Origin of the sequence: Cellulomonas gelida (genome assembly GCF_006538725.1) — a bacterium.
Classification (GTDB): Bacteria; Actinomycetota; Actinomycetes; order Actinomycetales; family Cellulomonadaceae; genus Cellulomonas; species Cellulomonas gelida.
In genome coordinates, this window is sequence record NZ_BJLQ01000028.1 from 1 (window position 1) to 48799 (window position 48799).

General features: G+C 73.6%; 42 protein-coding genes. 18 read left to right on the forward strand and 24 right to left on the reverse strand.

The window, feature by feature from the left end; all coding sequences use genetic code 11:
- Positions 1 to 265 precede the first annotated feature (265 nt).
- Positions 266 to 796, reverse strand: coding sequence for a YbaB/EbfC family nucleoid-associated protein (locus CGE01nite_RS12120; protein WP_141371218.1), 531 nt, complete (start codon positions 794 to 796; stop codon positions 266 to 268).
- Between the two features lie 149 nt (positions 797 to 945).
- Here CGE01nite_RS12120 and CGE01nite_RS12125 point away from each other — a divergent pair, with 149 nt between their 5' ends.
- The 6 genes from CGE01nite_RS12125 to CGE01nite_RS12150 all read left to right on the forward strand — a co-directional run bounded on the left by CGE01nite_RS12125 (position 946) and on the right by CGE01nite_RS12150 (position 7962).
- Positions 946 to 1530 carry a DUF3000 domain-containing protein gene (locus tag CGE01nite_RS12125; protein ID WP_048344126.1) on the forward strand — a complete coding sequence of 195 codons (585 nt, stop codon included), beginning with the start codon at positions 946 to 948 and terminating at the stop codon, positions 1528 to 1530.
- Positions 1531 to 1663: 133 nt separating this feature from the next.
- A complete protein-coding gene (locus tag CGE01nite_RS12130; protein ID WP_229747609.1) occupies positions 1664 to 2170 on the forward strand; it encodes a helix-turn-helix transcriptional regulator in 507 nt (168 codons plus the stop codon).
- A 133-nt stretch (positions 2171 to 2303) separates the two neighbouring features.
- A complete protein-coding gene (locus tag CGE01nite_RS12135) occupies positions 2304 to 3605 on the forward strand; it encodes an HRDC domain-containing protein (protein WP_141371219.1) in 1302 nt (433 codons plus the stop codon).
- A gap of 195 nt (positions 3606 to 3800) precedes the next feature.
- Positions 3801 to 5036, forward strand: coding sequence for a thiolase family protein (locus tag CGE01nite_RS12140; RefSeq protein ID WP_048344128.1), 1236 nt, complete (start codon positions 3801 to 3803; stop codon positions 5034 to 5036).
- Positions 5033 to 7195 carry a 3-hydroxyacyl-CoA dehydrogenase NAD-binding domain-containing protein gene (locus CGE01nite_RS12145; RefSeq protein ID WP_141371220.1) on the forward strand — a complete coding sequence of 721 codons (2163 nt, stop codon included), beginning with the start codon at positions 5033 to 5035 and terminating at the stop codon, positions 7193 to 7195. The genes CGE01nite_RS12140 and CGE01nite_RS12145 overlap by 4 nt, the downstream gene beginning before the upstream one ends.
- A 92-nt stretch (positions 7196 to 7287) precedes the next feature.
- A complete protein-coding gene (locus tag CGE01nite_RS12150; protein ID WP_229747608.1) occupies positions 7288 to 7962 on the forward strand; it encodes a maleylpyruvate isomerase N-terminal domain-containing protein in 675 nt (224 codons plus the stop codon).
- A 67-nt stretch (positions 7963 to 8029) separates the two neighbouring features.
- Here the strand turns inward: CGE01nite_RS12150 and pflA are convergent, their stop codons facing one another.
- The 4 genes from pflA to CGE01nite_RS12170 all read right to left on the reverse strand — a co-directional run bounded on the left by pflA (position 8030) and on the right by CGE01nite_RS12170 (position 13965).
- Positions 8030 to 8920 carry a pyruvate formate-lyase-activating protein gene (gene pflA, locus CGE01nite_RS12155; RefSeq protein WP_048344130.1) on the reverse strand — a complete coding sequence of 297 codons (891 nt, stop codon included), beginning with the start codon at positions 8918 to 8920 and terminating at the stop codon, positions 8030 to 8032.
- Between the two features lie 100 nt (positions 8921 to 9020).
- A complete protein-coding gene (gene pflB / locus CGE01nite_RS12160; protein WP_048344131.1) occupies positions 9021 to 11294 on the reverse strand; it encodes a formate C-acetyltransferase in 2274 nt (757 codons plus the stop codon).
- Positions 11295 to 11448: 154 nt separating this feature from the next.
- The gene (gene dxs, locus CGE01nite_RS12165; RefSeq protein ID WP_048344132.1) at positions 11449 to 13338 is read right to left on the reverse strand and encodes a 1-deoxy-D-xylulose-5-phosphate synthase; all 1890 of its coding nucleotides are present in this window, start codon (positions 13336 to 13338) and stop codon (positions 11449 to 11451) included.
- A 39-nt stretch (positions 13339 to 13377) separates the two neighbouring features.
- Positions 13378 to 13965, reverse strand: coding sequence for a DUF4126 domain-containing protein (locus tag CGE01nite_RS12170; protein WP_141371221.1), 588 nt, complete (start codon positions 13963 to 13965; stop codon positions 13378 to 13380).
- 75 nt (positions 13966 to 14040) lie between these two features.
- On the opposite strand from CGE01nite_RS12170, the gene CGE01nite_RS12175 reads away from it, so the two are divergent.
- From CGE01nite_RS12175 to CGE01nite_RS12200, 6 genes are all read left to right on the forward strand, one after another.
- On the forward strand, positions 14041 to 14868 hold the full coding sequence (locus tag CGE01nite_RS12175; RefSeq protein ID WP_141371222.1) for an alpha/beta fold hydrolase: 828 nt from the start codon (positions 14041 to 14043) through the stop codon (positions 14866 to 14868).
- A 117-nt stretch (positions 14869 to 14985) separates the two neighbouring features.
- Positions 14986 to 16440: a GuaB1 family IMP dehydrogenase-related protein gene (locus tag CGE01nite_RS12180; protein ID WP_141371223.1), complete on the forward strand. Its 1455-nt coding sequence runs from the start codon at positions 14986 to 14988 to the stop codon at positions 16438 to 16440.
- Positions 16441 to 16445: 5 nt separating this feature from the next.
- Positions 16446 to 17138, forward strand: a complete 693-nt coding sequence (locus CGE01nite_RS12185) for a type 1 glutamine amidotransferase (RefSeq protein ID WP_141371224.1) — start codon at positions 16446 to 16448, stop codon at positions 17136 to 17138.
- Positions 17135 to 17836, forward strand: coding sequence for an NUDIX hydrolase (locus CGE01nite_RS12190; protein WP_174773452.1), 702 nt, complete (start codon positions 17135 to 17137; stop codon positions 17834 to 17836). Before CGE01nite_RS12185 ends, CGE01nite_RS12190 begins: the two co-directional genes overlap by 4 nt.
- Positions 17833 to 18735, forward strand: coding sequence for an aminoglycoside phosphotransferase family protein (locus tag CGE01nite_RS12195; protein ID WP_048344188.1), 903 nt, complete (start codon positions 17833 to 17835; stop codon positions 18733 to 18735). Before CGE01nite_RS12190 ends, CGE01nite_RS12195 begins: the two co-directional genes overlap by 4 nt.
- Positions 18736 to 18894: 159 nt before the next feature.
- On the forward strand, positions 18895 to 19368 hold the full coding sequence (locus CGE01nite_RS12200; RefSeq protein ID WP_048344174.1) for a hypothetical protein: 474 nt from the start codon (positions 18895 to 18897) through the stop codon (positions 19366 to 19368).
- A gap of 642 nt (positions 19369 to 20010) precedes the next feature.
- Here CGE01nite_RS12200 and acnA read toward each other — a convergent pair.
- The 4 genes from acnA to CGE01nite_RS12220 form a co-directional block, all read right to left on the reverse strand.
- The gene (gene acnA / locus CGE01nite_RS12205; RefSeq protein ID WP_141371225.1) at positions 20011 to 22758 is read right to left on the reverse strand and encodes an aconitate hydratase AcnA; all 2748 of its coding nucleotides are present in this window, start codon (positions 22756 to 22758) and stop codon (positions 20011 to 20013) included.
- A 204-nt stretch (positions 22759 to 22962) separates the two neighbouring features.
- Entirely contained in the window at positions 22963 to 23127 is a 165-nt protein-coding gene (locus CGE01nite_RS12210) for a hypothetical protein (RefSeq protein ID WP_048344177.1), read from the reverse strand.
- A 179-nt stretch (positions 23128 to 23306) separates the two neighbouring features.
- Entirely contained in the window at positions 23307 to 24557 is a 1251-nt protein-coding gene (locus tag CGE01nite_RS12215; RefSeq protein WP_141371226.1) for a class I SAM-dependent RNA methyltransferase, read from the reverse strand.
- Positions 24550 to 26550 carry an APC family permease gene (locus tag CGE01nite_RS12220; protein WP_141371227.1) on the reverse strand — a complete coding sequence of 667 codons (2001 nt, stop codon included), beginning with the start codon at positions 26548 to 26550 and terminating at the stop codon, positions 24550 to 24552. The genes CGE01nite_RS12215 and CGE01nite_RS12220 overlap by 8 nt, the downstream gene beginning before the upstream one ends.
- Positions 26551 to 26712: 162 nt before the next feature.
- Here CGE01nite_RS12220 and CGE01nite_RS12225 point away from each other — a divergent pair, with 162 nt between their 5' ends.
- Together CGE01nite_RS12225 and CGE01nite_RS12230 are read left to right on the forward strand one after the other, a co-directional pair.
- The gene (locus tag CGE01nite_RS12225; protein WP_048344189.1) at positions 26713 to 27363 is read left to right on the forward strand and encodes a potassium channel family protein; all 651 of its coding nucleotides are present in this window, start codon (positions 26713 to 26715) and stop codon (positions 27361 to 27363) included.
- The gene (locus CGE01nite_RS12230) at positions 27360 to 28085 is read left to right on the forward strand and encodes a potassium channel family protein (protein ID WP_048344179.1); all 726 of its coding nucleotides are present in this window, start codon (positions 27360 to 27362) and stop codon (positions 28083 to 28085) included. The genes CGE01nite_RS12225 and CGE01nite_RS12230 overlap by 4 nt, the downstream gene beginning before the upstream one ends.
- Here the strand turns inward: CGE01nite_RS12230 and CGE01nite_RS12235 are convergent.
- The 4 genes from CGE01nite_RS12235 to dut form a co-directional block, all read right to left on the reverse strand.
- Entirely contained in the window at positions 28009 to 28740 is a 732-nt protein-coding gene (locus tag CGE01nite_RS12235) for a DUF3159 domain-containing protein (RefSeq protein ID WP_307722644.1), read from the reverse strand. The two genes, CGE01nite_RS12230 and CGE01nite_RS12235, sit on opposite strands and share 77 nt — an antisense overlap.
- 7 nt (positions 28741 to 28747) lie before the next feature.
- Positions 28748 to 29116, reverse strand: a complete 369-nt coding sequence (locus CGE01nite_RS12240; RefSeq protein ID WP_048344181.1) for an OB-fold nucleic acid binding domain-containing protein — start codon at positions 29114 to 29116, stop codon at positions 28748 to 28750.
- Entirely contained in the window at positions 29113 to 29886 is a 774-nt protein-coding gene (locus CGE01nite_RS12245; RefSeq protein WP_048344182.1) for a DUF3710 domain-containing protein, read from the reverse strand. The genes CGE01nite_RS12240 and CGE01nite_RS12245 overlap by 4 nt, the downstream gene beginning before the upstream one ends.
- 113 nt (positions 29887 to 29999) lie before the next feature.
- A complete protein-coding gene (gene dut / locus CGE01nite_RS12250; RefSeq protein ID WP_141371228.1) occupies positions 30000 to 30488 on the reverse strand; it encodes a dUTP diphosphatase in 489 nt (162 codons plus the stop codon).
- A 139-nt stretch (positions 30489 to 30627) separates the two neighbouring features.
- Here dut and CGE01nite_RS12255 point away from each other — a divergent pair, with 139 nt between their 5' ends.
- Complete coding sequence (locus CGE01nite_RS12255; protein ID WP_141371229.1) at positions 30628 to 31170, forward strand: DUF3093 domain-containing protein; 543 nt, start codon at positions 30628 to 30630, stop codon at positions 31168 to 31170.
- Between the two features lie 99 nt (positions 31171 to 31269).
- On the opposite strand, the gene CGE01nite_RS12260 is transcribed toward CGE01nite_RS12255, so the two are convergent.
- The 3 genes from CGE01nite_RS12260 to CGE01nite_RS12270 all read right to left on the reverse strand — a co-directional run bounded on the left by CGE01nite_RS12260 (position 31270) and on the right by CGE01nite_RS12270 (position 33294).
- On the reverse strand, positions 31270 to 31569 hold the full coding sequence (locus CGE01nite_RS12260) for a DUF4193 domain-containing protein (RefSeq protein WP_013883495.1): 300 nt from the start codon (positions 31567 to 31569) through the stop codon (positions 31270 to 31272).
- 163 nt (positions 31570 to 31732) lie between these two features.
- Positions 31733 to 32587 carry an inositol monophosphatase family protein gene (locus tag CGE01nite_RS12265; protein WP_141371230.1) on the reverse strand — a complete coding sequence of 285 codons (855 nt, stop codon included), beginning with the start codon at positions 32585 to 32587 and terminating at the stop codon, positions 31733 to 31735.
- A gap of 77 nt (positions 32588 to 32664) precedes the next feature.
- Entirely contained in the window at positions 32665 to 33294 is a 630-nt protein-coding gene (locus CGE01nite_RS12270; protein WP_048344183.1) for a trimeric intracellular cation channel family protein, read from the reverse strand.
- A 116-nt stretch (positions 33295 to 33410) separates the two neighbouring features.
- Here CGE01nite_RS12270 and sepH point away from each other — a divergent pair, with 116 nt between their 5' ends.
- Positions 33411 to 34523: a septation protein SepH gene (sepH, locus tag CGE01nite_RS12275; protein WP_141371231.1), complete on the forward strand. Its 1113-nt coding sequence runs from the start codon at positions 33411 to 33413 to the stop codon at positions 34521 to 34523.
- 64 nt (positions 34524 to 34587) lie between these two features.
- Here sepH and CGE01nite_RS12280 read toward each other — a convergent pair whose 3' ends face one another.
- From CGE01nite_RS12280 to CGE01nite_RS12295, 4 genes are all read right to left on the reverse strand, one after another.
- The gene (locus CGE01nite_RS12280) at positions 34588 to 35274 is read right to left on the reverse strand and encodes a thymidine kinase (RefSeq protein ID WP_141371232.1); all 687 of its coding nucleotides are present in this window, start codon (positions 35272 to 35274) and stop codon (positions 34588 to 34590) included.
- Positions 35275 to 35391: 117 nt separating this feature from the next.
- A complete protein-coding gene (locus CGE01nite_RS12285; RefSeq protein ID WP_141371233.1) occupies positions 35392 to 36633 on the reverse strand; it encodes an alkaline phosphatase family protein in 1242 nt (413 codons plus the stop codon).
- A gap of 1 nt (position 36634) precedes the next feature.
- Complete coding sequence (locus CGE01nite_RS12290; protein ID WP_141371234.1) at positions 36635 to 37207, reverse strand: DUF5998 family protein; 573 nt, start codon at positions 37205 to 37207, stop codon at positions 36635 to 36637.
- An 89-nt stretch (positions 37208 to 37296) separates the two neighbouring features.
- The gene (locus CGE01nite_RS12295; protein ID WP_141371235.1) at positions 37297 to 40092 is read right to left on the reverse strand and encodes a bifunctional acetate--CoA ligase family protein/GNAT family N-acetyltransferase; all 2796 of its coding nucleotides are present in this window, start codon (positions 40090 to 40092) and stop codon (positions 37297 to 37299) included.
- 100 nt (positions 40093 to 40192) lie between these two features.
- Here CGE01nite_RS12295 and CGE01nite_RS12300 point away from each other — a divergent pair, with 100 nt between their 5' ends.
- Complete coding sequence (locus CGE01nite_RS12300) at positions 40193 to 42679, forward strand: DNA gyrase/topoisomerase IV subunit A (RefSeq protein ID WP_048342314.1); 2487 nt, start codon at positions 40193 to 40195, stop codon at positions 42677 to 42679.
- Between the two features lies 1 nt (position 42680).
- Here the strand turns inward: CGE01nite_RS12300 and CGE01nite_RS12305 are convergent, their stop codons facing one another.
- From CGE01nite_RS12305 to CGE01nite_RS12315, 3 genes are all read right to left on the reverse strand, one after another.
- Positions 42681 to 43445 (reverse strand): lysoplasmalogenase, encoded by a 765-nt coding sequence (locus tag CGE01nite_RS12305; protein ID WP_141371236.1) that lies wholly within the window; start codon positions 43443 to 43445, stop codon positions 42681 to 42683.
- A 144-nt stretch (positions 43446 to 43589) separates the two neighbouring features.
- A complete protein-coding gene (locus CGE01nite_RS12310; protein WP_141371237.1) occupies positions 43590 to 44636 on the reverse strand; it encodes a GNAT family N-acetyltransferase in 1047 nt (348 codons plus the stop codon).
- A gap of 82 nt (positions 44637 to 44718) precedes the next feature.
- Complete coding sequence (locus CGE01nite_RS12315; protein WP_048342317.1) at positions 44719 to 46848, reverse strand: DNA gyrase/topoisomerase IV subunit B; 2130 nt, start codon at positions 46846 to 46848, stop codon at positions 44719 to 44721.
- Positions 46849 to 47080: 232 nt separating this feature from the next.
- Between CGE01nite_RS12315 and CGE01nite_RS12320 the strand changes: the two genes are divergently transcribed.
- Positions 47081 to 47296 (forward strand): DUF7455 domain-containing protein, encoded by a 216-nt coding sequence (locus CGE01nite_RS12320; protein WP_048342318.1) that lies wholly within the window; start codon positions 47081 to 47083, stop codon positions 47294 to 47296.
- Positions 47297 to 47368: 72 nt separating this feature from the next.
- On the opposite strand, the gene uxaC is transcribed toward CGE01nite_RS12320, so the two are convergent.
- Positions 47369 to 48793 (reverse strand): glucuronate isomerase, encoded by a 1425-nt coding sequence (gene uxaC / locus CGE01nite_RS12325; RefSeq protein WP_141371238.1) that lies wholly within the window; start codon positions 48791 to 48793, stop codon positions 47369 to 47371.
- Positions 48794 to 48799: the final 6 nt, after the last annotated feature.

The following is a 48799-nucleotide window of genomic DNA, read 5'->3' on the forward strand; positions in this document are numbered from 1 at the left end:
ATCCCGACCTGACCGCCGGGGGCGATGTCGACCATGCTGTGTGGTGCTCCTTCGGTTCGTCGCCGCGGCAGGGCCGGGCGGGCGTGAGTCCCCGCGTTCGTCGCGCCCGGGCGTCACGCGCCCTGACCGTGCGAGGGACCGACGCCACGGACCCGGCGGCTCCTGCCGGATGTCGTGGACCCGGCCGGTATGCCGGGAGAGGTGCCGCCTCAGCCTAGTAGCCCCGCGGGACGCCTCCGCGGGGCCGATCACGAGGCAAGACTCCTCACGGTCGGGCGGTCGGCGGCGTGAGGTCCTCGCGCACCGCGGCGGCGATCGCCGACCCCCGCCCGAACCGCTCTTCGACCAGCGCCACGGCCGAACGGTCGGCCGCTGCGGCGGCCGCGCGCGCCGTGTCCTCGACGAGCCGGGCGAGCCCGGCCGGCCGCAGCGCGCACGCGCCGTCGGTGAGCCGCAGACGTACGAGCCGGCCGCGCGCGTCGACCTCGACGCCCACGTCACCTCCTGGTGACCGCGCCGCACCCCGCACCGCGTCCATGTCGTCGCGCAGGGCGGCCAGCTCCTGCGCGTGCCGTCGCGCGTCGACGAGCTCGGCGGCCACGCGCTCCTCGGCGCCGTCCACCCACACGCCCGCAGCCGGTGGAGCGGCATCCGGCACGCGCGGCGGCGGGGCGAGCGGCACCCCCGTGTGCGGCGTGGCGGACGGCGAGGCCTGCCCGGTCGCGGGCACCGTCCGCGGGACCCGCCTCGTCGCCTGCGGCACGAACCGGTCCGGGTTCCCGTTCGTCGTCGTCATCTCACGCCCCCTGCTCTCTCGTCGGACGCCCTCACGGCACGTCGCGACCGGACGCTAGCCACCGCACGCCGGTGCGTGTGCGCGTCCTCCACAGGCGACCGGCGCGCCGTGCACGACGCAGGTGGTGCCGTTGCCTACGCTCGGCAACCATGAGCCCCGCCGGTCCCGACGACGTGCCTGCCGAGTTCGTGCAGGCCCTGCGCTCGCTGCGCACGGTGAACGTGCGACCGGAGGTCGTGCTGGACGAGGTCCCCGGCCCGGCGCGCATCGCGCCGTACTCGGCCGCCCTCACTGCGGAGGTCCGCACCGCGCGTCGCTCCGTCGCGGCCGCCGAGCTCGCCTCGGGACGCTTCGTCGTGCTGTACGACCCGGCCGGCCAGGAGGCCTGGGACGGTCGGTTCCGCCTCGTCACGCTCGTGCGCGCGACGCTCGAGGCCGAGGTCGGCGCCGACCCGCTGCTCGCCGAGGTCGCATGGAGCTGGTTCCTCGACGCGCTCGAGAGCGTGGGGCTCGAGCCGCACGCACCCGGCGGCACCGTCACACGCGTGCTGTCGCAGAGCTTCGGCGCGCTCGAGGTGCGCGCCGAGCAGACCGAGCTCGAGATCCGCGCGTCGTGGACGGCGACGGACCCCGACCTGCGCGACCACCTGCGCGCCTGGGAGACGCTCCTGTGCGCGGCGGCCGGGCTGCCCCCGTTGCCCGACGGCGTGGTGCCGCTGAGCCCTCGTCACTGAGGCGTCTCGGCGGGCCCGAGCGTCCGCGTGACCCCGTCCGGTGCGGGCCCCGCCCGACGTGCGCTTGCGCGATCTGACCGTCTTCGTCCGACCAGGGCTCAAGTCCCCGCCCGACCCTGCCGATCAGCAGGTCGTGACCATCGAGCCGCTGCGCCGCGCACCCGCCGCCCGCACGTCCGCCACGTCGGGGGGCCCGGTCGCGACCCGCCCCGCCGCGGCACATCACATGTGCGTGGTGGTCACCGAGCTCGCCGACGGCGACGGCACGACTCTCGTGCAGAACCTGCGGCGCCGCGGCAGCCAGCGCGTCGTCGTCCTGACCCGGCGCGCGAGCCGCGGCGAGCTCAGCGTGCTGCTCTCGGGCGGGATGCGCGGCGCCGTGGCCAGCGCGACCGCGCCGTCGTTGACCCGCACGCCGGCGGCGCCCCCGCCGCCCCCCGCGCTGCCCGAGCTGACGACCCGCGAGCTGAGCGTCCTCAAGCTCGTCGCGCAGGGCCGCAGCAACCGGCTGATCGGCGAAGAGCTCGGCCTGTCCGCCCTCACGGTCAAGAGCCACCTGGCCCGCATCTCGCGCAAGTTCGGCACCGGCGACCGCGCGCACCTGGTCGCGATGTCGTTCCGCGGCGGCCTGCTCGACTGAGCACCCGCGGCACGGGTACCCCTGCTGCCGGGCGCTGCCCTGTCCCGGCGTGCCGCCGGTGTGACGAACGCGGCGGGCACGAGATCCGCGCGGCCTGCACGGCCCGCGGGCCGTCGTCGCCTACGGTGGAACCATGCAATCCGTGGACGACGAGCGTGCGTCGGCCGTCGTCCCACCGGGCGACGCCCCCGAGGCGCCCGGCACCGACCACCCCCAGGCGCAGACCCCCGCGCCGGTCGTCCCCCTGACGGAACCCGCCGACGGCATCCCCGTCGTCGTCGAGACGCCGGCGGCACTCGCGGCCGTCATCGAGGCCTTCGGTGCCGGGACCGGTCCGGTTGCGGTCGACGCCGAGCGCGCGTCCGGCTACCGGTACGGCCAGCGCACGTACCTCGTGCAGCTGCGTCGCGAGGGCGCCGGGACGGCGCTCATCGACCCGATCGCGCTGCCCGACCTGTCGGCGCTCTCCGACGCCCTGGTCGGTGTCGAGTGGGTGCTGCACGCCGCGTCGCAGGACCTCCCGGGTCTGACCGAGCAGGGCATGCACCCGACGCGCGTGTTCGACACCGAGCTCGCGGCCCGGCTGCTCGGCATGGAGCGCGTGGGCCTGGCGGCGGTCGTCGCCGACACGCTCGGTCTCGGCCTGGCCAAGGAGCACTCGGCGGTCGACTGGTCGACGCGCCCGCTGCCCAGCGAGTGGCTGCGCTACGCGGCCCTGGACGTCGAGGTCCTCGTCGAGGTGCGGGCGGTGCTCGCCGAGCGACTGGCGCTCGCCGGCAAGGCCGAGTGGGCCGCTCAGGAGTTCGAGGCCGTGCGCACCGCTCCCCCGCCCGCCCCGCGCGCCGAGCCGTGGCGCCGCGTCTCCGGCCTGCACGCGATCCGTGACGCGCGACGCCTCGCCGTCGTGCGTGAGCTGTGGAGCACGCGGGACCAGAACGCGCGTCAGCGTGACGTCTCGCCCGGCCGGGTGCTGCCCGACACCGCGATCGTCGCGGCGGCGCAGGCGCTCCCGCGCTCGGTCCCCCAGCTCACCGCGCTGCCGCCGTTCGCGGGCAAGGGCACGCGGCGCCGCGCGACGCTCTGGCAGTCCGCGATCGACCGCGCGCTCGCCCTCCCCGACGCCGACCTGCCCTCGGTGCGCGGCCCCAAGAGCGACGCCCCGCCGCCCCCGCGCGCGTGGGCGGACCGTGACCCGGCCGCGGCCGCACGCCTGACCGCGGCGCGCGACGTGGTCGCCGAGCTGTCGGCCCGGTACGCCGTGCCGGTCGAGAACATCGTGCAGCCGGACCTGCTGCGCCGCCTGTGCTGGACGCCCCCGCGGTCGCTCGACGCCGCGTCCGTGGCGGAGCACCTGGTCGCGGGCGGTGCGCGTCCGTGGCAGGTCGGCCTCGTCACCGAGCCGCTCGCCGCGGCCTTCGCGACGCTCGGCGACTGACCCAGCGCGCCGTCGGACGCACGGCGACCCGGCCTGACCCCTCCCGCCGCAGCTCAGCGGATGTTACTCTCGAGTAACTTCGGTCTCGTGGGCCGAAGGTCCTGCGCTCCGCATGATCCACACGGAGGCAGGACAGGTACCGCACTCCCCGGTCCCGCCCGACCGTACGGACACCGTCGTCCCCAGGAGGCCCCGATGCCCGCCGCATCTCGAGCTCGTCGCACCGTCTTCGTCGACGGGGTACGCACCCCGTTCGGACGCGCCCGTCCCGACGGGCTCTACGCCCACACCCGCGCCGACGACCTCGTCGTCAAGACCGTGCGCGAGCTCCTGCGCCGGCACCCCCAGCTACCGCCCGCACGGGTCGACGAGGTCGCGATCGCCGCCACCACGCAGCAGGGCGACCAGGGCCTGACCCTGGGCCGCACGGTCGGGATGCTCGCGGGCCTGCCGTCGAGCGTGCCCGGCTACGCGATCGACCGCATGTGCGCGGGCGCCATGACGGCGGTGACGAACGTCGCCGCCGCGATCGGGGTGGGCGCGGCCGACGTCGCTCTCGCCGGCGGGGTCGAGCACATGGGCCGGCACCCGATGGGCTTCGACGCCGAGCCGAACCCGCGGTTCCTCGCGGAGCGGATCGTCGCCGCCGACGCGCTCAACATGGGCGTGACCGCCGAGAACCTGCACGACCGCTTCCCCGCGCTCACGCGCGAGCGGGCCGACGCGTACGGCGCGGCGAGCCAGCGCAAGTACGCCGCCGCCCTCGCGTCGGGCCGGATCGACCCCGACCTCGTCCCGGTCGCCACGCGCGACCCGGAGCAGGGCTGGGGCCTGGCCACGGCCGACGAGCCGCCGCGGCCCGGGACGACCGCCGAGGCCATCGCGTCGCTGCCCACGCCGTTCCGGCCGGGCGGTCGCGTCACGGCCGGGACGTCGGCGCCGCTCACCGACGGCGCCGCGTCCTGTCTGCTCGCGGCCGAGGACACCGCCGCCGAGCTCGGGCTGCCCGTGGGCATGCGGATGGTTCAGTTCGCGTACGCGGGCGTGGAGCCCGAGATCATGGGCGTCGGGCCGGTGCCCGCGACGCGACGCGCGCTCGAGCGCGCGGGCCTGACCATCGAGGACATCGGGCTGTTCGAGATCAACGAGGCGTTCGCGGTCCAGGTGCTCGCGTTCCTCGACGCGTTCGGCATCGCCGACGACGACCCCCGTGTGAACCCGTACGGCGGCGCGATCGCCGTCGGGCACCCGCTCGCGTCCTCGGGCGTGCGTCTCATGACCCAGCTCGCGCGCCAGTTCGCCGAGCACCCCGAGGTGCGCTACGGCGTGACCACGATGTGCGTGGGCCTGGGCCAGGGCGGGACCGTCATCTGGGAGAACCCGCACCACGCCGACTACGTGCCGACGAACGACGAGGAGGTCGCCCGATGAGCGCCGACGTGACGACCGCGGCGGACGCCGCCCCGACCGACGCGCCCCCGGCGCCCCGCGCCGAGCGGGTCTCGCACGCCCTGGCCCGCGACGTGACGCTGCCCGGCGGCGCCGGCACGCTCGTCCTGGTCACGATCGACAACGGGCTGGACCACACGAAGCCGACGACCCTCGGCCCGCAGGGGATGGCCGAGCTCACGGCGACGCTGACCGCGGTGCGTGAGCGCGTGCAGGCCGGCCAGGTGCAGGCCGTGGCCGTCACCGGCAAGCCGTACTTCCTCGCGGCCGGCGCCGACCTGACCCAGGTCGCCGGTGTCGTCTCGCGCGACGAGGCGCTCCAGCTCGGCCGCCAGGGCCACGCCGCCTACGCGCTCCTGCAGGACATGGGCGTCCCCACGTTCGCGTTCGTCAACGGCGTCGCGCTCGGCGGCGGGCTCGAGCTCGCGCTCAACTGCCAGTACCGGACGGTTGCGGCCGACGTGCGCGCGCTCGCCCTGCCGGAGACGGGCCTGGGCCTGGTGCCCGGCTGGGGCGGCGCCTACGTCGTCCCGCGCCTCGTGGGCGTGCAGGCCGCGCTCGACGTCATCCTCGCCCGTCCCGCGGCCAACAAGCCGTACACGGCGCAGCAGGCCGCGCAGGTCGGCCTCGTGGACGTCGTGCTCGACACCGCGGACTTCCTCGAGGAGTCGATCCGCTGGGCCGCCCGTGTGGTGACCGGCGAGGTCGTCGTCGAGCGTCGCCCGCTCGACGACGAGGCGACCTGGCGGGCCGTGACCGACGCGGCGCGGCAGCGTCTCGACGCCACGATCGCCGGCTCGCGCCCCGCGCCGTACCGCGCGCTCGACCTCGTCGCCGCCGCACGCACGGCGTCGCGCGACGAGGCGTTCGCCGCCGAGGACGAGGCGCTCGCCGACCTGATCATGTCCGACGAGATGCGCGCGAGCGTCTACTCGTTCGGGCTCCTCTCGAGCGGCAAGCGACCGGTCGGGGCGCCCGACAAGGCGCTCGCGCGCCCGGTCACGCGCGTCGGGATCGTCGGTGCAGGTCTCATGGCGGCCCAGATCGCGCTCCTGTTCGCGCAGCGTCTCGGCGTGCCGGTGGTCATGCGCGACCTGGACGACGAGCGCGTCGCCAAGGGGCTCGAGGCGGTCCAGGCCGGCGTCGAGCGCCTGACCTCTTCGGGCCGGCTCTCCGAGTCGGCGGCGTCCCGGCTGATCGGCTCGATCCGCGGCACGACCCGGCTCGAGGACCTGGCGGGCTGCGACTTCGTCATCGAGGCCGTCACCGAGGTGCTCTCGCTCAAGAAGCGGGTCTTCGCGGAGGTCGAGCAGGTCGTGGCGCCGGACGCGATCCTCGCGACCAACACCTCGGCGCTGTCGATCACCGCGATGGCCGCCGACCTGCAGCACCCCGAGCGCGTCGTCGGCCTGCACTTCTTCAACCCGGTCGCGGCGATGCCGCTGGTCGAGGTGATCCACGCCGAGCACACCTCGCCCGAGGCGCTCGCCACCGGAGTCGCGGTCGCCGCCAAGCTCCGCAAGACCGCGGTGCTGTGCGCGGACCGCCCCGGCTTCGTCGTGAACCGCCTGCTCGTCCTGCTGCTCGGCGTGATCGTCGACGCCGTCGAGAAGGGCACACCCGTCGAGGTCGCCGACCGTGCCCTGCGTCCGCTCGGCCTGCCCATGCCGCCGTTCGAGCTGTTCGACCTGGTCGGGCCCGCGGTCGGCCTGCACGTCCTGACGTCGCTGCGCGAGGACCTCGGTGACCGCTTCCCGCGTTCGCCTGGTCTCGTCCGGCTCGTCGAGGAGGGCACCACGGTCGTCCTGCCGGCCCCCGCCAAGGGCCTGCCCAAGCCGGTGAACCCCGCGATCCAGGCGACGTTCGACGCCGCGCGCGAGGGCGAACTGCTCGCCCAGCCGCTCGACGAGGCCGGCGTCCTGGACGCGGTGCTCACCGCACTCACGGTCGAGGTCGGCCACATGCTCGACGAGCAGGTCGTCGCCACGCCCCAGCAGATCGACCTCTGCCTGATCCTCGGCGCGGGCTGGGGCTTCCACCTGGGCGGCCTCACGCCGTACCTGGACCGCACCGGGTACAGCGAGCGGCTCCTCGGTCATCGTCTGCTGCCCGACGGCGTGGCCAACGTCCGGAGCGCCTGACCGACCCACGCGGCCGCTCCGCCCGTGCTGCACGCACGGCCGGGGCGGCCGCGTGGTCCGCCGTGACCGGCAAGACATGACAAGGTGAGCGCATGATGCAGTGGCCTGAGCTGACGTTCGTCGGGAACCTCGACCCCCGCGCCGCGGTGAGCGCCACCCGGCTGCTCGCTGGCCTGGTCGCCTGGCCTGAGATCACCCAGCGCTGGAACGACGAGTCCGCGTGCGAGGGCATGACCGTGGGCGCGCTGACCTGGCACCTGGTCAACCAGCCGCAGCGGATCGTCGAGACGCTGCTCGCGCACGACCGCACCGACTCGCGGCTGTCCGAGCCGATCCCGGTCTCGGAGCACTACGCCCAGGCGCTGTGGATCCAGCAGGACCTGGACGGCCCCGCCAACCGCGGCGTGCGCGAGCGCGGCGAGGAGCAGGCCGTGGCCGGCCCGCAGGTCGCCGCAGCCGCCGCGCAGGACGCGCTCTCGCGGCTCGACGCGGTCCTGACGACCGTCCCTCCCGTCGTCGTCGTCCCGTGGACGGGTGCGGCGCTGGCGATCGAGGACTTCGTGGCGACCCGGCTGCTGGAGATCGTCGTGCACTCCGACGACCTGGCGGCCAGCCTCGGCGTGCCCGTGCCGCAGTTCTCGTACGAGGTCTTGTCCCCGGTGCTCACGCTCCTGGCGGACATCTCCCTGCGCCGGCACGGCCAGGACGCCCTCGTCCGGGCGCTGTCCCGCCCTCAGCGCGCGCCGAAGTCCATCAGCGCGTTCTAGCGGGCACGACGGCTCCGAGCGTGCGGCACGCGCGCGCGGAGCGCGGCGACGCCCCGACAGGCGTCGGTCAGAAGACCTGCAGGCCCCGCGCGCGGAACTGGCCGCGCACGCGCTCGACGAGCTCGGGGCTCGGCGGCTGGGTGTCCTCGAGCTCGTAGCGCATGCCGAGCTCGGCCCACTTGTCGCGGCCCATCTGGTGGAACGGCAGGACCTCGACGCGCGTGACGCACTCGCCGAGCGAGGCGACGTACTCCGCGACCGCCTCGACGTTCGCCTCGTCGTCCGTCAGCCCGGGGACGAGCACGAACCGCACCCAGACCTCGGTGTCACCGTGCGCGGCCAGCCGACGGCCGAACTGCAGCGTCGGCTCGAGCTCGCGACCGGTCGCGCGCTTGTACGTCTCCGGGTCGCCCGACTTCACGTCGAGGAGCACGAGGTCGATGTCGTCGAGCATCTCGTCGGTGCACTGCGCACCGAGGTAGCCCGAGGTGTCGATCGCGGTGTGCACGTCCATGGCCTTGGCGCCACGCAGCAGGCGACGCACGTAGGCGGGCTGCATGAGCGGCTCGCCGCCGGAGATGGTCAGGCCTCCCCCGGTCGCCTTCATGACGCCGCGGTAGCGCTTGACCCGGGCGAGGATCTCGTCGGACGTCACGTCGGTGCCGCGACGCATCTCCATGGTGTCGGGGTTGTGGCAGTACAGGCACCGCAGCGGACAGCCGGACAGGAACACGGTCATCCGCGTCCCCGGGCCGTCGACGGCAGTGACGAGCTCCCACGAGTGCACCGAGCCGATCTCGCCGGCCCGCACCGCGGCGAGCTTGGCGGAGCGGTCCTCGGCCTCCGCGGCCTCGAGGCCCTCGGTGCCCGCACCCTGCACGCGCCCGTGCGCGCCACCGACGAGCGGCAGCCCGAGCTCGACGACCGGGGCGCCGACCGGCTCCGTGACCGTGCTCATCGTCGTCTCCTCTCGTCGTGCCGGGCTGGGGTGTGCGGGTCGAGCTGACCGTGGGGAGGAGCCGCTGCCTGCTCGCGGCGACTCCTCCCCACGGGGTGTGTCAGACCGCTCCGTGGAACGTGCGGGACAGGACGTCGAGCTGCTGCTCGCGGGTCAGCCGGACGAAGTTCACCGCGTAGCCGCTCACGCGGATGGTGAGCTGCGGGTAGTTCTCCGGGTGGTCCATGGCGTCCAGGAGCGTCTCACGGTTCAGCACGTTGATGTTCATGTGGTAACCGTTCGACAGCGTGTACGCGTCGAGGAGGCCGACGAGGTTCGCGACCTGCTCCTCACGCGTGCGGCCGAGGCCCGACGGCACGACCGTCGACGTGAGCGAGATGCCGTCCTGCGCCTCCGAGTACGGCAGCTTCGCGACCGACAGCGCGGAGGCGAGCATGCCGTGCGTGTCGCGGCCGTTCATCGGGTTGGCGCCAGGAGCGAACGGCTCGCCGCGGCGGCGACCGTCAGGCGTGGAGCCCGTGGCCTTGCCGTAGACGACGTTCGAGGTGATCGTCAGCACCGACTGCGTGTGCAGCGCGTTGCGGTACGTCGGGTACTGGCGGATCTTGCGCATGAACGTCTCGACCAGGTACACGGCGATCTCGTCGGCGCGATCGTCGTCGTTGCCGTACGTCGGGAAGTCGCCCTCGACCTGGTACTCGGTGACCAGGCCGTCGGCCGTGCGCAGCGCCCGGACCTTGGCGTACTTGATGGCCGACAGCGAGTCCGCCACGACCGACATGCCCGCGATGCCGCACGCCATCGTCCGCAGGATCTCGCGGTCGTGCAGCGCCATCTCGATGCGCTCGTAGGCGTACTTGTCGTGCATGTAGTGCACGCAGTTCAGCGCGTCGACGTAGGTCTGGGCGAGCCAGTCCATCATCTTGTCGAACTTGGCCATCACGTCGTCGTAGTCGAGGAACTCGCCCTCGACCGGCGCGGACACCGGCGCGACCTGCTTGCCGGAGACCTCGTCGCGACCACCGTTGATGGCGTACAGGAGCGCCTTGGCGAGGTTCACGCGGGCGCCGAAGAACTGCATCTGCTTGCCCACGCGCATCGGGGACACGCAGCACGCGATGGCCGCGTCGTCGCCCCAGTCGGCGCGGATGAGGTCGTCGGACTCGTACTGCACGGCGGAGGTGTCGATCGACACCTGCGCGCAGAACTGCTTGAAGCCCTCGGGCAGCGCGTCGCTCCAGAACACCGTCATGTTGGGCTCGGGGGCCGGGCCCAGGTTGTACAGCGTCTGCAGGTACCGGAACGAGGTCTTGGTGACGAGCGGACGACCGTCCTCACCCATGCCACCGATGGTCTCGGTCACCCAGGTCGGGTCGCCGGAGAACAGGTTGTCGTACTCGGGGGTGCGCAGGAAGCGCACGATCCGCAGCTTGATGACGAAGTCGTCGATGATCTCCTGCGCCTGCTCCTCGGTGATCACGCCGGCCTCGAGGTCCCGGTTGAGGAACACGTCGAGGAACGTGGAGGTGCGTCCGAGCGACATCGCCGCGCCGTTCTGCTCCTTCACGGCGGCGAGGTAGCCGAAGTAGAGCCACTGCACGGCCTCTCGGCCGTTGCTCGCGGGCTGCGAGATGTCGTAGCCGTACGAGGCGGCCATCGTCTTGAGCTCGTTCAGCGCGCGGAGCTGCTCGGAGAGCTCCTCGCGGGCACGGATGACGTCCTCGACCGAACGCTCCATGTCGAGGTCGGCCTTCTCGAGCTTCTTGGCCTCGATCAGGGCGTCCACGCCGTACAGCGCGACCCGGCGGTAGTCGCCGATGATGCGGCCGCGGCCGTACGCGTCGGGCAGGCCGGTGATGATGTGCGACGACCGCGCGGCGCGCACGTCGGGCGGGTACGCGTCGAAGACGCCGTCGTTGTGGGTCTTGCGGTACTTGGTGAAGATCTCGGTGACGACCGGGTCGGCCTCGTAGCCGTAGGTCTCGAGCGAGGTCTGCACCATGCGGTAGCCGCCGTTGGGCATGATCGCGCGCTTGAGCGGCGCGTCGGTCTGCAGGCCGACGATGACCTCGTCGTCCTTGCTGATGTAGCCAGGGGCGTGCGACGTGATGGTGGACGGCGTCTTCGCGTCGACGTCGTAGACGCCCTTCTCGCGCTCCGCCGGGAACATCTCAGAGAGCTTCGCCCAGACGCCGGTGGTCCGCTCGGTGGGGCCGGCGAGGAACGACGAGTCGCCCGTGTAGGGCGTGTAGTTCCGCTGGATGAAGTCCCGCACGTCGACATTGTCGACCCAGGGTCCGGTCACGAACCCCTGCCATGCAGCAGGCATCGTCGCCTCGAGGTGGTCGGTGCCGGGTACGGCCGTCGTGGACATCTGCGCTCCTTGTGGAATCTGGTCCGATGACTTGAACCTACGGAGCAATTGGTGGGATGTCTCGGGACCTTCGACCTCGTGGGCCTGTACCGCAGGTCACACCCGGTGTCGGGTCCCGTGCCGGGTCCCGTCGAGGGCCCGTCCGGCGCGCCCGTCAGGCACGTGTGAGGGCCGTGACGACGTCGCGCGTGATGTCCTGCGGCGTCAGGCGCAGCGTCCCGACGAGCTGGTCCCGCGACGCGTGCGGCAGGAAGTCGCGCGGGATGCCGAACGCCTGGACCGGCGTCGTGATCCCGTGCTCGGCGGCGCGCTGCGCGACGTGCGCGCCGACGCCCCCGTCGACCAGCCCGTCCTCGATCGTCACGGTGTGGTCGTGGTCGCCGACGAGCTTGGTGAGCGCCGCGGGGATCGGCAGCACCCACCGCGGGTCGACCACCGTCACGGCCAGGCCGTGCGCCGCCAGGGCCTCGCCCACCTGCAGCGCGCAGCCGACCATCGCCCCCACCCCCACGACGAGCACGCGGCGCGCCTGGGCGTCGTCGGCGTCGTGCCGCGCCAGCACGTCGACACCGTCGACGTCCTCGAGTGCCGGGATCTCGTCGACGAGCGCGCTCTTGGGGTAGCGCACGACCGTCGGTGCGTCGTCCACGTCGACGGCCTCGCGCAGCGCAGCCCGCAACGTGTGCTCGTCGCGCGGCGCGGCGAGCCGCAGGCCCGGGACGATCGCGAGCATCGCCATGTCCCACATGCCGTTGTGGCTCGCGCCGTCGTCGCCGGTCAGACCGGCGCGGTCGAGGACGAACGTGACGCCCGCGCGGTGCAGCGCGACGTCCATGAGGACCTGGTCGAACGCGCGGTTCAGGAACGTCGCGTAGACCGCGACGACGGGGTGCAGCCCGCCGAACGCCATGCCCGCCGCGGACGTCGCCGCGTGCTGCTCCGCGATGCCGACGTCGAACACGCGGTCCGGGAACTCCGCGGCGAACGGCGCGAGCCCCACGGGCTGCAGCATCGCGGCGGTGATCGCGACGACGTCCGGCCGACGCCGGCCGATGCGCACGATCTCGTCGGCGAACACGCTCGTCCAGCCGAACCGCGACGGCGCGACCGGCAGCCCCGTCTCGGGGTGGATCACCCCGACGGCGTGGAAGCGGTCCGCGACGTCCTGCTCGGCCGGCGTGTAGCCGCGCCCCTTCTCGGTGATCACGTGCACGATGACGGGGCCGCCGAACGCCTGCGCGCGGCGCAGGGCTCGCTCGACCGCCTGCTCGTCGTGCCCGTCGACCGGGCCCACGTACTTCAGGCCGAGGTCCTCGAACAGGCCCTGCGGCAGGACGACGTCCTTGATTCCCTTCTTCAGGCCGTGCAGCGCGTCGTACGCGAGGCGCCCGGGCGGGCCGGAGCGCTTCAGCGTGCGCTTGCCCCACGACAGGACGTTCTCGTAGCCCTGCGTGGTGCGCAGCGTGTCGAGGTGCAGCGCGAGCCCGCCGATCGTCGGCGCGTACGAGCGCCCGTTGTCGTTGACGACGACCACGAGGCGACGGTCCTGGCCCTCCGCGATGTTGTTGAGCGCCTCCCAGGCCATGCCGCCCGTCAGCGCGCCGTCGCCGATCACGGCGACCACGTGCCGGTCGGAGCGGCCCTGCAGCTCGTTCGCCTTGGCGATCCCGTCCGCCCAGCTCAGGGCCGTGGACGCGTGCGAGTTCTCGACGACGTCGTGCTCGGACTCCGCGCGGCTCGGGTACCCCGAGAGCCCGTCGCGGCGCCGCAGCGCCTCGAAGTCACGGCGACCCGTGAGCAGCTTGTGCACGTAGGACTGGTGCCCGGTGTCGAACACCAGCGTGTCGCGCGGCGACTCGAACACGCGGTGCAGCGCGATCGTCAGCTCGACGACCCCGAGGTTCGGCCCCAGGTGACCACCTGTGCGCGAGACCTGGTCGACCAGGAACGTGCGGATCTCCTGCGCGAGCGCGTCGAGCTGACCGGGAGGCAGCGCACGCACGTCCGCGGGGGTGCGGACGCGCGACAGCAGCGAACGACTCACGCGTTCCTCCCACGTCCCGCCGGTGACTGACGTACCACTCTAGGACGCGTCGGGCCCGCGCGTCGCCGCACGGCGCCGTCGGCGGAACGTGACGAGCACGACGACGAGCGCGACGAGCAGCGCGAGCACGAGCAGCGGCACGAACACCGCGGCCAGGCTCAGGCCGAACGACGTGCCGTCCTCGATCGTCGAGACGACGGGCGCTCCCACGCCGAACGTGGCCGCGTTCACGGCCGGCCGCACGGTGGCCTTGCCCGCGTGGACGATCGCCGCGAGCACGACTCCGGCGACGAACGGCACCCAGGCGTTCTCCTGGACCCACGTGGACGACTCGAGGTCGGCCGCCGCCGACGTCGCGGCGAACACGATGCCCCCGGACAGCGGGCGGATCGCGGTCTGGATGGCGTCGTTGACGGAGTCCACCACCGGGACCTTGTCGAGGACGACGTCCGCGACGAGCAGCACCGTCCCGATGCCGATCGCCCACCACGACTCCATCCAGGTCAGCCCGCTGGGCAGCACGACCACGTCGGTGAACCGCGCCAGCAGCGCGACGACGAGGAACGGGATGTAGGCGTTCAGCCCTGCCGCCGTCGACAGTCCGATCCCCGTGAGTGCGACGAGCATGGCTGGACCCTACCGAGGCGTCACCCCGCGGTCGCGCCGTCGCGCGCCTGGAGCCCGTGCGCTCATACTCGCGGCATGGACGCCACGACCTCGGTGACGCTCGACCTGCCCGACGGCCGCACCCTGCGCGCGCACGCCACGACGGGCGACCCGGACGCGGGCGTCGTCGTGTGGCATCACGGCACGCCGCAGTCGGGGGCGTTGCTGGCGCCGGTCGTCGAGGCCGCCGCGCGGCGCGGGCTGCGGGTCGTGTCCTACGGCCGCCCGTCGTACGGCGGCTCGTCGGCCCGACCGGGGCGCGACGTCGCCTCCGCCGCCGGCGACGTCGCGGCGGTGCTCGACGCGTTCGGGATCACGCGCGCGGCGTTCGTCGGCGCGTCCGGCGGCGGGCCGCACGCGCTCGCGTGCGGTGCGCTGCTCGGCGAGCGGGCCACGGCAGTGGTGAGCCTGGCCGGGCTGGCGCCCTTCGACGGGTTCGACTGGGCGGCGGGCATGGCGTCGGACGCGGCGCTCCGGGCGGCGGCGCGCGGACGCGACGAGCGAGCGGCACTGGCCGACGACGACGGCGTCGCGGGGTTCGTCGAGGCGGACTGGGCCGCGCTGCGGGGTGCGTGGGGCGCGCTCGGCGAGGACGCCGGCCCCGCAGGCCAGGCGTGGCCCGACGGCGCGATCGACGACGACGTCGCGTACGCGAGCCCGTGGGGCTTCGCCTTGGCCGACGTCCGGGTCCCGGTGCTGCTCGTGCACGGCGGTCTGGACCGGGTCGTGCCGCCCGCTCACGGGCGACGCCTGCTCGACCTGCTGCCCGACGCGCAGCTCTGGCAGCGCCCGCACGACGGCCACGTCTCGGTCCTGCACGCCCTGCCCGTCGCGCTCGACTGGCTCGTGGACCTCACCGCCTGAACCTGCGCTGCCGGCCTGGACCCGGGCGGCCGGGGGCCGGGCAGCCCGGACCTGGGCGGCCCGGACCTGAGGGTCGCGCACGCCGCAGGTAAGATGCGGAGGAAAGGGGGAACCCCGATGCGATTCCTGCCTGGCCACTCGGCCACCTCAGACCTCACCTACGGCGACGTGTTCCTCGTCCCGTCGCGTTCCGAGGTCACCTCCCGTTTCGACGTCGACCTGGCGTCGACCGACGGCACCGGCACAACCGTGCCCCTCGTCGTCGCGAACATGACCGCCGTCGCCGGCCGCCGTATGGCGGAGACCGTCGCGCGCCGCGGCGGCATGGCCGTGATCCCTCAGGACATCCCCGTCGAGGTCGTCGCCGACGTCGTGCGCTCGGTGAAGGCCGCGCACCCCGTGGTCGAGAGCCCCGTCGTCGTCGCGCCGCACGACACCGTGCACACCGCGCTGACGCTGATCGGCAAGCGCTCGCACGGAGCGGCGGTCGTCGTCGCCGACGGCGTCCCGGTGGGCGTCGTCACCGAGGCGGACTGCCAAGGCGTCGACCGGTTCACGCAGGTCGAGGACGTCATGACGGCGCACCCGACGACGGTCGACCTCGACGTCGTCGAGAACGGCGGCGTGCGGGGACTCGAGGCGGCCTTCGAGAAGCTGCACTCGAGCCGGCGCAAGTTCTCGCCCGTCGTGCGCGGCTCGCAGCTCGTCGGAGTCCTGACCCAGATCGGCGCGCTGCGCTCGTCGATCTACCGTCCGGCGCTCGACGAGGCCGGCCGTCTGCGCATCGCGGGTGCGGTGGGCATCAACGGCGACGTCAAGGCCAAGGCCGCCGCGCTGCTCGAAGCGGGGATCGACGCGATCGTCGTCGACACCGCGCACGGCCACCAGCGCAAGATGCTCGACGCGCTCGCCGCCGTGCGCGCGCTCGACCCGCAGGTCCCGGTCGTCGCCGGGAACGTCGTGACGGCCGAGGGCACGCGCGACCTCGTCGAGGCGGGCGCCGACATCGTCAAGGTGGGCGTCGGCCCGGGCGCGATGTGCACGACGCGCATGATGACCGCCGTCGGGCGGCCGCAGTTCTCGGCGGTGCTCGAGTGCGCCGCCGAGGCGCGGCGGCTCGGTGCGCACGTGTGGGCGGACGGCGGCGTCCGCCACCCGCGTGACGTCGCGCTCGCGCTCGCCGCGGGAGCCTCGCAGGTCATGATCGGATCGTGGTTCGCGGGGACGCACGAGTCCCCCGGCGACCTGCACGAGGACAGCTCTGGCCGGCTCTACAAGGAGTCGTTCGGCATGGCCTCGGCGCGCGCCGTGGCCGCGCGCACCCGCGGCGGCTCGGCGTTCGACCGTGCGCGCAAGGCGCTCTACGAGGAGGGCATCTCCTCCTCGCGGATGTACCTGGACCCGCGCCGGCCGGGCGTCGAGGACCTGATCGACCACATCACGTCGGGCGTGCGCTCCGCGGCGACCTACGTGGGCGCCTCGACGCTCGCCGAGCTCCACGAGCGGGCGACGGTCGGCATCCAGTCCGCCGCCGGCTACGAGGAGGGGCGTCCCCTCCCCGACGGGTGGTGACACGCGTGCGCCCGGTCCTGGTCCTCACGCACGTCCCGTACGAGGGACCCGGTCTGATCGCACCGGGGCTCGACGCCCCGGTGCGGGTCCGCACGGTCGTCGGCACCGCCGACCCCGTGCTGCCCGCGCTCGACGAGGTCTCGGGCGTGGTCGTCATGGGCGGTCCCATGGACGCCGACGACGACCGCGGCCACCCCGGTCTGGCGGCCGAGCGCGCACTCCTGGCCGCTGCGGTCGACGCGGACGTCCCCGTGCTCGGCGTGTGCCTCGGTGCGCAGCTGCTGGGCATGGCGCTCGGGGCGCACCTGCACCGCCGCCACGGCACCGAGATCGGGTTCGCGCCCGTGGACGTCGTCGCCGACGACCTCGTGCTCGGGCCGCTCGGCTCGCGCCCGACCGTGCTGCACTGGCACAGCGACGCGATCGACCTCCCGCCCGCCGCGACGCTGCTCGCCTCGACCCCCACGACGCCCGTCCAGGCCTTCCGGGCGGGCAGCGCGCTCGGCGTGCAGTTCCACGTCGAGGTCGAGCCGTCCCTGCTCGACCTGTGGCTCACCACGCCGACGATGACCGCCGACCTGGACGACGAAGAGCTCGCGACGATCCGCTCGGATGGCGCACGCCATCTGCCGACGCTCGTCCCTGCCGCGCACAAGCTGGTCCAGGGGTTCGCCGAGCAGGTGCGGACGCGCGGGTGAGCGCGCCCGGCCCCCGCCCGCACGACACGGCGACGGACGCGCGCGACGACCTCGTCGCCCTGGTCGGCCGGGGTGTCCCGTGGCCCACGGACCCCGCGCGACTGCTGCGCGACCCCGCACGGGCTCGGCGCGCCGCGGTGCTCGTCCTGTTCGGCGTGCTCGACGCGCTGCCGGCGCACGCACCCGGTGTCCCTCGCGTCCCTGCGGAGCTCGACGTGCTGCTGCAGCGCCGCGCCGCGACGCTCGGCCACCACCCCGGCCAGGTCGCGTTCCCGGGCGGCGGGATCGACCCGCAGGACGCCGGCCCGCGCGAGGCCGCGCTGCGCGAGGCGGTCGAGGAGACCGGGCTCGACCCGACCGGCGTCGAGCTGCTCGGCACCCTCGCCGACGTGCCGCTGCCCGTGAGCGACAACCTCGTCACGCCCGTGCTCGCGTGGTGGACCCAGCCGTCACAGGTCGCCGCAGTCGACCACGACGAGGCGGTCGACGTGTTCCGGACACCGGTCGCCGAGCTGCTCGACCCGGCCAACCGCGGGGTGGTCGAGCACGTGGGCGTACGTGGCCGGCTGCGGACCCCCGCGTTCCTCGTCGGCGACGACGTGCTCGTCTGGGGCTTCACCGCGCTGGTCCTCGACGGGATCTTCGACGCGCTCGGGTGGACCGTGCCGTGGGAGCCGACGCGGCGGTTCGAGCCGTGAGCGCGCCGCCCGCGCCCGCGCACCCGCTGATCGAGATCGACGTCGACGAGTCACTCGCCCGCGCCCTGCTCGCCGAGCAGCATCCGGACCTCGCCGACCGCCCGCTGCACTCGCGCATGCACGGCTGGGACAACATCACCTGGCGCCTGGGCGACGACCTCGCGGTGCGGCTGCCCGTGCGCGAGATCAGCGCACCGCTCGTCGTGAACGAGCAGCGGTGGCTGCCGGTCGTCGGCGGGCGCGTGCCGGTCCCGACCCCGGTGCCCCTGCGGACCGGAGCCCCGTCGCCGCTGTACCCGTGGCCGTGGTCGGTCGTGCCGTGGCTCACCGGGACGGTCGTGGCTGCGACCGACGTCGCGGGGCGGACGGCCTGGGCGGCCCAGCTCGCCGACGCGCTCGCGGCGCTGCACGCCGAGGCGCCCGCGGACGCCCCGCACAACCCGTACCGCGGCGTCGCACTGCGGGACCGGGCCCAGGTGGTCGCGACGCGGCTCGAGTCGGCACCCGACCTGCCGCACCGCGACGCCCTGCTCGCCGCGTGGCACGACGGTCTCACCGCACCCGAGTGGGCGTCACCCGCGGTCTGGGTGCACGGCGACCCGCACCCCGGCAACCTCCTGAGCGACGGCGGTCGCCTCACCGCGCTGCTCGACTTCGGCGACCTGGGGCACGGCGACCCCGCGAGCGACCTCGCCACCGCGTGGCTCACCTTCGATGCCGCGGGACGCGCCGCCTTCGTCGCACGCACCACGCAGCGGCGCGGCTGGGACGACGCGACATGGCGTCGGGCACGCGCCTGGGCCGCCGGGCTCGTGCCCGTATTCCTGGCCCATCCCGTCGAGTACCCGCTCATGGCAGACGTGGGACGACACGCCGCAGAACAGCTCGCAACGCACTGACCAGCACGTTCGGCCTGTATACAGGTCCACATGTGACCCGAGGCACATGGACCGTTGGTCCCAGGTGCACGGGTCTGCATGGGTGAACCATTCAATCAGCGAGCCGGACCGGTTCGCCGGGGAACACTCCCCGACCGAGGGATCAGACAAGGACTCACGATGTCGACGCCGACCGCTTCCGCCACCAAGCTCCCCCGCCTCCTGGGCCTCATCGTCATCATCTTCGGTGCGATCTTCTTCGTCGCCGGTGCCGCCACCTGGACGGCCGTCTCGGTGAACCTCAAGGCCGAGAACATCACCGTCTCCGACGACGCCGCGGCGTTCGCGGGCGGCGCTGTCGACACGCCGTGGGAGGCGTTCGCGCAGGCCGACATCATCAAGCACCACGCGCTCGACGCGACCGGTGGCAAGACCTACGCCGAGCTCGACAAGGAGGACCCGCTGCGCGCCGTCGCGATGAACGGCTCCTTCCTGCGGGCCTCGCTGTTCACCTCGGTCGTCGCCTTCGGCGTCGCGCTGCTGGTCATGGGCCTGGGCGTCGTCTTCGCCATCACCGGCGTCGCGATCCGCAAGCTCGCCCCCGCCACGGACGTCACCCCGGCGAAGCCTGAGCTCGCCTCCTCGGCCGTCTGAGCCGACCGCCTGACTGACAAGGCCCCACCCGCTCTCCCCAGCGGGTCGGGGCCTTCGTCATGCCCCCGCAGTCGGACCGTGAGCAGGCGGCTCAGATCTGAGGTCCGCCACGGACACGACGAGCAAGGCCAGCCGGTCGTCACGTCCCGCACGACGAGCAGGAACGGGCGGTCCAGCCGGACCTCACGAGGTGGCGGCGACCGCCCCCTACGCGCTCGTCTCGCGGCTCCGACGAGGATCGCGCCGCTCATGACCGCACGCGCGAGGAGCTTCTCGAACCCCGGCCGCGTCACGGTCACCCACGCGGAGATCTTGTGCCCCACGTCAGTTCGACGCACGACGCCGGCGTCCAGGTGCCCATCGACGGTCGCACGCGAGCGCAGGACGAGCCCGGCCCAGTCCGGCACGAGCTGCGCGTGCTCACGATCCGCGCCCATGGTGCCGTTCGGGATGAGGAATCCTCCGGGGACCCCTCCACCGTGCTCGACGCCCACGACCATGGCCTCGCCTGAGGTGCGAGGCGTCACAAGAAAGGTCGTGTCGGAGTAGGTGCTGGCGTGCAGAGGGCCTCGCCCCCGGACGGACGACGCAGCGAGGCCCGCACCCTCGTCGGGATGCGGGCCTCGCTGGATGCGGCAGTCGTCAGGCGACGCCGGCGACCTGGCGCAGGACGTACTGCAGGATGCCGCCGTTGCGGTAGTAGTCCGCCTCACCGGGGGTGTCGATGCGCACGACCGCGTCGAACTCGACGACGGTGCCGTCGGCCTTCGTCGCGGTGACCTTGACGGTGCGCGGCGTCACGCCGTTGTTGAGCGCGGTGACACCGGCGATGTCGAACGTCTCCGTGCCGTCCAGGCCGAGCGAGTCGGCGGACTCCCCCTCCGGGAACTGCAGCGGAAGGACGCCCATCCCGATGAGGTTGGAGCGGTGGATGCGCTCGAACGACTCGGTGATGACCGCGCGCACGCCGAGCAGGCGCGTGCCCTTGGCGGCCCAGTCGCGCGAGGAGCCGGAGCCGTACTCCTTGCCACCGAGCACGACGAGCGGCACGCCCGCGGCCTGGTAGGCGACCGACGCGTCATAGATGGTCGTGTCCTCGCCCGTGAGCAGGTTCTTGGTGAACCCGCCCTCGACCCCGGGCACGAGCTGGTTGCGCAGCCGGATGTTCGCGAACGTGCCGCGGATCATGACCTCGTGGTTCCCGCGGCGCGAGCCGTAGGAGTTGAAGTCGCGACGCTCGACTCCGTGCTCGGCGAGGTACACGCCCGCCGGGCTGTCCGCCTTGATCGAGCCCGCGGGGCTGATGTGGTCGGTCGTGACCGAGTCGCCGAGCTTGGCCAGCACGCGGGCACCCGAGATGTCCGTGACGGGCTCGGGCGTGGCGCCCATGCCGTCGAAGTACGGGGGCTTGCGCACGTACGTCGACTGCGGGTCCCACGAGAAGACGTTGCCCTCGGGGGTGTCCAGCCCGCGCCAGCGCTCGTCACCCGCGAACACGTCGGCGTAGTCGTCCTCGAACATCTTGCGGTCGATCGACGCGTCGATCGTGGCCTGGACCTGCTCGGGCGCCGGCCAGATGTCACGCAGGAACACGGGGTGCCCGTCCTCGGTGCGACCCAGCGGGTCGGCCTCGAAGTCGAAGTCCATCGTGCCGGCGAGCGCGTACGCGATGACCAGTGGCGGGGACGCGAGGTAGTTCAGCTTCACATCGGGGTTGATGCGGCCCTCGAAGTTCCGGTTCCCGGACAGCACCGCGGCGACCGCGAGGTCGTTCTCCTGCACGACGGCGGAGACCTGCTCGTCGAGCGGCCCCGAGTTGCCGATGCACGTCGCGCACCCGTAGCCGACGAGGTGGAAGCCGAGCTTCTCGAGGTACGGCCACAGGCCGGCCTTCTCGTAGTAGTTCGTCACGACCTGCGAGCCCGGCGCCATCGACGTCTTGACCCACGGCTTGGCGACGAGCCCCTTCTCGACCGCGTTCTTCGCGAGCAGCGCGGCGGCGATCATGACCGAGGGGTTGGAGGTGTTCGTGCACGACGTGATCGACGCGATCGCGACGGCGCCGTGGAACAGCTCGAACGCCCGGCCCTGGCTGTCGGTCACCGGGTGCGTGCGGGTGACCGACGACGAGATCGCGGGCGAGTCGGACGCCGGGAAGGACTCCCGCTCGGCCTCGTCGGTCGCGAGCGCCACCTCGGGCGCGTACGTCGGGAGGTCCCGCTGGAACTGCTCCTTGGCGCGGGACAGCTCGATGCGGTCCTGCGGACGCTTCGGGCCGGCGATGGACGGCACGACCGTCGACAGGTCGAGCTCGAGGTACTCCGAGAAGACGGGCTCGGTGTAGCCGTCAGCGCTCGGGTCGTGCCACAGACCCTGCTCCTTGGCGTACGCCTCGACGAGCGCGAGCTGCTCCGCCGAGCGGCCGGTCAGCCGCAGGTAGTCGATCGTCACGCCGTCGATCGGGAAGATCGCGACGGTCGAGCCGAACTCGGGGCTCATGTTGCCGATCGTCGCGCGGTTCGCGAGCGGCACGGCCGCGACGCCCTCGCCGTAGAACTCGACGAACTTGCCGACCACACCGTGCTGGCGCAGCTTCTGGGTGATCGTGAGCACGACGTCGGTCGCGGTGACGCCTGCGGGGATGTTGCCGGTGAGCTTGAAGCCGACGACGCGCGGGATGAGCATCGAGACCGGCTGGCCGAGCATGGCCGCCTCGGCCTCGATGCCGCCGACGCCCCAGCCGAGCACGCCGAGCCCGTTGACCATCGTCGTGTGCGAGTCGGTCCCGACGCACGTGTCGGGGTACGCCTTGCCGTCGCGGACCATGACGCCGCGGGCCAGGTACTCGATGTTGACCTGGTGCACGATGCCGGTGCCCGGCGGGACGACCTTGAAGTCGTCGAACGCGGTCTGGCCCCAGCGCAGGAACTGGTAGCGCTCGCGGTTGCGCTGGTACTCGAGCTCGACGTTGCGCTCGAACGCGTCGGCGCGTCCGGCGACGTCGATCTGCACGGAGTGGTCGATGACCATCTCGGCGGGGGCGAGCGGGTTGATGCGCTCGGGGTCGCCGCCGAGCTCGGCGACGGCCTCGCGCATGGTCGCGAGGTCGACGACGCACGGGACACCGGTGAAGTCCTGCATGATCACGCGCGCCGGCGTGAACTGGATCTCGGTGTCAGGCTGCGCGTCGGGGTCCCACCCGGCGAGCGCGCGGATGTGGTCCGCCGTGATGTTCGCGCCGTCCTCGGTGCGCAGCAGGTTCTCGGCGAGGACCTTGAGGCTGAACGGAAGTCGCTCCAGCCCCGGGACCGCGGACAGCCGGTAGACCTCGTACGAGGCGTCACCGACCTCCAGCGTTCCGTGGGATCCGAAGCTGTCGACGGTGCTCACGAGGCGGCTCCTTCTGGGGGCGAGTCTGCCGGGGACGGGGTCCACCGGGACGCAGGGCGTCGACTCCCAGCCTAGGACCGGCGCCGACGCGTGATATCTCGACATCAAGATACATGGTCGGGGCGCCCGGCGCACGTCTGACGCACGCGAGAGGCGCGCGCGACGGACCGTGGTCTCACCTCGCGCGCGCCTCGGAGGCGCCGATCACGACTTGTCGGCGGCCTCCGCCGCTTCGGCGGCCTTCCGCTCGGCCTCGACCGCGCGCTGGTGCGCGCGCTGGTCGTACTCAGGCGTGCCCTGCTTGAACAGCTCCTCGGTCGCGTGACGACGCGCCTCGGCCAGCTTGTGCGCCGCGTCCTGCTCGCTCATGGAGGTTCCTCTCTCGCTCGTCGCCCGCCGCGCCACCGTCGGGCGGGCCCGTCACCCCACGCTAGGCGCGCCTGGCCGCGCGTGCACGGCAGTCGCGACCGCGACTGCCGCCTGGCGGACGCGTCGTCGTCCCGGCATCGTCACGCACGCCGTCCGGCTCCCCGAACCGCACCGACGGATCATCGTGCGAACGTCGCGACGGCCTCGACGTGATGCGTCATGGGGAACAGGTCGTACCCGTCGACCTCGACCAGCTCGTAGCCGGCCGACGCGAGCAGCGCGACGTCCCGCCCGAGCGCGGCCGGGTCGCACGCGACGTAGACGAGCCGTTCGGGGCGCAGCGAGCTGACGGCCTCGAGCACGCGCCGGCCGGCACCCGCGCGCGGCGGGTCGAGCACGACCACGTCCGCGTGCACCACGTCCGACGACGCGTCCTGCTCGCCCGAGAGCACGCGCGCCACGTCGCCCGCGTGCAGCTCGACGTTCGTGCGGTCGTGCAGGTTGCGCCGCGCGTCACGCACCGCGCGGGCATCGCCCTCGACGGAGACCACCTCGCCCGACGGCCCGACCGCGTCGGCCAGCGCGGCGGTGAACAGCCCCGAGCCCGAGTACAGGTCGAGCACCGTGGCGCCCGCGACGTCGCCGATCCCGCGCAGCACCGCGCTCACGAGCGTCGCGGGGGCCTCGCGGTGCACCTGCCAGAACCCCGCGGCCGCGACGCGGTAGGAACGCTCGACGCCGTCGGCGACCACGACCTCACGCACCGACGTGCGTGCGTTGGGCCGCGTGTCGGGGCGACGGCGGGCGAGGTCGAACGGCACGCCGTCAACGAGGACGAGAGGCCGGTCGCCGCCCACGGGCGCCACCGCCTCGAGGCGCGCACCCACGGGCCAGCGCCGTGAGAACAGGTCCAGCTCGGCGATGTCCTCGACCGCGAGCGGCATGCCCTCGAGTGCCGTCACGTCGTGCGACCGGTGGCCCCGCATGCCCGCACGTCCCTGCGCGTCGGTCACGAGGTCGATGCGCGTCCGCCAGGCCAGTCCCCCGCGCTCGTCGTCGCCCGGCGCGGCGTGCACGACCACGTCGCGCTCGACGCGTCCGAGTCGCTGCAGCTGCTCGCGCAGCACCGCGGCCTTCCAGGCCCGCTGCGCCGGCAGGGCGACGTGCGCGAGCTCTCCCCCGCCGACGCCACCCGGGCCGGCGGCCGGCCACGCGCTCGGCACGCGGTCCGGCGACGCCTCGAGCACCTCGACGGCGTCGGCGCGCCAGAACTTCGCGTCCGGCCCGGCGTCGGTCAGGACCGCACGGACCCGCTCGCCGGGCAGCGTGTGACGCACGAACACGACGCGCCCGTCATGACGGGCGACGCAGTGACCGCCGTGCGCGACGGGACCGATCTCGAGCTCCACGAGCTCCGGGGACTCAGCCACGGGGCAACGTCCGGCGCACGTGGTCCTCGAGGCCCGTCTGCCCCTCGGACGACGCGAGCTGCCACGGCACCGACGCGACGACGACGCCCGGGGTGAACAGCAGCCTCCCCTTGAGGCGCAGCGCGCTCTGGTTGTGCAGCAGCTGTTCCCACCAATGACCCACGACATACTCCGGGATGTAGACGACGACGAGATCCCGAGGGCTGTCCCTGCGGATCGAGCGGACGTACTGCAGCACCGGCCGGGTGATCTCCCGGAACGGCGAGTCGAGCACCCGAAGCGGCACCGGCAGGTCCATCGCGTCCCACTCGGCGAGCAGACGCGCGACGTCGTCCTCGTCGACGCCCACCGTGACGGCCTCGAGCACCTGCGGGCGTGCCGCCCGCGCGTACGCGATCGCGCGCATCGTCGGCCGGTGCAGGTGCGAGACGAGGACGATCGCGTGGACCCGGCTCGGCAGGGCGCGCGCCGCGGCGGCGTCGGCACCGAGGGCGAGCTCGCGGCGCACGGTCACGTAGTGCCGGTGGATCGCCTGCATGAGCACGAAGACCACGATCATCGCGAGGATCGCGATCCACGCGCCGTGCGTGAACTTGGTGATGAGCACGACGACGAGCACGGTGGCCGTCATGCCGAGACCGATCGCGTTGACGACGCGCGAGCGCTTCATGCGCGAGCGGGCACCCGGGTTCGGCTCGGTGCGCAGCTCGCGGGTCCAGTGCCGCACCATGCCGAGCTGGCTGAGCGTGAATGAGACGAAGACGCCGACGATGTAGAGCTGGATCAGTCGCGTGACCTCGGCGTCGAACGCCCAGATGAGCCCGATCGCGACGACCGCCAGCGTGATGATGCCGTTCGAGAACGCCAGACGGTCGCCGCGCGTGTGGAGCTGACGCGGCAGGTAGCCGTCACGCGCGAGGATCGAGCCGAGCACCGGGAACCCGTTGAACGCCGTGTTGGCTGCGAGCACCAGGATCAGACCGGTCACGATCGAGACGACCGCGACCAGCACCGGGAGCCCGTCGAAGACCGCGGACGCGATCTGGGCGATCACGGGGTGCTGCTCGTAGTCCGGCCCCACCGGCACGCCGTCCTGCAGGAGCTGCTCGTGCGGACGGTCCGCGAACTTCACCCCGGTGGCGCGGGCGAGCATGAGGATCGACATGATCATCACGATCGAGAGCGTCCCCAGCAGCGCGAGGGTCGTCGCGGCGTTCTTCGACTTCGGCTTGCGGAACGCGGGCACGCCGTTGCTGATCGCCTCGACACCCGTGAGCGCGGCGCAGCCGGACGCGAACGAGCGCAGGATCAGGAAGAAGCCGACCAGTCCCACGAGGCCCTGCTCGAACCCCGCCTCGGGCGCGACCTCCAGCTCGGCGCTCTCGGCCATCGGCAACGTGCCCAGCGCGTACCGGACGCTGCCGAACACCGCGATCAGTCCGATCGCGAGCATGAAGAGGTACACGGGCACCGCGAAGGCCCTGCCCGACTCCTTGACGCCGCGCAGGTTGACGAGCGTCAGCAGCACCACGAGCGCGATCGCGAACGGCGCCTCGTGGCCGCGCAGCGCGGGGAACGCCGCGGCCGCGTACTGCGCCCCCGAGGAGATCGAGACCGCGACGGTCAGGATGTAGTCGACGAGCAGCGCACTCGCCACGGTCACGCCCGCGTTGGGCCCCAGGTTGACGGTCGCGACCTCGTAGTCGCCGCCGCCCGAGGGGTACGCGTGGACGTTCTGGCGGTAGCTCGCGACCACCGTGAGCATGACGATGGCCACCGCCAGGCCCACCCAGGGCGAGATCACCAGCGCGGACATCCCCGCCAGCGAGAGCGTCAGCAGGATCTCGTCGGGCGCGTAGGCCACCGACGACAACGCGTCCGAGGCGAAGACCGGCAGGGCGATCCGTTTGGGCAGGAGCGTATGGCCGAGCCTGTCGCTCCGGACCGGACGTCCGAGCAGCAGTCTCTTGGCGGCATCCGACAGGTCCGACACGATGCCCCATCGTAGGCGGCTGCGCGGCCCGCCGCGTGCCACCCCGCGGGCGAGCTCGCCGAGCAGGTGGCGGACCCCATCGGCGCGGCTGCGGCGGACGGGCGCCCTGTCTGCAGCGCGTCGCGCCGGGGTATAGCGTGGCGCGCTGTGCACTTCGTCATCATGGGCTGCGGCCGCGTCGGCGCGAGTCTCGCGCAGACCCTCGAGGAGCACGGCCACTCCGTCGCCGTGATCGACCAGAACCCCGAGGCCTTCCGCCGCCTGACCGGCGGCTTCTCGGGGCACAAGGTCACCGGCCTCGGCTTCGACCGTGACACCCTCATCAAGGCCGGGATCGACGACGCCTACGGCTTCGCCGCGGTCGCCGACGGCGACAACTCGAACATCCTCGCCGCGCGCGTCGCGCGCGAGACCTACGGGATCGAGAACGTCGTCGCGCGCATCTACGACCCGCACCGCGCCGAGATCTACCAGCGGCTGGGCATCCCCACGGTCGCGACCGTGCGCTGGACGGCGCACCAGGTGCTGCGTCGGCTGCTCCCGCTGGGCGCGACCGACGAGTACCGCGACCCGTCGGGCCAGCTGACGCTCGTGCAGGTCGACGTCCACGCGGGTTGGGTCGGACGCCCCGTGTCCGCACTCGAGACCGCCGCGGGCGTCCGGGTCGTGTACCTGTCGCGCTACGGCGACGGTGTCCTGGCCGATGCACGCACGGTGCTGCAGGAGAACGACGTCGTGCACGTCATGGCCCGGGTCGACGAGCTCCCCGTCGTCGAGCGCGTGCTGACCGCTGAGCCGGAGGTGACCGCATGAGGGTCGTGATCGCCGGAGCGGGCTCGGTCGGCCGCTCGATCGCCCGCGAGCTGCTCGCGCACGACCACGAGGTCACCCTCGTCGACCGGCAGCCGACCGCCATGCGCGTCGCGCAGGTGGCCGAGGCCGACTGGCTGCTCGCCGACGCGTGCGAGCTGCCGACGCTGCGCGAGGCGCGCGCCGACGAGTGCGACGTCATGGTCGCCGCGACGGGTGACGACAAGGCGAACCTCGTCATCTCGCTGCTCGCGAAGACGGAGTTCGGGGTCCCGCGCACCGTCGCGCGCGTCAACAACCCGAAGAACGAGTGGATGTTCGACGAGGCGTGGGGCGTGGACGTGGCCGTCTCGACGCCCCGGATCATGACCGCGATGGTCGAGGAGGCCGTCGCGGTCGGCGACCTCGTGCGCATCTTCACGTTCCACCAGTCGGGCGCGGACATCCTGGAGATCACGCTCCCGGAGGACGCCCCGCTCGTGGGCGTGCGCGTCGGTCAGGTCGCCTGGCCCGCCGAGGTGGTGCTGGCCTGCATCGTGCGCGACGGACGTCCGATCGCGCCCAGCATCGACGACACGCTCGAGGGCCGCGACGAGCTCCTCTTCGTGACGAGCAGCCAGGCCGACGAGGGCGCGCTGGACGCGATCCTCACGGGTGCGAAGGGGACTCCTGCGGCTCCTGCTCCTGCCGGCGCACCCGGGTCGGACGCACCAGCACCCAGCTGATCCACAGCGCCAGCGCGGTCAGTGGTACGCCCATCGCGAGCTTGGCCGTGCCGAGCCACGCGACGTCGTCGCGGAAGTACAGCGGGAGCTGTACCGCCAGGCGCAGCGCGAACATCGCGACCCACGGCACCGTGGCCCACGTGTAGACCCGGCGCAGCTCGCGGTCGTCGTGCCACGCCACGGCGTTGCGCCACGACCCCCCGCCGAGCGGGCCGTCGTGCGCGAACAGACCCATGATGAGCCCCACCAGCGGCCAGCCGACGAGGATCGTCAGGAGCGTCCCCGCCAGGTAGGCGCCGTTGATGACGAGCCCGTACGCGAAATAGTCGCTCGCCTCACCCGTGCGCCAGGCCCAGACGACGCCGATCCCGACCCCGATGACACCCGACAGCGCCTGCGTGACCGGTGTGCGCTGCATGAGCCTGACGACCACCGCGACCAGCGCGGCGGCCCCGGCCGCGACCAGGGCCGGCGTCAGCCGCTGCCCGGCCGCGAGGTACACGACGACGAACAGCAGCCCGGGCGCGACCGACTCGACGACACCGCGCACGCCGCCGATCGCGTCGGACGCGGAGAACGTCTCCCCCGTCAGTGCGCGCATGCCGCGCGCGGCGTCGGCGTCGTGCCCGCGCGCTGCGTCGTCGGGCGCGCTCACGTCGCGCTCACTCACCGGGCCGCGGACGCAGCTCGTAGCGGGGGTTGAAGATCGTGCGGCGGCCCTCGATGAGGCACACCATGCCGTCCGCGGTCAGCCGCCGGCCGGGCACGATGCCGGCGATCTCGCGGCGACCGAGCCAGACGAGCGAGAGCGACCCGCTGCCGTCGTACAGCTCCGCCTCGAGCGCAGGGACGCCCTCGCGCGGTCGGAACGTGACCGAGCGCAGCACGCCGCTCACCTTCACGCGCTTGCGCACCGGAGCGTTCTCGACCGTGGTGCACCCGATCGAGCGCCCGGCCTCGACGCGCTCCTCCGCCGCCTCGACCTCGGCCTGCGAGGCCGAGAGCGAGCGCAGGACCTCCTTGAGGCTCATCGCGTCTCCGTGATCTCCGGACCGCGCGTCAGCGGGTCGAACTCGAGCTCGGGCGCGGGCGCGTCCTGCTCCTGCGCCGCGTCCTCGGCGGGTGCGGCGTCCGGGCGCCCGGGCAGGGTCAGGGCGAGCAGGTCGCGCGGGGGCCGGGCCTCGGTGCCGCGCACGACGACGACCTCGCCGAAGACGCGCTCGAGCACCTGCGCCGCACCGGGCTCGACCGCGGCGCGGCCCGTGATCACCCCGCGCAGGAACCAGCGCGGGCCGTCGAAGCCCAGGAAGCGTGCGGGACGGTGCCCGGTACGCCCCTCGGGGGTGCGCGCGGGGAGCCGGGCGAGCAGCTCGCGCCCGAACGGTCCCGGCAGGTCGTCGGCCGAGCCGCCCTGCGCGACCACCGACTGCTGGATCTCCTCGCGGATCTCGTCCCAGATCCCCTCGGAACGCGGTGCCGCGTAGGCCTGGAGCTGCAGCGTCGAGCCGTCGATCGTGACCGCGGCCGCCGACACGGCGTTCGTCGCCTTGTCGATCTCCATGCGCAGCTCCATGCCCGGCACACCGGGCAGCCGCAGCGCACCCAGGTCGAGACGCGAGAGCGTGGTCGCGGCGTCGTCATCGACGTCCCAGGGCCCACGCCCCGTCACGACCGCCGCCGAGGCAGGCTCGTCCTGCGTCGAGGCGGTGTCGGACGCGAGCTCGTCGTCGAGGCTCGCGACCTCCTCGTCGACCGTCGTGGGCTCGCTGTCGCCCTGGGGACGGCGCCGGAAAATCGCCACGTGTCACTCCTCCTCGGGTGCATCCCGCACCCGTCGCACGCCCGCGCCCCAACGGCAGCAGGCAGCCAGTACTTCGCTGCTGATTCGACAGTAGCCCGCGTGGGGCCGCGGACCTAGCCGCGCCCGGGTGCGGGAGCCCCGTCCGCGGCCTCCCAGCCGCCGCTCGACCCGAACCCGCCCTCGCCACGGTGTGAACCCGGCAGCCGCTCGACCTCGACGAAGCGCACGCGCTCGACCCGCTGCACGACGAGCTGCGCGATCCGGTCCCCGCGGTGCAGCTCGACCGCGTGCTCCACGTCGGTGTTGAGCAGCGTCACGGCGATCTCGCCGCGGTAGCCCGCGTCGACCGTGCCGGGTGCGTTGACGATCGTCAGACCGTGCCGCGCGGCGAGGCCCGAACGCGGGTGCACGAATGCGGCGTACCCGTCCGGCAGCGCGATCGAGGTCCCGGTCGGGACCGTCACGCGTCCCTGCGGCGGGATCACCACGTCGATCCGCGTCACGAGGTCGGCGCCCGCGTCACCGGGGTGCGCGTACGCCGGAGCGGGCAGGTCGGGGTCGAGGCACTGCAGCAGCACCTCCAGGGCGGGCTCGGTCGTCACGGCGCCGACCCTACCGGCCCCGTCCGTGCCCGGGCGCGCGCCGTCCCCACCCGCCGGCCCGTGCTGCCACGCGCGCTCGTCGACCGGCTCGCGTCCCGACGCTGCGCCCGCGGTCCTGCCGCTCTGGGATGCTGGTGCCATGCCCGCGACCCCCGATCCCGCACCGCACCCGTCCACCGACCGCACGGCCCGCGACGGCGACGCCCCCGCACCCGGTCGCACCGCGGCTGCGGCTCCCGGCACCGCGGGCGCGTCGTTCGACGAGGCGCTGCGGTTCGGGCCGGTCGGCTGGCTCGGCGTCGTCGGGTTCGTCGTCACGGTCTGGATCGCGCTGCTGCCGGTCGACCTCGTGCTCGCCTCCGTGGTCGCGCTCGTCGTCGCGGCCGTGACGGGCCTGCTCGTCGTGCGCTGGACGCCGCGCGTGCGCGTGCGCGGCGGCGAGCTGAGCGCCGGCGCGGCGCGGATCCCGATCGACCTCGTGCGTGACCCGCGACCGCTGGTCGGCGAGGAGCTGCGGGAGGCCCTCGGCCCGGGCCTCGACGCGCGGGCGTACCTGTGCCTGCGCGGCTGGGTGCACAGCGCGGTCCGCGTCGACGTCGACGACCCGCAGGACCCGACGCCCTACTGGATCGTCTCGACGCGACGGCCCGACGAGCTCGTCGCTGCGCTCCGGCGCGGCTGATCGCGCTACCGCGACCGACCACCACCACGCGCACGCACGCACGACGGCCGGCCCCCTGCTGGGGACCGGCCGTCGTGGTCTCAGGCGCCTGCCGGGAAGTCAGGCAGCGCACTCCGAGCAGACCTGCTGGCCGTCTCGCTCGTAGGCGAGCTGGCTGCGGTGATGGACGAGGAAGCAGCGCGAGCACGTGAACTCGTCGGCCTGCCGAGGCAGGACCCGGACCGAGAGCTCTTCGCCGGACAGATCGGCGCCGGGCAGCTCGAAACCTTCGGCGGCTTCAGTCTCGTCCTCGTCGACCACGCCCGAGTTCTTGTCCGCGCGACGTGCCTGGAGCTCCTGCAGCGAGTCCTCGCTCAGGTCCTCCTCGGTCTTGCGCGGTGCGTCGTAGTCGGTAGCCATCTGGGGCGTCACACTCCGTCTTTGTCTTGCAGGCTGATGAGTACGCGTGATCAATGCACAGCTGGAGCGTTTTGTTCCCGCGCGCTGGGGATTGTGCACCACTTCTTTGCCGGGCGCGAGCAGAGGTGCCGCGGACAACGATCACGCGGGCGGGTGAATCGGACTACGCCGTCGAATCGGCCCGGTGCGACTCGAGGAAAGTGACCAGCGCCTCGATCGTGCCAGGCGCTCCGGCCACCGTCATCTCGGGACCGGCGGCACGTCCGTGCAGCCCCGTGACGACCGCACCGGCCTCCTGCGCGACGAGCGCCCCGGCGGCCAGGTCCCACGGCGCGAGCCCGCGCTCGTAGTAGAGGTCCAGGCCGCCCGCGGCGACCGCGCACAGGTCGAGCGCGGCCGAGCCCAGCCTGCGGATGTCCCGCACGAGCGGCAGCAGCTCCGCGACGATCGCGGCCTGCGCGCGCCGACGCTCGACGAGGTAGCCGAAGCCGGTCCCGACGAGGCTGAGCTCGAGCGGCTTCGCCTCGTTCACCGTCAGGGGCGCGCCGTCGAGCGTCGCGCCCTGCCCGCGTCCCGCGAGGAACGTCCGCCCGTCGGCCGGCGCGTGCACCGCGGCGGCGAGGGCCGTCCACGTCTGCGGGTCGGGCGCGACGCCCGGCCCGGCTTCGGGAGTGCCCACGACCGCCGCGACGGACACCGACCACGACGCGAGCCCGTACAGGTAGTTGACGGTCCCGTCGATGGGGTCGACGACCCACGTCACGCCCGTGGTCCCGGGCTCGTACCCCTGCTCCTCCCCCAGGATCCCGTCGCCGGGCCGCAGCTGCGCGATCCGTCGCCGCAGCAGCTCCTCCGACGCGAGGTCCATGGCCGTGACGACGTCGACCGGGCTCGACTTGGTCGCGTGCACCCGGACGCGGTCGGGACGGCCCTCGTGCACGAGCCGTCCGGCCTCGCGGGCCAGGGTCTCGGCTGTGGCGACGAGCGCCGCGCCGTCGGGCAGTTCGCGTGTGGTCATGGGACCCATCCTGCCGCCCTGGGCACGCGGCACTCGCGCGCGGCCGTGCGCGGCGCCCGCGACGAGCCCGGCTGGCGTCAGGTGCGCCCGCGCCACGGCCCGGGTGCGTGGAGCTGGAACCGCAGCGAGGCCACGCGCAGCGCGAACACGCCCACGACGACGACCGAGAGCACCAGCGGCGTGGGCCGGCCCGCGAACCAGAGAGCGGTCGTGGCCGCGGCCCCGAGGAGGGCGGGGACGGCGTACAGCTGACGGTCGTGCAGCACCACGGGGACCTCGCCGGTGAGCAGGTCGCGCAGCACCCCGCCGCCCGCGCCCGTGATGACCCCGACGATCACCGCCGCCACGGGCGTCGTCCCGTACTCGAGCCCCTTGACGGTGCCGACGACCGTGAACACCGCGAGCGCTCCCGCGTCGAGGACGACGATGAAGCGGCGCGCACGCTGCAGGCGCGGGTGGAAGAAGTACATGACGAGCGCGCCGACGAGCGCGGTCGTGATGAGTCGCCAGTCGGAGATGCCCACGGGCGGTACCGCGCCGATCAGCACGTCACGCAGCAGACCGCCGCCGAGGCCGGCCGCCCAGCCGAGCACGAAGATGCCGAACACGTCGAACTGCTTGCGCACGGCCGCGAGCGCGCCCGACATCGCCCCGACACCGACCCCGACGATCTCGAGCACGGGTTCGAAGGGGATGTCGGCGACCACGAGAGCATGATGACAGCCGACAGCGTCACAACCCCGGCACACGGCACACCGGGCCCGCCTGCGCCGCGTGGCGCGCAGAAGGTGGCACCCTCGACCGTGAGGCAGTAGGAGGACGTATGGATGAGCTCGAGCTGGTGGGCCTGGCTGACGACGGTGAGCACCTGGTGCTCACGCGCGCGGACGGCGAGCGGTTCCGCGTCCGCATCGACGAACCGCTCCGGGCGGCCGTGCGCCGCGACCGGCCGCAGCTCGAGCAGCTGAGGGCCGAGAGCGCGAGCACGCTGTCCCCGCGCGAGATCCAGGCCCGGATCCGGGCGGGAGCCACGACCCAGGAGGTCGCGGAGCAATCCGGGCTCCCCGTCTCCCACGTCCGGCGCTACGAGGGCCCGGTCCTGGCCGAGCGCGAGTACATCGCCGAGCAGGCACGCGCCACGCGCGTCGGCCGCGACCACGGCGCACCCGTCCTCGGCGACCTCGTGACGGACCGCCTCGCCGCGCGTGGCGTCGACCTGTCGTCGCTCGCGTGGGACGCCGCACGCGAGGCGAGCGGCCCCTGGTTCGTTCTGGCCCGGTTCACGGTCGACGACTCGCCCCGCGAGGCGCGCTGGTCGTTCGACCCCGCGGCGCGCTCGCTCGTCGCCGACGAGGACGAGGCCCGGTGGCTCTCCGAGACCGAGCTGCCCGACGAGCCCGTCTCCCGTCGGCACCTCGCCGCGGTCCGCGACGTGGTGTTCGACTTCGAGTCCGTCGCGGCCGTGCGCTCGATCGCCGGCCCGGACCAGGCCGACGGCGACACGCACGAGCAGCCGGCCGTCGACCCGCAGGAGCAGACGCACGCGCTGCTCGACGACCTGCAGGCCCGGCGCGGCGTCCGTCAGGCGGTCGACGCCGAGGGCGACGAGGACGACTCGCAGTTCGAGGGGTTCGGCCCGCAGCACGCCTTCGACTTCTCGCGTCTCGAGGACGTCCCCGGCGCGCACCCCGCGGGCGCCGACGAGCGCACCGAGGCGGTCGTGCTCCCGGCGCACCGGCGCACGCACGTCCCCCCGGCCGTCGAGACCCCTGTGGAGCCCGGTGCGAGCTCGTCGGCCGACGAGCCGTCCGACGACGAGTCGCAGGAGGCACCCGCCGCTGCGGCGCCAGTCAACGAGGAGCGGCCGCGCGGGCGCAAGACGCGCGCCAAGGTGCCGAGCTGGGACGAGATCGTCTTCGGGGCGCGCCCCGAGTAGGACGTCCCGAGCACGGCGCGACGGTCCGGGCCTCCCCCGCCGGGCTTCCCCGCGTGGGACGGTGTCAGACGTCGAGCGTCGGCTGTTCGACGACCACGGCCGACGCCAGGGTCTGCGCGTGCGGTGCGGCTGCCCGCGCCACGGCCGCGGTCATGCGTCGCATGTGGTGCCGGCGGCACAGGACCTCGTACTGCACCTCACCGACCGCCGCCTCGGGCCGCCCTGCGACGTCGCCGACGACGACCTGAGCACCCTCCACGACCATCTCGCCGTCCAGGGTCCGGGCGTTGTGGGTGGCGCGGGCCCCGCACCAGCACAGCGCGCGCACCTGCAGCGTCTCGACGCGGTCGGCGAGCTCGACGAGCCGCTGCGACCCGGGGAAGAGCCGCGCGCGGAAGTCCGACGAGATGCCGAAGGCATAGACGTCCACGCCCAGCTCGTCGACCACGCGCGCCAGCTGCTCGACCTGCTCGGCCGTGTAGAACTGCGCCTCGTCGCCCAGCACGTAGTCGACCGGGCGTCCCTGCGTGCGCCGGCCGATGACCTCGGCCCAGAAGTCGGTGCGGTCGTCGACCTCGTGCGCGCTCTTCGTCAGGCCCAGGCGCGAGGAGATGGTCGCGCTGCCGGAACGGTCGTGCCGCGTGAACAGCACGCCGTCGCGCCCACGCGCCGCGTGGTTGTGGTGCATCTGGAGAGCGAGCGTCGACTTGCCGCAGTCCATCGTGCCCGAGAAGAACACCAGCTCGGCCACTGTGCCCGCCCCTCGTGGTCGTCGTTCGTTGCGCCGCACATCCTCGCAGACGTCACGGGTGGCCCCCGACGCCCGCGGGCGCTCGGCGCCCCCCGCGGGTCAGGCTCACGGTCACGGTCACGCGACGACGATGCAGGGCACCAGCATCTCGTGCGGGGTGAGCGACCCGTGCACGCCGACCATGTCGAGCGACGCCGCGGTCTGCGTGCGCGTGTCGACGACCGTCGCCGCACCCGCCATCGCGACCATGAGGTCGCCGACCACGGGCCGCACACGCTCGTCGACCGGGCCGATCAGACCCGAGTCGACCACCTCGTCCCGGGTGAGGACGAGCGCGTCGTCGCCCAGCACGTCCTGCCACGCGGTGCGCACCTGCTCGACGGGGACCCCGGGCGCCACGTGCACGTGGCTCGCCCGCGGCTCCCCCGCCACCAGGTCGACCCCGGCCGACAGCCGCGAGTCGTGCGCGACGTCCCAGCGTCGGGTCCGGTCCACGTCGACCATCCCGTGGTCGGCCGTGACGACGAGCACCGACCCTCGCGGCAGCGAGCGCGCGAGCCGGGCGATCTCCGCGTCCGCCTCGGCGAGCGCGTCGCCCCACTGCCACGAGCCGACCCCGTGGTGGTGCCCGACCTTGTCGACGTCACCCCAGTACAGGTAGGCGAGCCCGGGCTGACGCAGCGCGGCGACCGTCGCGTCCACCCGGTCCGCGAGCGACTCGGCGGGCACGTACCGCGCGCCGCGCAGGGCCGCGCGGGTCAGACCCGAGCCCGCGAAGCGCGCCGGTCCGACGCTCGTCACCGCGGCACCTCCCGCAGTGAGGAGCTCGAGGGTGCTCGCGTGCGGCTGCCAGGTCTCCGGCGGCGGCGCGTCGCTCCACGCGACGAGGTTCGCGAGCGCTCCCGTGCCGGGCACGCGGACGGTGTAGCCGAGCATGCCCGTGCCCCCCGGCGGCACCGCGGTCCCGAACGTGCCGAGCGCCGTGGCGGTCGTGGACGGGAACGTGCTGCAGACGGGGCTCGAGCCCGCGACGGCCCGACGCAGGAACGGCGCGTGGCCGCTGCGCTCGGCGAGGTTCAGGTGGCCCAGGCCGTCCACGAGCACGACGCACACGCGCGTGCTCGCCGGGATCCCGAGCAGCTCGCGCGCCGACGCCCACGTGCCCACCGCGCCGTCGTGACCGTCGGCCGCACCCGTCGCCTCGACGAGCGCGCCCGCGACACCTGCGAGCACCGAGCCGAGCCCGGCGCGGTCGTCGGTCCCCGGCAGGAGGAACCCGTACTGCTCGGCGGCTGCGGCGAGGCGCGCGGCCGCCGTCGTCCCGGCGCCCGGGACGGGCGCTCCGACATGCGTCGTCATGTCAGCGCCGCGCGCTCGCGGCGGACAGCGCACGCGCGAACGCGGTCGCCGCGCGCACCGAGTCGGCGCCCTCGGCGGCGGCGCTGACGCGCACCACGACGTCGTCGGGCGCGAGCGTCCCGGTGAGCCCGTGGTCGGCCTCGCACGCGGGGTCGCCGCACGTCGCGGGCTCGAGGTCGACGCGCGAGACGGCGCCCCAGCCGATCGCGAGCGTGAGCTCGAGCGCCGACTTGCCGGCCTCGTGCCGCTCGGGCCGCTCGACGACGTGCGTCAGCACGACCGACCGCAGCTCGGCCAGCGGCACCGACTCGGTGGTCGCCGAGGCGGCTGACGACGGGTGCTCGGAGTCCGCGGGATGGTCGTCGACGTGCGCGCACACCAGGCGCGTCGGTGTCAGGACCAGCACGGTGACGTGCCGGCGGACCTCGGAGGAGTCGAAGGTGGTCTCGGGGTGCACGAGATGGGCGGTCACGGGCTCGTCGGCCAGGGCGACCTCCAGCACGTCGGCGACGAGCTCGGGGTAGTAACCGGCGCGGTACAGGTCCTCGTGCAAGGAGCGAGCAGCTGCGGGCATCTGCCCATCCTCCCACCGGTGGGGCGCTCGACCCCAGCCGCGTCCGTCAGGTTGTGGAGAGCCCGGAGTCATCCGGGGACCGGCCGCGCTCACGTGCGCTGCAACCGCCGGGTGGCGTCGGCCCGGTCCGCGTGCGCGAGCGTGATCCGCGCGGCGAGCGCGACGGCCCCGTGCTCCGCGACGACGACGGGGTTGAGCTCGAGGGTGCGGATCTCGGGCAGCGCGTCGGAGAGCACCGCGACGCGTGCGACGACGTCCTCGAGCGCGGCGACGTCCAGCGGGGGCAGCCCGCGGTAGCCGAACAGGCGGGGTGCCGCGCGCGGCGCGCGGACGAGGTCCGCGACATCGACGTCGGTCAGCGGCGGGATCCCGTACGCGACGTCGCCCAGCAGGTCGGACGCGTCGCCCGCGAGCCCGACGCTGATGACCGGCCCGTACAGCGGGTCCTCGACCGAGCGCACGACGCACGACGAGCCGCGCGGCGCCATGGCCTGCACCTCGAGCGGTGCAGCGCCGGGCTCGCCCTGGTGCCCGGCGGCCAGCGCGAGCACCTCGACGACGTCCGCCCGCAGCTCGGTCTCGTCCGCGACGTCGAGCCGGACGCCCCCGAGGTCGGCGCGGTGGCGCAGCGCGGGCGCCGTCGTCTTGAGCGCCACCGGGTACCCGATGGCCCGCGCCGCGGCGACCGCCTCGTCGGCGTCGTGCACGGGCGCCGACGGCAGCACGTGCACGCCGACCGACGCGAGCAGCCGGCCCGACTGCTCGGCCGAGAGGACGACCTGCGACTGCCCGGCGAGCCAGTCGCGCACCAGGCGGGCAGCACCGCGCAGGTCGGTGCCGTCGGGGTGCAGCGGTCGACCGTGGTCGCGCGTCCGCCAGGTCGCGTACCGCGCGGCGTGCCCCAGGGCGAGCGCGGCGTCCTCGGGCGTCGCGTAGGCGGGAACGGTGCGCGGCACGCCGTCCAGGTCCGGCGCCGTGAGCTCGTCGGTCACGCCGCGGAGGCCGAGCACGCACGCGACGACGGTCTTGCCGCTGGCCGCCGCCGCGCGCGCCACGACGCGACCGAACCGCGGGTCCGGTCCCCCGACGGTCGGGATCCGCACGACGATCGCCGCGTCGACGTCCGGAGCCTCGATCGCCTCGCGGATCAGGGACTCGGAGACCTCGTCGTCCGCGTCCTCGGGCAGCACCTGGGCCCCGACGACCACGAGACCCGCCGTGGCCGCCGCCTCCGCGACGAACGTCGCGCCCGACGACGAGCTCCCCACCACGGCGACGCGACGCCCGGCGGGCAGCGGCTGCAGCGCGAGCACCTGCGCGACGTCGAAGAGCTGATGGGTGTTCTCGACCCGGATCACGCCCGACTGACGCATGAGCTCGTCGACCGCGCGCGCAGGCGCCTGCGTCGCCCGCACCGCGTGCCCCGGGGGCACGACCTGGCCCGAGCGGCCCGCGGTGAGGACGATCACGGGCTTGGTGAGCGCGAGCCGGCGCGCGACGCGGGAGAACTTGCGCGGGTTGCCGATCGACTCGAGGTAGAGCCCGACCACGTCGGTCCCCTCGTCGTCCGCCCAGAACTGCATGAGGTCGTTGCCCGAGACGTCGGCCCGGTGCCCGGCCGAGACGAACTCGGCGAGGCCCAGACCGCGCCTGCGCAGGGCGTCGAGGAGCGGGACCGCGAGCGCGCCCGACTGGCTGAACAGCCCGATCCTGCCGGGCCGCGGCAGGTCGTCCGCGAGCGAGGCGTTGAGCGCACCGTCCGGTCGCCACGAGACGACGCCGTACGACGCAGGACCGATCAGGCGCATCCCGGCGCGGTGCGCGGCGGCCAGTACGGCACGCTGCAGCTCGAGCCCGTGCGGACCCGTCTCGGCGAAGCCCGCGGTCAGGAGCACGACGGCGCGGGCTCCCGTCGGCGCGATCGCGCGCACGACCGCGAGCGCTGACGCGGCCGGGACGGCCAGCACCGCCAGGTCCACGGGTCCGTCGACGCCCGCGAAGGCCCCGGCGATCGCGGCGGCTGTCGCGTGCTCGTCACCGGCCTCGGCGCCTTCCGCGGCGGCGCCGTCAGCACCGCCGTCGGCCGCCGGAACCTCGCCGCTCGGGTCGAGATCCGTACCGACGGACTGCACGCGCACGTGCGAGTCGGCGAGCGCGAGGTGCGCCAGGACCTTGCGCGCCATGCCGAGGTGCAGCGGGCGGGGCGGCGGCGCGCCGGGCAGCACCGGTCCGACGACGAGCACCGAGCGCGCCCCGAGCACCGCGCGCATCGACCGCGCCTCCGCCCGGTGCTCGCGGTCGGCCATGACCGCGAACGACCGGTCCGTCGGGTCGATGTCGAACGCGAGCGAGACGACGCCGTCCTCGGCGTGCTGCCGCACCTCGTAGCCCGCGTCGCGGAACACCGAGATCATGCGGCCGTTCTGCGGCAGGACCTCGGCGACGAACCGCCGCACGCCACGCTCCCGCGCGGCGGCGGCGAGGTGCTCGAGCAGCACCGAGCCCAGTCCCCGCCCCTGCTGGGCGTCCGCGATGTTGAAGGCGACCTCGGCCTCGTCCTCGTTGACCCGGTCGTACCGCGCCACGCCGATGATCCGGTAGCCGACCGGGCCGTCGTCGTCCGCGGTCGCCACCAGCGCGACCCGCTCGTCGTGGTCGACGTGCACGAGGCGCTGCAGGTCACGCTCGGGCAGCCGCTCGAGGTGCGCGAAGAACCGCAGGTAGGTGGACCGCTCGGACTGCGCGACGTGGAACGCCTGCAACGCGTCGGCGTCCGACGCGCGGATCGGGCGCACGTGCGTCGTCGCGCCGTCGAGCAGGACGACGTCGGCCTCCCAGCCCGCCGGATAGCTGGCGTCCGCGCCCTCGCGGCCCTCGTCGTCCATGCGGCCAGGCTAGCGATCCCGCGCGCCTGGCACGCGGCACCCCGCGCGCGGGCGAGAATGGGCCGGCACCACGACCGCAGCACCCGAGGAGCAGCCCCGCATGGCGCGTCGCCCCGCGACCCCGAACCTTCCGCCCGACGACCTGGTCGAGCGGATCGTCGACATCGACGTCGCGACCGAGATGGAGGGCTCGTTCCTCGAGTACGCCTACTCGGTCATCTACTCGCGCGCGCTCCCCGACGCCCGTGACGGGCTCAAGCCCGTGCAGCGACGCATCCTGTTCCAGATGTCCGACATGGGCCTGCGCCCCGACCGGCCGTACGTGAAGTCGGCGCGCGTCGTCGGCGAGGTCATGGGCAAGCTGCACCCGCACGGCGACTCGGCGATCTACGACGCGATGGTGCGCCTCGCGCAGCCCTTCAGCCTGCGCCTGCCGCTGGTCGACGGTCACGGCAACTTCGGTTCGCTCGACGACGGCCCCGCGGCGCCGCGCTACACCGAGGCGCGCCTCGCTCCCGCGGCGATGGCGATGACGACCGACCTCGACGAGGACGTCGTCGACTTCGTCCCGAACTACGACAACAAGCTCCAGCAGCCCGACGTGCTGCCCGCGGCGATCCCGAACCTGCTCGTCAACGGCGCCGCCGGCATCGCGGTCGGCATGGCCACCAACATGGCGCCGCACAACCTCGTCGAGGTCGTCGCCGCAGCGCGCCACCTCGTGATGCACCCCGACGCGACGCTCGATGACCTCGTGCGGTTCGTGCCCGGCCCGGACCTGCCGACGGGCGGCAAGATCGTCGGCCTCGACGGCGTGCGCGACGCCTACCGCACGGGGCGCGGCGCCTTCCGCACGCGCGCCACCGCGCGCGTCGAGAACGTCACCGCGCGCCGCAAGGGCATCGTCATCACCGAGCTGCCCTACATGGTCGGGCCCGAGAAGGTGATCGAGAAGATCAAGGAGGGCGTGCAGTCCAAGAAGCTCTCCGGGATCGCCGACGCGGTCGACCTCACGGACCGCGCGCACGGTCTGCGGCTCGTCATCGAGGTCAAGTCGGGCTTCGACCCCGACGCCGTCCTCGAGCAGCTGTACCGCGCCACGCCGCTCGAGGACTCGTTCTCGATCAACAACGTCGCGCTCGTCGAGGGTCAGCCGCGCACGCTCGGCCTGCGCGAGCTGCTCGTCGTGTGGGTCGACCACCGGCTCTCGGTCGTGCGCCGACGATCCCAGTTCCGGCTCGACAAGCGCCTCGAGCGGCTGCACCTGGTCGAGGGCCTGCTGATCGCGATCCTCGACATCGACGAGGTCATCCAGGTCATCCGCACGTCCGACGACGCCGAGGCCGCCCGGGCGCGGCTGCGCTCCGTCTTCGACCTGTCCGAGCCTCAGGCCGAGTACATCCTCGAGCTGCGCCTGCGCCGCCTGACGAAGTTCTCCCGTCTCGAGCTCGAGCGCGAGAAGGAGCAGCTCGAGGCCGAGATCGACGAGCTGCGCGCGATCCTCGCCGACGACCTGCGGCTGCGCACGCTCGTGTCCGACGAGATGGCGCAGGTCGCCGCGACGTACGGGACGCCCCGACGCACGATCCTGCTCGAGTCCGCAGGCGGCTCCGCGGTCACCGGCGCCGCGGCGGCGAAGGGCTCGTCGCGCGCCCCCGCGGTCGCCCTCGAGATCGCGGACACCCCGTGCTGGGCGCTCCTGTCGGGCACGGGCCTGCTGGCGCGCACGGCCACCGACGAGCCGCTCGAGCGCACGCCGGACACGCGCCGGGCCAAGCACGACGTGCTGGCGTCGGTGATCGCGACGACCACCCGCGCCGAGATCGGCGCCGTCACGTCGCGCGGTCGGCTGGTGCGCGTGCCGATGCTCGACCTGCCCGCGCTCCCGCCGACGAACGGCGCGCCGTCGCTCGGCGGTGGCGTGCCGCTCAGCGAGGTCGTGGCGCTCGATCCGGGCGAGCGGGTCGTCGCGCTCGCCTCGCTCGCGCCCGACGCACCGACGCTCGCGCTGGCGACCGCGCAGGGTGTGGTCAAGCGCGTCACCGCGGGCGACGTGCCGAACAACCGGGACGCGTGGGAGGTCATCGGGCTCAAGGACGGCGACGAGGTCGTCGGCGCGAGCCAGGTCACGGACGACGACGAGCTCGTGCTCGTCTCGTCGGACTCCTCGCTGCTGCACTTCGGTGCGACCCAGGTCCGACCGCAGGGCCGTGCCGCGGGCGGCATGGCGGGGATCAAGCTCGCCGCGGGCCAGCGCGTCGTCGCGTTCGCGGGTCTGTCCGCGGCGCAGGCCACCGACGCAGTCGTGGTCACCGTCTCGGGCTCGTCGTCCGCGCTGCCCGGGACGCAGGCCGGCTCGGCGAAGGTCTCGCCGTTCGAGGTCTTCCCCGGCAAGGGCCGCGCGACGGGTGGTGTGCGCTCGCACCGGTTCCTCAAGGGTGAGGACGCGCTCATCCTCGCGTGGGTCGGGCCCGCGCCTGCCTGGGCGTGCGGGTCGGCGGGCCAGCCCGTCGACCTCCCGGCACCCGACCCGCGACGCGACATGTCCGGCACGGCGCTGCACGCGCCGCTGCACGCGATCGGCTGACTCAGACCTCGAGACCGCGGCGGGCGGTGACGAACGCGACCACGTTGTCGCGCTTGGGGGCCTGCGTCTGCGTCTGCGCGGCACTCGCCGCGGGGCGCGTGGCCCGCCGCGCGCGGTTGTCCGACGCGACCGACGCGACGAGCAGCGCCTGGCCGACCGTGTACGTCAGCATGACCCACACGTCCTGACCGGGCAGGTCCCAGCCCGGCACGAACCGGCCGAGCGCGATGAGCGCGTCGGAGACCAGGAACACCGCACCACCCGCGGCCCCGAGCGGTCCGAGCCCGGTCGCCAGCACCGCCATCGCGGTGAGGACCCCGCCGTAGACCGCGACGGGGACCAGGAGCGTCCCGGCGTGAGGGCCGCACAGTGCGACGAGCCCGACGAGCACGCCGGCGTAGACCACGAGCCAGGCGGGCGCCGTGCGCACGACGCTGCGCCGGACGCGCGGGGCGAACGCGACCACGTAGGACACCTGAGCGAGCAGGAAGCACCCGACCATCGCCAGGAACGCCGCGTCGCCGTCGAGCAACCGGGGCGTGAAGTCGCCGAGGAACGACGCGACGAGGCCCCCGAACGCCCAGGTGACGAGGTGCCCGCGTGGCCAGCGGGTCGCGGCCCAGAGAGCACCGGCGAGGGTCGGCATGAGCAGGCACTGCGTCACGTCGGCGAGGACGGCGGCGTCCGCGAGCAGCGCACCCAGGTGCACGACGACGAGCACGACGTAGCCGACGGACCACCAGCGCAGCGCGACCGACGAGGGCATCGGGGCGTCCTTCCCGCCGGCGGGCCGGCAGCACGACGGCGGACCTCGTCGTCCGCCCGGCGCGATGCTATCCCGCGGCACCGCGGGCCGGCGACGCCCGGGCAGGCGAGCCCTGACCTGCCCGGGTGCGGCCCCCGCGTCCCCTCAGAGCTCGATCGTGTAGAGCGTCGAGCGGTGGAACGGAGCGAACCCGAGGGAGGTGTACAGGCCCAGCGCCCCGGACAGGTTCTCGGTGTCGACGCCGATCTCGGCGTACTCGATCCCGTCCGCCCGCAACCGCGCCATGACGCCCGCCAGGAGCGCGGGGGCGATCCCCCGGCGCCGCCAGGCAGGACGGACCCCGAGCAGCTCGACGTAGCCCGAGCTGTGCCCCGCGATCTCCCAGTCCTGCTCGTACCGGCCCGAGAGGAGATATGCCGCGACCTCACCGGTCGTGTCGTCGACCGCGAGCAGGCTCCACTGCGGGGCGAACTGGCTGCGCCCGCTGCGCCACGCCTCGGCGGTCTGCGGCTCGCTGCCCCAGTGCGACGCGAACGACTCGTTGTGCGCGAGGCGCACGTCGTCGTCGCGGTCCTCGCTCCACGCCACGACGCTCACGCCCTGCGGGGCCGGCACCTGCGGGAGCGCGACGTCGAGCGGACGCCGCAGCTCGGAGTACACGCGGATCGGCGCGAGCCCGGCCGCTCGGAGCAGGTCGATCGACGCCGCCGCCTGCTCGGAGGCGAACGCGCCGATCCGCCCCGGCACGTCCTTGCCCGTGGCCGCCAGGACCTGTCGCGCGCGGTCGATCTGCCAGGCCAGCACGTCGCGCCCGATCCCCCGTCCGCGCCACTGCGGGTCCACGCCGCCCTCGAGGAACGTCCGCACCGTGGTCGTGTCACCCGGCGGCTGCGTCACCTGGGCCCACGCGCGCAACGCGCCGGACGGGTCCAGCCCCCCGAGCGTGTCACGCGCCGGGTCCTTCCAGTCGCCGTCGAACTTCTCGGCGACCTCGTCCTGCGACGTGCGGAACGGCTCCCCGTCCGCCTCCTCGATCTGGGTGACGAGCCGCGTGAGGTCGGGGACGTCGTCGAGCGTGAGGGCGCGCCAGGCGAGCCCGTGGGCCTCGGAGGGACGCCGTGCCTCGGCCGGCGGCTGTGCCCGCTCGGCGATGGGCGACGTCGTCAGGGCGGTCTGGTCGGCGGCAGGCATGCGCCCATGCTCCGACGACCCTCCGGGCGCAGGCAACGGCAATTGCCCGCCCACGCCGGTATGCGTGCGGTCGAGCCCCCCGTCAGACGTCGATGCGGCTGCGGTCCAGCCCGTGCGCCCCGGCGACGATGAAGTCCTTGCGCGGCGCGACGTCCGAGCCCATGAGCAGCTCGAAGACCTCTTCGGCGCGCTGGGCCGCGTCGACGGTCACGCGACGCAGCGTGCGGAACCGCGGGTCCATGGTCGTCTCCGCGAGCTGATCGGCGTCCATCTCACCGAGGCCCTTGTACCGCTGGATGTCGTCCTTGTACTTCTTCCCGGCCTTGTCGAGCTTCTTGAGCGTCGCCGCGAGCTCGGTCTCGGAGTAGGTGTAGACGTACTTGTCGGCGTCGCCCCGCACGCCGCTCAGCTCGATGCGGTGCAGCGGCGGCACGGCCGCGTAGACGCGACCCTCCTCGACGAGCGGTCGCATGTAGCGGAAGAACAGCGTGAGCAGCAACGTCCGGATGTGCGCACCGTCGACGTCGGCGTCGGTCATCAGCACGATCTTGCCGTAGCGCGCCGCCTCGAGGTCGAACGTGCGCCCCGAGCCCGCGCCGATCACCTGGATGATCGCCGCGCACTCGGCGTTCTTCAGCATGTCCGTGATCGAGGCCTTCTGGACGTTGAGGATCTTGCCGCGGATCGGCAGGAGCGCCTGGAAGTCCGACGAGCGCGCGAGCTTGGCCGTGCCGAGCGCGGAGTCGCCCTCCACGATGAACAGCTCGCTGCGGCCCACGTCGTCGATCCGGCAGTCGGCGAGCTTGGCGGGCAGCGAGGACGACTCGAGCGCGTTCTTGCGGCGCGAGATCTCCTTCTGCTTGCGCGCCGACAGGCGTGCGCGCATCTCCCCCACGACCTTGTCCAGCAGCGCCGCGCTGTGCGCCTTGTGCTCGCGCTTGCTCGAGGAGAAGACCGCGCCGAGCTCCTGCTCGACGACCTTCGCGACGATCCCGCGCACGGGCCCGGTCCCCAGGACCTCCTTGGTCTGGCCCTCGAACTGCGGCTCGGACAGGCGGACCGTCAGCACGGCGGTCATGCCGGCGAGCACGTCCTCCTTGTCGATGCGCTCGGTCGCCGCGTCCTTCGCGCTGATCTTCAGGCGACGCGCGTTCGCCTCGACCTGCTTGCGCAGCGTCTTGAGCAGCCCCGCCTCGAAGCCGGCCTGGTGCGTGCCGCCCTTGGGCGTCGAGATGATGTTCACGAACGTGCGCAGCTCGGTCTCGTACCCGGTGCCCCAGCGCACCGCGACGTCGACCTCGCACGTGCGCTGCACCTCGCGCGGGGTCATGTGGCCCTTCTCGTCGAGCACCGGCACCGTCTCGGTGAACGTGCCCGAGCCGGTCAGGTGCCACGTGTCCGTCACGGGCGCGTCGGGCGAGAGGTGGTCGACGAAGTCGACGACACCACCCGTGTGGCAGAACGTCTCCTCGTGCGGGCCGTCGGCGCCCGGGGTGCCGGGCAGGCCGCGCTCGTCGCGCACGACGATCGTCAGGCCGGGCACCAGGAAGCTCGTCTGGCGAGCGCGCGTGACGAGCTCGTCGTACGCGAACACGGCCGACTTCGGGAAGATCTGCCGGTCCGCCCAGTACCGCACGCGCGTCCCGGTCCGGGCCCGCGCGACCTTCCCGACGACCGCGAGCTCCGACCCGGAGACGAACGGCTCGAACGGCGACTCGGGCGAGCGGCCCGCGCGGTCGTCGAACGTCCCGGGCTCGCCGCGGTGGAACGTCATGCGGTGCGTCTTGCCGTCGCGGTCGACCTCGACGTCGAGCCGTGCCGACAGCGCGTTGACGACCGAGGCACCGACGCCGTGCAGACCGCCCGACGCGCCGTACGAGCCCCCGCCGAACTTGCCACCCGCGTGCAGCTTGGTGAACACGACCTCGACACCCGTCAGGCCCGTCTTCGGCTCGACGTCGACCGGGATGCCGCGCGCGTTGTCACGGACCTCGACCGAGGTGTCGGCGTGCAGCACGACCTCGATGCGGTCGCCGTGGCCACCGAGCGCCTCGTCGACCGAGTTGTCGATGATCTCCCACAGGCAGTGCATGAGGCCGCGGCTGTCGGTCGTGCCGATGTACATGCCGGGTCGCTTGCGGACGGCCTCGAGCCCTTCGAGCACCGAGAGGTGCCGGGCGGTGTAGTCCGAGCGCGAGGAGGTCGTCGTCACGCGTGAGATCGTAGCCGCGCACGCCCACAGACCCTGGCTGCCATGCCGCTCGCGCAGCCGCGCGATCGCGAGGGCGGCGACCGTCGACGGTCGCTGCGACGGGCGCCGCGACGTGCGCCAAAGGTCCCTTGCGTGTCGGCTGCATCACGATCGTGTGACGTTTCCGTACGCGGACAGCGAACCACCCGCTTCCGAGGGGATGGAAAGTGCGGGCTGATGGTTGTATGGAGACGTGACAGCGACAACGACCGAACCGCTCACCGCAGCCGACCGCTGCGACCGCTGCGGTGCCCAGGCCTACGTCCGCGTGGTGCTCCCCGTGGGCGAGCTCCTGTTCTGCGCCCACCACGCCCGCGAGCACGCTCCGAAGTTCGCCGAGCTCGCGACGCACGTGCACGACGAGACCGACCGACTGCTCGAGGAGCACGGCGCCGGCGCGGTGCGCTGAGCCCGCCCCACTCGACGACGAGGCCCGGACCGTTCGACGGTCCGGGCCTCGCCTCGTCCCCTCCCGAGACCCTCAGAGCCGGAACACCTCACGAGGGCGTCCGTCGACCAGGTCGACGATCGCCTCCGCGGCCTCGTCCTCCCTCAGGCGGTGCTCGGCCACCAGGCGCGCGAGGTAGCCCGCGTCCAGGCGCCGCGCCATGTCGTGCCGTGCCGGGATCGAGCACAGCGCACGCGTGTCGTCGATGAACCCGCTCGTCCGGGACAGCCCCGCGGTCTCGGTGACGGCCGACCGCCACCGTCGCACCGCGTCCGGTGCGTCGAGGAACCACCACGGCGCACCGACGTACACCGACGGGTAGAAGCCCGCGAGCGGTGCGAGCTCACGGGAGAACGTGCTCTCGTCGAGCGTGAAGAGCACCAGCCTGAGGTTCGGGTGGGTGCCGTACCGCTCGAACAGCGGCCGCAGCTCGTCGGTGAACGAGCCGCGCAGCGGGATGTCGTGCCCGGTGTCGGGGCCGAACCGGGACAGGGTCGGGCCGTGGTGGCCGCGCCGGACGCCCGGGTGCAGCGTCATGGTCAGCCCGTCGTCGACGGACATGCGCGCCATCTCGAGCAGCATGTGGCGACGCAGTGCCGTCGCACCCGCCGGGTCGATCTCACGTCGCACCGCCCGCGCGTACAGCCGCTCCGCGTCCGCGGCGTCGAGCGCAGCGGTGCCGACGTCCTCGTGGCTGTGGTCCGCCGACACCGCCCCGTGGGCGCGGAAGTGCTCGCGACGCTGCTCCATCGCCAGGACCCAGCCGGCGTACGTGCCGGTGTCGACGCCCGCCGTCGCGCCCAGACGCGTCACGTCGTCGACCCACGCCGACCGGCCCGACTCGAGGTACCGGTCGGGACGGAACGTCGGCAGGACGCGCCCCTCGAAGGTCGGGTCCGCGCTGAGGATCAGGTGCGCGGCGAGGTCGTCGGTGGGGTCGTCCGTCGTCGCCATCACCTCGATGCCGAAGCGACGGAACAGCGCGCGCGGGCGGAACTGCGGCTCCCGCAGGCACGCCGAGATCCGGTCGAAGATCGCGTCGGCCGTGGCCGGGCCGGGCTGCGCCTCGATCCCGAAGACCTCGGCGAGCTCGGACTCGAGCCAGTACCGCACCGGTGTCCCCCGGAAGACCGCCCAGTGCTCGCACAGGTGCCGCCAGGCGCGCCGCGCCGCGTCCTCCGCGAGCGGGCCTTGGCCGACGCCGAGCTCGTCGAGCGCGACGCCCGAGGCGTGCAGGAGTCGCGTGACGTAGTGGTCGGGCGTCAGGAGCAGGCTCGTCGGGTCGGCGAACGGCTCGTCGTCCACCAGCAGCCGCGCGTCGACGTGCCCGTGCGGCGACAGGATCGGCAGGTGCTGCACCTGCTCGTACAGGCGCCGGGCGATGGGCCGCAGCTCCCTCTCGAACGGCAGCAGACGATCGGGGTGCAGCGCTGTCGTGGGCGCCGTGAGCACGCTCATGACTCC

Excerpts from the sequence above, each read along its gene's own strand:
- CGE01nite_RS12120 (WP_141371218.1), bottom strand. The coding sequence starts at position 796 with ATGACGACGACGAACGGGAACCCGGACCGGTTCGTGCCGCAGGCGACG.
- CGE01nite_RS12285 (WP_141371233.1), bottom strand. The coding sequence starts at position 36,633 with ATGACGACGCATGTCGGAGCGCCCGTCCCGGGCGCCGGGACGACGGCG.
- CGE01nite_RS12290 (WP_141371234.1), bottom strand. The coding sequence starts at position 37,207 with ATGCCCGCAGCTGCTCGCTCCTTGCACGAGGACCTGTACCGCGCCGGT.
- CGE01nite_RS12225 (WP_048344189.1), top strand. The coding sequence starts at position 26,713 with ATGGGCTGCGGCCGCGTCGGCGCGAGTCTCGCGCAGACCCTCGAGGAG.
- CGE01nite_RS12125 (WP_048344126.1), top strand. The coding sequence starts at position 946 with ATGAGCCCCGCCGGTCCCGACGACGTGCCTGCCGAGTTCGTGCAGGCC.
- CGE01nite_RS12170 (WP_141371221.1), bottom strand. The coding sequence starts at position 13,965 with ATGCTCGTCGCACTCACGGGGATCGGACTGTCGACGGCGGCAGGGCTG.
- CGE01nite_RS12310 (WP_141371237.1), bottom strand. The coding sequence starts at position 44,636 with ATGCCTGCCGCCGACCAGACCGCCCTGACGACGTCGCCCATCGCCGAG.
- CGE01nite_RS12175 (WP_141371222.1), top strand. The coding sequence starts at position 14,041 with ATGGACGCCACGACCTCGGTGACGCTCGACCTGCCCGACGGCCGCACC.
- CGE01nite_RS12140 (WP_048344128.1), top strand. The coding sequence starts at position 3,801 with ATGCCCGCCGCATCTCGAGCTCGTCGCACCGTCTTCGTCGACGGGGTA.
- CGE01nite_RS12295 (WP_141371235.1), bottom strand. The coding sequence starts at position 40,092 with ATGGACGACGAGGGCCGCGAGGGCGCGGACGCCAGCTATCCGGCGGGC.
- CGE01nite_RS12150 (WP_229747608.1), top strand. The coding sequence starts at position 7,288 with ATGATGCAGTGGCCTGAGCTGACGTTCGTCGGGAACCTCGACCCCCGC.
- uxaC (WP_141371238.1), bottom strand. The coding sequence starts at position 48,793 with ATGAGCGTGCTCACGGCGCCCACGACAGCGCTGCACCCCGATCGTCTG.
- CGE01nite_RS12265 (WP_141371230.1), bottom strand. The coding sequence starts at position 32,587 with ATGACCACACGCGAACTGCCCGACGGCGCGGCGCTCGTCGCCACAGCC.
- pflA (WP_048344130.1), bottom strand. The coding sequence starts at position 8,920 with ATGAGCACGGTCACGGAGCCGGTCGGCGCCCCGGTCGTCGAGCTCGGG.
- CGE01nite_RS12180 (WP_141371223.1), top strand. The coding sequence starts at position 14,986 with ATGCGATTCCTGCCTGGCCACTCGGCCACCTCAGACCTCACCTACGGC.
- CGE01nite_RS12210 (WP_048344177.1), bottom strand. The coding sequence starts at position 23,127 with ATGAGCGAGCAGGACGCGGCGCACAAGCTGGCCGAGGCGCGTCGTCAC.
- CGE01nite_RS12230 (WP_048344179.1), top strand. The coding sequence starts at position 27,360 with ATGAGGGTCGTGATCGCCGGAGCGGGCTCGGTCGGCCGCTCGATCGCC.
- CGE01nite_RS12135 (WP_141371219.1), top strand. The coding sequence starts at position 2,304 with ATGCAATCCGTGGACGACGAGCGTGCGTCGGCCGTCGTCCCACCGGGC.
- sepH (WP_141371231.1), top strand. The coding sequence starts at position 33,411 with ATGGATGAGCTCGAGCTGGTGGGCCTGGCTGACGACGGTGAGCACCTG.
- CGE01nite_RS12255 (WP_141371229.1), top strand. The coding sequence starts at position 30,628 with ATGCCCGCGACCCCCGATCCCGCACCGCACCCGTCCACCGACCGCACG.
- CGE01nite_RS12305 (WP_141371236.1), bottom strand. The coding sequence starts at position 43,445 with ATGCCCTCGTCGGTCGCGCTGCGCTGGTGGTCCGTCGGCTACGTCGTG.
- pflB (WP_048344131.1), bottom strand. The coding sequence starts at position 11,294 with ATGTCCACGACGGCCGTACCCGGCACCGACCACCTCGAGGCGACGATG.
- CGE01nite_RS12145 (WP_141371220.1), top strand. The coding sequence starts at position 5,033 with ATGAGCGCCGACGTGACGACCGCGGCGGACGCCGCCCCGACCGACGCG.
- CGE01nite_RS12200 (WP_048344174.1), top strand. The coding sequence starts at position 18,895 with ATGTCGACGCCGACCGCTTCCGCCACCAAGCTCCCCCGCCTCCTGGGC.
- CGE01nite_RS12240 (WP_048344181.1), bottom strand. The coding sequence starts at position 29,116 with ATGAGCCTCAAGGAGGTCCTGCGCTCGCTCTCGGCCTCGCAGGCCGAG.
- CGE01nite_RS12260 (WP_013883495.1), bottom strand. The coding sequence starts at position 31,569 with ATGGCTACCGACTACGACGCACCGCGCAAGACCGAGGAGGACCTGAGC.
- CGE01nite_RS12300 (WP_048342314.1), top strand. The coding sequence starts at position 40,193 with ATGGCGCGTCGCCCCGCGACCCCGAACCTTCCGCCCGACGACCTGGTC.